Source organism: Streptomyces sp. NPDC054975 (genome assembly GCF_053609105.1).
In genome coordinates, this window is sequence record NZ_JBSGWV010000038.1 from 1 (window position 1) to 57,671 (window position 57,671).

General features: G+C 70.6%; 45 protein-coding genes (1 of these 45 running past the window's edge). 14 read left to right on the forward strand and 31 right to left on the reverse strand.

The annotated features are described in order from the left end of the window. Positions 1-71: 71 nt before the first annotated feature. The 3 genes from ACWF79_RS26285 to ACWF79_RS26295 all read right to left on the reverse strand — a co-directional run bounded on the left by ACWF79_RS26285 (position 72) and on the right by ACWF79_RS26295 (position 3,511). Positions 72-1,079, reverse strand: coding sequence for a LacI family DNA-binding transcriptional regulator (locus tag ACWF79_RS26285; RefSeq protein ID WP_453730613.1), 1,008 nt, complete (start codon positions 1,077-1,079; stop codon positions 72-74). A 156-nt stretch (positions 1,080-1,235) separates the two neighbouring features. Further along, positions 1,236-2,789 (reverse strand): carboxylesterase/lipase family protein, encoded by a 1,554-nt coding sequence (locus ACWF79_RS26290; RefSeq protein ID WP_453730614.1) that lies wholly within the window; start codon positions 2,787-2,789, stop codon positions 1,236-1,238. A 98-nt stretch (positions 2,790-2,887) separates the two neighbouring features. Beyond that, positions 2,888-3,511 (reverse strand): phosphatase PAP2 family protein, encoded by a 624-nt coding sequence (locus ACWF79_RS26295; protein WP_453730615.1) that lies wholly within the window; start codon positions 3,509-3,511, stop codon positions 2,888-2,890. Between the two features lie 699 nt (positions 3,512-4,210). Here ACWF79_RS26295 and ACWF79_RS26300 point away from each other — a divergent pair. The 3 genes from ACWF79_RS26300 to ACWF79_RS26310 all read left to right on the forward strand — a co-directional run bounded on the left by ACWF79_RS26300 (position 4,211) and on the right by ACWF79_RS26310 (position 8,405). Then, positions 4,211-5,494 (forward strand): MFS transporter, encoded by a 1,284-nt coding sequence (locus ACWF79_RS26300; protein WP_453730616.1) that lies wholly within the window; start codon positions 4,211-4,213, stop codon positions 5,492-5,494. A gap of 262 nt (positions 5,495-5,756) precedes the next feature. Next, complete coding sequence (surE, locus tag ACWF79_RS26305) at positions 5,757-6,692, forward strand: 5'/3'-nucleotidase SurE (protein ID WP_453730617.1); 936 nt, start codon at positions 5,757-5,759, stop codon at positions 6,690-6,692. 33 nt (positions 6,693-6,725) lie between these two features. Then, positions 6,726-8,405 (forward strand): carboxylesterase/lipase family protein, encoded by a 1,680-nt coding sequence (locus tag ACWF79_RS26310; protein WP_453730618.1) that lies wholly within the window; start codon positions 6,726-6,728, stop codon positions 8,403-8,405. A gap of 113 nt (positions 8,406-8,518) precedes the next feature. Here the strand turns inward: ACWF79_RS26310 and ACWF79_RS26315 are convergent, their stop codons facing one another. Further along, positions 8,519-9,838: a DUF5685 family protein gene (locus ACWF79_RS26315; protein WP_453730619.1), complete on the reverse strand. Its 1,320-nt coding sequence runs from the start codon at positions 9,836-9,838 to the stop codon at positions 8,519-8,521. A gap of 365 nt (positions 9,839-10,203) precedes the next feature. Between ACWF79_RS26315 and ACWF79_RS26320 the strand changes: the two genes are divergently transcribed. After that, positions 10,204-10,581 carry an FKBP-type peptidyl-prolyl cis-trans isomerase gene (locus ACWF79_RS26320; RefSeq protein WP_453730620.1) on the forward strand — a complete coding sequence of 126 codons (378 nt, stop codon included), beginning with the start codon at positions 10,204-10,206 and terminating at the stop codon, positions 10,579-10,581. A 235-nt stretch (positions 10,582-10,816) separates the two neighbouring features. On the opposite strand, the gene ACWF79_RS26325 is transcribed toward ACWF79_RS26320, so the two are convergent. The 10 genes from ACWF79_RS26325 to ACWF79_RS26370 form a co-directional block, all read right to left on the reverse strand. After that, positions 10,817-11,983, reverse strand: a complete 1,167-nt coding sequence (locus ACWF79_RS26325) for an aldose epimerase family protein (RefSeq protein WP_453730621.1) — start codon at positions 11,981-11,983, stop codon at positions 10,817-10,819. A gap of 568 nt (positions 11,984-12,551) precedes the next feature. Beyond that, positions 12,552-14,018 carry a non-reducing end alpha-L-arabinofuranosidase family hydrolase gene (locus ACWF79_RS26330; protein WP_453730622.1) on the reverse strand — a complete coding sequence of 489 codons (1,467 nt, stop codon included), beginning with the start codon at positions 14,016-14,018 and terminating at the stop codon, positions 12,552-12,554. After that, complete coding sequence (locus ACWF79_RS26335) at positions 14,018-14,806, reverse strand: cupin domain-containing protein (RefSeq protein ID WP_453730623.1); 789 nt, start codon at positions 14,804-14,806, stop codon at positions 14,018-14,020. Before ACWF79_RS26335 ends, ACWF79_RS26330 begins: the two co-directional genes overlap by 1 nt. Then, positions 14,758-15,618 (reverse strand): DUF6807 domain-containing protein, encoded by an 861-nt coding sequence (locus ACWF79_RS26340; RefSeq protein WP_453730624.1) that lies wholly within the window; start codon positions 15,616-15,618, stop codon positions 14,758-14,760. Before ACWF79_RS26340 ends, ACWF79_RS26335 begins: the two co-directional genes overlap by 49 nt. Then, entirely contained in the window at positions 15,615-16,661 is a 1,047-nt protein-coding gene (locus ACWF79_RS26345; protein WP_453730625.1) for a Gfo/Idh/MocA family protein, read from the reverse strand. Before ACWF79_RS26345 ends, ACWF79_RS26340 begins: the two co-directional genes overlap by 4 nt. Further along, on the reverse strand, positions 16,658-17,257 hold the full coding sequence (locus ACWF79_RS26350) for an endo-1,4-beta-xylanase (RefSeq protein WP_453730626.1): 600 nt from the start codon (positions 17,255-17,257) through the stop codon (positions 16,658-16,660). The genes ACWF79_RS26345 and ACWF79_RS26350 overlap by 4 nt, the downstream gene beginning before the upstream one ends. Before the next feature lie 23 nt (positions 17,258-17,280). After that, entirely contained in the window at positions 17,281-18,657 is a 1,377-nt protein-coding gene (locus ACWF79_RS26355) for a glycoside hydrolase family 30 protein (protein WP_453730627.1), read from the reverse strand. Between the two features lie 49 nt (positions 18,658-18,706). Further along, a complete protein-coding gene (locus ACWF79_RS26360; protein WP_453730628.1) occupies positions 18,707-19,537 on the reverse strand; it encodes a carbohydrate ABC transporter permease in 831 nt (276 codons plus the stop codon). Then, a complete protein-coding gene (locus tag ACWF79_RS26365) occupies positions 19,534-20,547 on the reverse strand; it encodes a carbohydrate ABC transporter permease (RefSeq protein ID WP_453730629.1) in 1,014 nt (337 codons plus the stop codon). Before ACWF79_RS26365 ends, ACWF79_RS26360 begins: the two co-directional genes overlap by 4 nt. Next, a complete protein-coding gene (locus ACWF79_RS26370) occupies positions 20,540-21,835 on the reverse strand; it encodes an extracellular solute-binding protein (RefSeq protein ID WP_453730630.1) in 1,296 nt (431 codons plus the stop codon). The genes ACWF79_RS26365 and ACWF79_RS26370 overlap by 8 nt, the downstream gene beginning before the upstream one ends. 232 nt (positions 21,836-22,067) lie before the next feature. Between ACWF79_RS26370 and ACWF79_RS26375 the strand changes: the two genes are divergently transcribed. The 4 genes from ACWF79_RS26375 (at position 22,068) to ACWF79_RS26390 (ending at position 28,622) form a co-directional block, all read left to right on the forward strand. Continuing rightward, positions 22,068-23,081 carry a LacI family DNA-binding transcriptional regulator gene (locus tag ACWF79_RS26375; RefSeq protein WP_453730631.1) on the forward strand — a complete coding sequence of 338 codons (1,014 nt, stop codon included), beginning with the start codon at positions 22,068-22,070 and terminating at the stop codon, positions 23,079-23,081. 9 nt (positions 23,082-23,090) lie between these two features. Beyond that, positions 23,091-25,310 (forward strand): glycoside hydrolase family 3 N-terminal domain-containing protein, encoded by a 2,220-nt coding sequence (locus ACWF79_RS26380; RefSeq protein ID WP_453730632.1) that lies wholly within the window; start codon positions 23,091-23,093, stop codon positions 25,308-25,310. Next, positions 25,307-26,764, forward strand: a complete 1,458-nt coding sequence (locus ACWF79_RS26385) for a glycoside hydrolase family 43 protein (protein WP_453730633.1) — start codon at positions 25,307-25,309, stop codon at positions 26,762-26,764. Before ACWF79_RS26380 ends, ACWF79_RS26385 begins: the two co-directional genes overlap by 4 nt. A gap of 427 nt (positions 26,765-27,191) precedes the next feature. Further along, a complete protein-coding gene (locus tag ACWF79_RS26390) occupies positions 27,192-28,622 on the forward strand; it encodes an endo-1,4-beta-xylanase (RefSeq protein ID WP_453730634.1) in 1,431 nt (476 codons plus the stop codon). Between the two features lie 200 nt (positions 28,623-28,822). Here ACWF79_RS26390 and ACWF79_RS26395 read toward each other — a convergent pair whose 3' ends face one another. Continuing rightward, positions 28,823-30,322 carry a DHA2 family efflux MFS transporter permease subunit gene (locus ACWF79_RS26395; RefSeq protein ID WP_453730635.1) on the reverse strand — a complete coding sequence of 500 codons (1,500 nt, stop codon included), beginning with the start codon at positions 30,320-30,322 and terminating at the stop codon, positions 28,823-28,825. A 208-nt stretch (positions 30,323-30,530) separates the two neighbouring features. Then, a complete protein-coding gene (locus tag ACWF79_RS26400; RefSeq protein WP_453730636.1) occupies positions 30,531-31,331 on the reverse strand; it encodes a DUF4389 domain-containing protein in 801 nt (266 codons plus the stop codon). Between the two features lie 451 nt (positions 31,332-31,782). Here ACWF79_RS26400 and ACWF79_RS26405 point away from each other — a divergent pair, with 451 nt between their 5' ends. The 4 genes from ACWF79_RS26405 (at position 31,783) to xdhC (ending at position 37,360) form a co-directional block, all read left to right on the forward strand. Then, complete coding sequence (locus ACWF79_RS26405) at positions 31,783-32,310, forward strand: putative immunity protein (protein ID WP_453730637.1); 528 nt, start codon at positions 31,783-31,785, stop codon at positions 32,308-32,310. A gap of 337 nt (positions 32,311-32,647) precedes the next feature. Further along, the gene (locus tag ACWF79_RS26410) at positions 32,648-34,114 is read left to right on the forward strand and encodes a xanthine dehydrogenase small subunit (protein ID WP_453730638.1); all 1,467 of its coding nucleotides are present in this window, start codon (positions 32,648-32,650) and stop codon (positions 34,112-34,114) included. Then, positions 34,111-36,549 carry a xanthine dehydrogenase molybdopterin binding subunit gene (gene xdhB / locus ACWF79_RS26415; protein ID WP_453730639.1) on the forward strand — a complete coding sequence of 813 codons (2,439 nt, stop codon included), beginning with the start codon at positions 34,111-34,113 and terminating at the stop codon, positions 36,547-36,549. The genes ACWF79_RS26410 and xdhB overlap by 4 nt, the downstream gene beginning before the upstream one ends. 1 nt (position 36,550) lies before the next feature. Then, on the forward strand, positions 36,551-37,360 hold the full coding sequence (gene xdhC / locus ACWF79_RS26420; RefSeq protein WP_453730640.1) for a xanthine dehydrogenase accessory protein XdhC: 810 nt from the start codon (positions 36,551-36,553) through the stop codon (positions 37,358-37,360). A gap of 94 nt (positions 37,361-37,454) precedes the next feature. Here the strand turns inward: xdhC and ACWF79_RS26425 are convergent, their stop codons facing one another. The 4 genes from ACWF79_RS26425 to ACWF79_RS26440 form a co-directional block, all read right to left on the reverse strand. Then, a complete protein-coding gene (locus tag ACWF79_RS26425; protein ID WP_453730641.1) occupies positions 37,455-38,192 on the reverse strand; it encodes an SOS response-associated peptidase in 738 nt (245 codons plus the stop codon). Between the two features lie 55 nt (positions 38,193-38,247). Next, complete coding sequence (locus ACWF79_RS26430; protein WP_453730642.1) at positions 38,248-39,186, reverse strand: sigma-70 family RNA polymerase sigma factor; 939 nt, start codon at positions 39,184-39,186, stop codon at positions 38,248-38,250. A gap of 9 nt (positions 39,187-39,195) precedes the next feature. Beyond that, the gene (locus ACWF79_RS26435) at positions 39,196-40,386 is read right to left on the reverse strand and encodes an NAD(P)/FAD-dependent oxidoreductase (protein WP_453730643.1); all 1,191 of its coding nucleotides are present in this window, start codon (positions 40,384-40,386) and stop codon (positions 39,196-39,198) included. 181 nt (positions 40,387-40,567) lie between these two features. After that, on the reverse strand, positions 40,568-41,215 hold the full coding sequence (locus ACWF79_RS26440) for an alpha-ketoglutarate-dependent dioxygenase AlkB (RefSeq protein WP_453730644.1): 648 nt from the start codon (positions 41,213-41,215) through the stop codon (positions 40,568-40,570). 406 nt (positions 41,216-41,621) lie between these two features. On the opposite strand from ACWF79_RS26440, the gene ACWF79_RS26445 reads away from it, so the two are divergent. After that, a complete protein-coding gene (locus ACWF79_RS26445) occupies positions 41,622-42,653 on the forward strand; it encodes a terpene synthase family protein (RefSeq protein ID WP_453730645.1) in 1,032 nt (343 codons plus the stop codon). A 56-nt stretch (positions 42,654-42,709) separates the two neighbouring features. On the opposite strand, the gene ACWF79_RS26450 is transcribed toward ACWF79_RS26445, so the two are convergent. From ACWF79_RS26450 to ACWF79_RS26500, 11 genes are all read right to left on the reverse strand, one after another. Beyond that, positions 42,710-44,173 carry a cytochrome P450 gene (locus ACWF79_RS26450; protein ID WP_453730646.1) on the reverse strand — a complete coding sequence of 488 codons (1,464 nt, stop codon included), beginning with the start codon at positions 44,171-44,173 and terminating at the stop codon, positions 42,710-42,712. After that, positions 44,170-44,796, reverse strand: a complete 627-nt coding sequence (locus tag ACWF79_RS26455) for a GTP-binding protein (RefSeq protein ID WP_453730647.1) — start codon at positions 44,794-44,796, stop codon at positions 44,170-44,172. The genes ACWF79_RS26450 and ACWF79_RS26455 overlap by 4 nt, the downstream gene beginning before the upstream one ends. Further along, the gene (locus tag ACWF79_RS26460; protein WP_453730648.1) at positions 44,777-45,133 is read right to left on the reverse strand and encodes a DUF742 domain-containing protein; all 357 of its coding nucleotides are present in this window, start codon (positions 45,131-45,133) and stop codon (positions 44,777-44,779) included. Before ACWF79_RS26460 ends, ACWF79_RS26455 begins: the two co-directional genes overlap by 20 nt. Then, positions 45,130-45,537 carry a roadblock/LC7 domain-containing protein gene (locus tag ACWF79_RS26465; RefSeq protein ID WP_453730649.1) on the reverse strand — a complete coding sequence of 136 codons (408 nt, stop codon included), beginning with the start codon at positions 45,535-45,537 and terminating at the stop codon, positions 45,130-45,132. Before ACWF79_RS26465 ends, ACWF79_RS26460 begins: the two co-directional genes overlap by 4 nt. Position 45,538: 1 nt before the next feature. Then, positions 45,539-46,867, reverse strand: a complete 1,329-nt coding sequence (locus ACWF79_RS26470; protein ID WP_453730650.1) for a sensor histidine kinase — start codon at positions 46,865-46,867, stop codon at positions 45,539-45,541. A gap of 561 nt (positions 46,868-47,428) precedes the next feature. Next, entirely contained in the window at positions 47,429-48,343 is a 915-nt protein-coding gene (locus ACWF79_RS26475; protein WP_453730651.1) for a hypothetical protein, read from the reverse strand. 827 nt (positions 48,344-49,170) lie between these two features. Further along, the gene (locus ACWF79_RS26480; protein ID WP_453730652.1) at positions 49,171-50,607 is read right to left on the reverse strand and encodes an amidase; all 1,437 of its coding nucleotides are present in this window, start codon (positions 50,605-50,607) and stop codon (positions 49,171-49,173) included. Positions 50,608-50,704: 97 nt separating this feature from the next. Further along, complete coding sequence (locus tag ACWF79_RS26485) at positions 50,705-51,409, reverse strand: transcriptional regulator (protein ID WP_453730653.1); 705 nt, start codon at positions 51,407-51,409, stop codon at positions 50,705-50,707. Positions 51,410-51,470: 61 nt separating this feature from the next. Next, a complete protein-coding gene (locus ACWF79_RS26490; protein WP_453730654.1) occupies positions 51,471-52,895 on the reverse strand; it encodes a nucleobase:cation symporter-2 family protein in 1,425 nt (474 codons plus the stop codon). Positions 52,896-53,224: 329 nt separating this feature from the next. Beyond that, positions 53,225-54,490: an NAD(P)/FAD-dependent oxidoreductase gene (locus tag ACWF79_RS26495; protein ID WP_453730655.1), complete on the reverse strand. Its 1,266-nt coding sequence runs from the start codon at positions 54,488-54,490 to the stop codon at positions 53,225-53,227. 75 nt (positions 54,491-54,565) lie between these two features. Next, positions 54,566-55,678: an ABC transporter substrate-binding protein gene (locus tag ACWF79_RS26500; protein WP_453730656.1), complete on the reverse strand. Its 1,113-nt coding sequence runs from the start codon at positions 55,676-55,678 to the stop codon at positions 54,566-54,568. A 250-nt stretch (positions 55,679-55,928) separates the two neighbouring features. Between ACWF79_RS26500 and ACWF79_RS26505 the strand changes: the two genes are divergently transcribed. Then, positions 55,929-57,671, forward strand: the 5' portion of a protein-coding gene (locus ACWF79_RS26505) for a protein kinase domain-containing protein (protein ID WP_453730657.1). 798 nt of this gene lie beyond the right edge of the window; only the first 1,743 of its 2,541 coding nucleotides appear in the window; the start codon lies at positions 55,929-55,931; its stop codon lies beyond the right edge, outside the window.

The window sequence follows — 57,671 nt, forward strand, 5'->3', positions numbered from 1 at the left end:
ACGGGCCGGGAGCCGCCGGCTTCCCGGGTAGGCGCGCGTCGCAGCGCCTGAGTGGGCAGGGACGGAGACGCTCAGGAGGTCTGGCGGTGGACGAGCACGGCCTCTATGGCGGGGAGCGGCGCGGTCGAACCGGTCTCGATCAGCTCGTGCAGGGCGTCCGCGATCTGCGCGGGTGAGGCCAGGTCCAGGCGGATCGTGCTGAGCGCGGGCTGCTGGAAAGCCGAAAGTACGAGATCGTCGGAGCCTACGATCGCCACGTCGTCCGGCACAGCGATGCCTTCGGCCCGCAGTGCGTGGAGGAGCAGGGCGGCGTACTCGTCGTTGTAGGCGAAGACGGAGTCGAGATGCAGGCTCGCCCAGCGGGCGGCGAGCGCGGCCGCGGACTCACGGGTGTAGGCGAGTTCCACCGGGGTGACGGTGGCCATGCTGCGGGCGGCAACCGATTCGGCTCCCGCGAGACGCGGTCGGGCGAAGGCGTCGAGGCCACGCTCCTGGGGCATGACGACACCGATGCGGTTCCGGCCGCGGGCGATCAGGTGCTCGGCGGCCGTGGCGCCGATCCGGGTGTGGTCGAAACCGATGGTGTGGACGCCGGGCACGGGGTGGGACGCGAAGGCGAGCAACCCGCGCACTCCGGCGCGGCGGAGCAACTCGGCGGCCTGCGCGGTGAGGCGGTCGCCGTCGAGGGCGACGACCGCCGCGGGCCGTAGTTCCGCCCAGGCCCGGGCGGCGTCGACGGGGTCGGTGAAGCGGCCCGCGTGGAGGACAGCCGTATAGCCGCGGCGGTCGAGTTCGCTGTGCAGGTCGTCGACCCAGTCGCTGACGAGCCGGCCGATCGCGGAGATCGAGGCGGGCATCAGGACGAGATTGCTGCGTCCGGCGCGCAGGGACCGGGCGGCGGCGTGCGGGACGTACCCGAGCCGGTCGGCCGCGTCGCGGACGCGGGCTCGGGTGCTCTCGCTGACCCGGTGGCCGGGAGTGTTGTTGAGCACGAAGGAGACGGTGGCGCGGGACACCCCGGCGAGGCGTGCCACATCGGCGCTCGTGATCGAGGCGGGGACGGGGGATTCTTCTGCCATGACGTCCCTTGACGCTCCTCGCCGTGGTTCGTGCCTGCCTTCGTGTCCTTCTCCCCTCCGAGGTTACACGAGTTAGATCACGGGAGCGGTGGACCGCGCGCGACAGCGGTCGGCCCACCGCCGGCCCCCTTCGTACGGCGAAGGGAGCCTTCCTGTTTACGCGGAGAGGTCTCGTCCCACCGTTCCGTGGAGGCGGCGCGAGTCACCGGCGAGGTCTCCTAGAGCGGTCACCACCGAGTCGAAGCGCATCGTGGTGCGCGTGTCGGCGCGGTACGGGTCCCATGCCGGCATCGCCGGGTGGTTCGGGTCGCCGGTGCGGACGAAGGCGATCCACGCCTGGTGCATGGTGGTCGCCAGCCCGTCGCGGACCGCGGGGTCGAGCCCGGCCAGGAACGGCGCGTGGGCCCACTGGTCGAAGTTGGCGAAGACGAAGGGGAGTTCGAGGCAGTGGGCGGCGCCGAGGCGACCCCCGTGCGCGGGCGTGGGGAGGTCGAACTGGTAGGCCCAGACAGGCCGCCCCGATGCTGCCCTCGCCTCGGCGAGCCGTACGGCGGGGACGCGGAAGAGCTCGTCCGTGACGAGGTCCATCAGCACATCGACGGGGCGCGCGCCGGGCCGGGCCCGCTCGTACGCCGCGTAGACCCCGGGCGCGGCTTCGGCGCCGAAGGTTTCGGCGATCCGGGCGGTCACCTGCTCCCTCTCCGCGGCGACGTACCCCGGGTCGAGGGCGAAGCCGAAGTTGGCCTCTTCCCGGGTCCAGCCGATCATCACGTCGACGCCGGTCGCGGCTCCGTGCAGCAGTGCCTCCACCGGGTGACGCGCCAGGGTGACTCCGTCGATGACGGGCAGGAACGGGGTCGGCCAGTATCCCCAGCGCGACGTCCGGGCGAACAGCCCGCCGGCCGCTCCGATCAGCACGGGCCAGGGCAGTTCGCGCAGCTCCGCGACGGTCTTGACGCCGGCCAGCTCCAGATAGGCGGCGGTCCGTTCCAGGTACGCCTCCGGGCCGGGGAGGTCGAGGCCGAAGGGCGGGCTCTGCAGGATCACGCGTCTGATCAGCCCCTGCGTCTCGGGGAGCCCGGCGAGGGCAGCCGTCGACAGGGCGCCGCCCGACTGCCCGGCGACGGTGATGTTCCCCGGGTCGCCACCGAAGGAGGCGATGTGCGCCACGACCCAGCGGAGGGCGGCCAGCTGGTCACTGAGCCAGGCGTTCCCGGCGCCTTCGGAGTTGCCCTCCTCGGGCCCGGTGTAGAGGTAACCCAACGGTCCGATGCGGTAGTTGATGCTCACGACCACGAGGCCGCCGTCGCGGGTGAAGGTCTCGCCCGAGTAGTTCGGCAGCGATCCGGAGCCCGAGACGAAGCCGCCTCCATGGATCCATACGAGGACGGGGCGGCGTGCGTCGTCTGCCGCGGGGGTCCAGATGTCGAGGGTCAGGCTGTCCTCGTCGAAGGGCGGTGACCCGTGGCCTCCGAGGACCGGGTCCCCGCCTTCCATGTACAGCTGCGGCACGCTGGGGCCGTCGGTGGTCGCGTCCCGCGTGCCGCTCCAGCCCGGGTGCGGCCGGGCGGGGCGCCAGCGCATGTCGCCGACCGGGGGCGCGGCGTAGGGCACGGCGCGGAACACGGCGACCCCGCCCTCGATCGCGCCGCGCAGACGCCCTGCGGGGAGGTCGACCAGCAGGCGATCCGGACCTGGGGTGAGAGCCATGAGCCAATCCTTCCTGGGCCCGGCGCCGAACACGCGCCGACCCCGTCGAGAGTATTGCGTTATTTCGTCGACCGTCAATGATTCGCGACAGCGCGCGTCTACAGCCAGAGGCTGTTCGCCGCCGTGCGCTCCGCCTCGGTTTTCAACAGGGGCTCGAACGCCCGCCACAGCAGCAGGCAGACGCCGACTCCGACCAGGGCGCCCGCGAGGGTGTCGCTGAGCCACTGGGCGTGCAACCAGGTGCGGCTCCAGCTCATGGCGGCGACGTACGCGGCGCCGAACAGCCACCACCAGCGTCGCGCACGCGGCGGGAACAGCACCACCGCGGCCACGACCATCAAGGTCACTGCACTGAAGACCTGGCCGGAGGGGTACGAGCCGTCGTTGACGAGGACCCAGGGGTGGGGCGGTCGTGGGCGGTCGACGAGCTGCTTGAGGGGCAGCACCACGACCACGTTGGCGAGAACGTTGGTCACGAACACGTACAGCCCCGAGCGCCAGCGCCCGTAGACGCAGAGGCAGCCGCACAGCATCAGCGGCAGGATCAGGCCGAGCGGGCCACCGAGCCGGTCGAGGACGGTGGCGAAGTCGGTGGCCGCGTCCGCAAGCGAGCCGTCCATCGAGGCCGCCCAGCGATCGTCGAGCCCCTGGAAGAACGGGCGGTCGACAGCCCGGAGCAACAGCCCCATCAGAAGCGGCACCAGGAGCAGCGCGATTCCCACGGCGAGCGCGTGGCGCGGCGGAGCGGCCGGCAGGTGGTGACGAGGCGGGCGCGCGGGGCGCGGAGGCGGGAGCGGGACGGAGTCGGGTGGACCGGGGTTCATGGCAGGCCTTTCACGGTGTTTCACCCCGAGCGGTGGGGCACGCGGGAAGGCGGACGCGGGGGGGGTGCACGGGAGAGAGGTACGCGAAAGCGGGGGGCGCGGAGGCGGGAAAGCGCGGCGGTCGCTCGGCTGGAGAGGCGTAGGTCGTACGGCCGCACGTCGCCGGCTGGAGCACCGGAGCCGTAGGCCGTCGCGGTGCGGCACGGAGTATTGCGGATGCGTGACCTCCGCCACAAGGGCATGAGGGCTTCGAGACGCGACGCCCCAGGTCATCCTCACCAACCAGCGGGTTACACGTGTCCGACGTGCTCGTCTCCCGTGGGTCACGATCTGCGTAACGACTCGATTCAGGCTCTGGCGGGGCCTGGAAATGGGTGCTACACAGTCTCCAAGCGCTGCGGGTAACACGTGTAACAGCACCATGTCGGCCGCAGCCGTCCGCCATCGCTTCCGGTGACACCGTCGCCTCCGCGACCGCTGGCGCGGGGCCCCTCACCCGCGTACCGGAGGCGACACATCACGGCCCTCACCCCGGCCGACATCCGGTCCCCTACCCCTACCCCTCCCCCTCCCCGCTCCGTCCTCCCAGGAGTCGTCATGGCCACGAACGAGATCACCGATCCGATCGACCCGCCCGCCGCAGGCGCCGAAACCGCCGACGCCACCGCCACCCCGGAATCGGAAGCCCCACGCCAGCGCGGGCTGATGCTCCTGCTGCTCGTCGCCAACTCCGCGATGATGGCGGTCTACATGGGCGTCGGCTCGGTCCTCCTACCCACCCAGGTCGCCGCGATCGCCCCCGACGACAAGGTCGCGGTTCTGGGCCTGATCGGCGGCATCAGCGCCATCTTCGCGACCGCCTTCAATCCGATCGCCGGCGCCCTCTCCGACCGCAGCGGCCGCCGCAACCCTTGGATCCTCGGCGGAGCCATCGGCGCGCTGCTCGCCCTCGCCCTGCTCGGCAGCGTCTCCACCGCGCTGCTCGTCGGAATCGGCTGGTGCCTGGTCCAGGCGACGATGAACACGTACCAGGCGGCTGTCACCGCGATCGTGCCCGACCGCGTCCCCGCAACCCGCCGCGGCACGGCTTCCGCGCTGGTGGGGCTGGGCATGCCGATCGGCGGTACCGTCGGCGTCCTCATCGCCTCGCAGACGGCGACCCATCTCCGTACCGGGTACCTGGTCTTCGGCGCGATCATCGCCGTCGCCGCGCTGCTGCTCTCCGTCTTCTGTCGTGACACCCCCAGAACCGAGCCCGCACCGAAGGTAGCCACGAGATCCCAACTCGCCGCCTTCCTCTCCTCGTTGGCGAATCACGACTTCCGCTGGGCCTTCATCGGACGTGCCCTGATGGTGCTGGGCTACTTCTCCGTCGTCGGCTACCAGCTGTACATCCTGGGCGACCACATCGCGCTGCCCGCCGGAATGAGCCCGCCCGCGGCGATAGCGATCCTCACCCCCGTGTCCATGGTCGCCGTGGCGCTGTCCACGGTCGTCGGCGGCCTGCTCTCCGACCGCTGGAACCGCCGCAAGGTGTTCGTCGGTGTCTCGGCCGCGCTGGCCGGGCTCGTCATGGTGGTCCCCGTCGTCAGCCCGACCTGGACGGGAATGCTCGTGTTCAGCGCGCTCAACGGCCTCGCGTTCGGGTGCTTCATGGCCGTCGACACCGCGCTCGTCACCCTGGTCCTCCCCCGCGCGGAGGACGCCGCACGGGACATGGGCGTCCTCAACATCGCGAACGCCGGGCCGCAGATCATCGCCCCGTTCGTCGCCTCCGCCATCGTCACCGCCCTCGGCGGATACACCCCGCTGTTCCTCGCCGGCGGCGCCCTGTCACTGATCGGCGCGCTCGCCATCCTCCCGATCCGCAGCGTGCGCTGACCCCCGCCGGGTCGCCTCCCTCGGATCGGGCGCCGGGCGCCCTCCCTGTACGCGGGCTCGGCGTGATCTGACAGAAACGCCCGGGCCCGTCGGCCGCAGCCCGCGCCGACTCCGAACGCCGGCGCCGCCCGACATGTACTCCGGCGGGCACCTGCCGAGGGTCACGTGCCCGCCGGACCCGCACCACCACCTCGTAGCGCCACCGCACCCTCGCACCACCACATCCTCACCTCCTCTGCCTCCCTCTTCCTAGGAGCCTCCTGTGAGACGCAAGCGAGTTCTGCCGCCGACCATGCTGATCCTGTGCACCACGGCCCTCGCGGGTACGGCGCCCGCGGCCGCCTCGCCGCAGACGGTCCCGACGTCGACCGTCTCGGCGCCCACTGCGCCCGTCACTGCGCTGCGGATCCTGCTCACCAACGACGACGGCTACAACGCACCTGGTATCCGCAAGGCGTTCGAGCGCCTGACCGCCGCCGGGCACGACGTCACGATCGTCGCCCCGCTCACCAACCAGAGCGGCAGCGGTACGAAGATGTCGAACGCCCCGGCGATCACGGTGAAGCACCCCGAGCCGAAGGTGTGGGCCGTCGACGGCACGCCCGGCGACTCGGTGGCCTTCGGCCTCTCCGAGGTCTTCGAGGGCCGCGCGCCCGACCTGGTGGTCTCCGGCACCAACTTCGGGCCGAACGTCGCCGGTCTCGCCACCCACTCCGGCACGGTCGGCGGCGCCGTCGCGGCACTGGAGTCCGGCGTACCCGCCATCGCGCTGAGCACGGGCGGCATCGCGGTGCCCGATCCGGTCACCACCGTCAACGCGATGGGCCCGACGCTCGACTTCGCCGTCAAACTCATCGACCAGCTGCGGACGCGGGCGAAGTCCGGGCCGCTGTTGCCCAAGGGCGTCGGCCTGAACGTGAACCACCCGGTCGTCGGCGCCGACGGCAAGGGCACCGCCGCCGGGGTGTCCCCCACCTTCCAGGATCCGCAGCCGATCCTCGAACCGGACTTCACCGACTCCGGCGACGGCACCTGGAAGGTCGGTGTGACGGTGAAGCTGCGTCCGGCTGCGAGGGGCGGAGACCTGGAAGCCGTCAGCGCGGGCAGGATCGCCGTCAGCCCCATGAACGCCAACTGGAACACCGGCCCTGCCGACCACGCCACCACCTCCACCCTGATCGCCGGACTCCGTCCCTGACCACCGACCGCTCGCGCCAACTCAGGAGGATGGATGAAGCGGTTCGGAAGACGGCCCACTTCGGCAAGACCCCTGCTCGGTACGGCACTCACACTGACGGCACTGCTCCTCGCGTCGGCGATCCCGGCCACCGCCGCGACGTCCGGTGCGGCTCCGCCTCCCGTTCCGGCTCAGGCCTCGGCCTCGGCATCGACCTCGGCCACGGCTTCGGCGGGCGCGCTGCCGCGGCCGGTGGTCACCGTCGCGCAGGGCCGGCTGCGAGGACAGAATCGCGACGGAGCGGAGGAGTTCCTGGGCGTCCCCTACGCCGCGCCCCCGGTCGGGCAGGCCCGGCTACGGGCACCGCGGGAACCGCGCCGCTGGAACGGCCTGCGGGAGGCGGACCGGCAGGCACCGGCCTGTGTGCAGTTCTCGCCGTTCGGCATCGCGGACCCCTCGGCCGTCAGCGAGGACTGCCTCTACCTGGACGTGTACCGCCCCGAGGGAGCCCGGGCGGGCGACCGGCTGCCGGTGATCCTCTGGATCCATGGGGGTGCGTACAGCCAGGGCACGGGCACCCAGTTCGGCGGCCGGACGATGGCGGATCTCACGAACAGCGTCGTGGTCAGCATCAACTACCGGCTGGGCCAACTGGGATATCTGGCGCTGCCGGAGCTCGCCCGGGAGAACGCCAGGCTCTCCGGTTCCTTCGGCCTGCTGGACCAGGTCGAGGCGCTGCGCTGGACGCGGGAGAGCATCGCGGCCTTCGGCGGGAACCCCGGCAACGTGACGGTGTCGGGGCAGTCGGCGGGCAGCGGTTCGGTCTGTGCGCTCCTCGCGGCGCCCTCGGCGGCCGGCCTGTTCCACCGGGCCGTGCTCCAGAGCGGGCCGTGCACTCTGCTCCGTACACCGGACATCGCACGTGCCGCATCACAGGCCCGGGCGTTCGCCGAGGCGGCGGGCTGCGGCGATCCGGCCTCGGTCGCCACGTGCCTGCGCGCCACCCCGGCGGCGGCGCTGGTCGAGGCAGCGCGCACGCTCCCGACGTCCGGACCGGCCTCGGGTGACGGGTTGCTGCCTGTGGATCCGGCGGCGGCGATCGGGAGCGGGGCGTGGAACAAGGTGCCGGTGCTGATCGGGAGCACCCGTTCCGAGGCGCGGCTGTTCGTGGCGCTGTCACAGCCACGGCTGACGGAGGAGGCGTACACGGCGCAGGTCCTGGCGGGGTACGGGACGGCGGGGCCGGAGGTGCTCGCCCGCTATCCGGTCGCGGCGTACGGCTCGCCGTACCTGGCGCTGTCGGCGGTCATGACCGACTCCTCCTTCGCCTGTCACACCGCGTGGACGTCACAGCTCTTCGCCTCGCAAGTACCGACGTACGTCTACGAGTTCGACGACCCGGACTCCCCCACCCTGGCAGGCGCGCAGGTTCCGGGCCTCGACATGTCGAACGCGCACAGCGCCGAGCTGGCGTATCTGCACGACTTCACGGCGGGCGACCGGCCGCTGACCGAGGTCCAGGTGGCGCTCGCGACGCAGATGAAGCGGTACTGGGGTGCCTTCGCCCGCTTCGGTGCGCCGGTGTCGTCGGGCCGGCCTCTCTGGCCTGCGACCGGAACGGGTACGGGGACGGTGCTCACGCTCAACCCTGTGACGACGCAGGCGGGTTCGTCGTTCGGGTCGGACCACCAGTGCGACTTCTGGCGGACCCAGCCGACCCGTCCGCCGCTGTAGCCCCCTACGCGCCGGGGCGACCGCGCACCTGCCGGTGCACGGTCGCCCCGATGTGGCCCCCGGACGATGAGGTGGCGGATGTCCTCATCGCCGACATGCGGGTGGAACGCATTTCAGTCGCAGCAGTCGCAGCAGCACTTGCACGGGTTGCAGCAGCCTCCGCCACAGCCGTCACCCGAGCCGCCGCCGGAACCACCAGAGCCACCGGACGAGTGGCCGCCGCCCGAACCGCCGGAGGAGCCACCCGAGTTGCCGCCGCCATGCCCTCCGAACCAGCCGTCGCCCCCGGAGCCGTCCCTGCCGGAACCATCCCGGCTCGAGCCGCCGTTGCGGTTGCCTTCGCCGAACTGCCAGGGCTCTCCCTCACCCGGGTCCGCGTCGTCGTCGCAGCGGCAGCAGTGGTCACACAGCCTGCAATCAACGCACAGTCGGCGCTGCTCGCGGCACCGCCGACACTGTCCCTCCGGCGGTCGGCCCGATGCCGTCGGGACACCGTCCGGGGCCGCACCCGTGAGCACGCCGACGCCGCAAGCCGCGCCGGTGCCGGTCTCCGAGGGCTCTTCCGTCACCGTACGGCGGCCCAGCCACGGCAGCATGCGCAGGCCCCGCGCCTGGTGGCGGTGCCGAGGGTGGCGATGCCGGGGGTCGAAGACCCGATCGACGGCACGCTCCAACTCGTCGCCCAGAAGGGCCCGTACCAGCCGCCCGTCGACGAACTCGGCGTCGGCGAGGGACAGTCGGATTCCACGAACGGCGTCGTCGCAAAGCCTGCGCACCTCAGCGCGGTCCGCGCCGGTCACGGCGATCGGGTTCCACGCGCCCGACGCCTCGTCCGCGTCCAGGTCCTCCACCGCGTCCAGCAAGTGCGCCAGTCGACCGAAGAGACGGCCGGCTTCCGCCAGCGGTTCCGCGTTGGCCGGACGATCCGCGAGTACGGCGGTGTGCGCGAAAGCGGCGGCGGTGGCCGTCTCCGTGGGCTCCGTGACCGTCAGCAGCGAGCCACCTCGGCCGGTCGCCCGCTCGATCTGCGGCTGGCGCTCGACCGCTTCGAGCAGCACCGCGGTGTCGAAGCCGAGCCGTTCGCCGCCCGCTGCTCCCGCACGGTCCCAGCCTCGGGCGATCCGGCGTGCCGCCAGCGCCACAGGGCGGCGTCCCCACAGGCCGTCGCCGTCAACCGTATGGTCACGTATCTTCGCAGCGGCCAGCACCAGCGACACCGTCGCCGCGAGCCGCGCGCCCTCGCCCTGTGCCACGTCCGCCGACCGCATCCCGCGCAGCGGGCACGGACCGGCCCCTCGCCGCCAGTCGCCGGCTCGCTCCGACTGCGCTTCGGTCAGTACCGAGATGATCAGGCCGTCGTAGTTGGTCGCCACCCTCGCGAACTGCCCGTACTCCCCGCGCAAAGCCAGGCACAAGCCACACAGGTGCGCCATCCACTCGGTACGCAAGCCCTCGCCCAGTCGGTGACGACATGGCCTGATAATTCCGAACACCGAAATTCTCCCCCGTAGAACAGCTACCCTCACGCGTCCGGTCGCACGGCTCACGAGACGAAGGACCGCACAACTGGACCGACCGCGTGTGACGTCAACCGCATGCGTGATCGACGCGCGGCCGTCATCCTAGATGGTCCCTTCCCAGAGATGTCGCGGAGGCTGGACGCGGCTCCGGGCCTAGGGCGTTTGCTACGCATCTGTCGAGCAGCGCTCTCGGTAACGTCATCATCGACGCATGGGTCACCGTGCGCCCGGCTGGTCCGTACGAGGGCTTCCGGCGGAGAGGAATGAGGCGGCAGAGAATGAGCGCACCGACGAAGCCCGAGGTCGACCTTCCTCAGGGCGACCCTCCCCCCGAGCTGACCATCCGGGACCTCGTCGTCGGGGACGGGCCCGAGGCGAAGCCGGGCAGGGTTGTCCAGGTTCACTACGTCGGGGTCACCTTCGAGTCCGGCAAGGAGTTCGACGCCTCTTGGGACCGGGGCAAGCCGTTCAAGTTCGCCGTGGGCGGCGGCAGGGTCATCAAGGGCTGGGACCGGGGCATCAGGGGGATGAAGGTCGGCGGTCGGCGCGAGATCATCGTGCCCCCGCGCCTCGGGTACGGCAAGCAGTCCCCCTCGCCGTTGATCCCGGCGGGTTCGACACTCGTCTTCGTGGTGGACTTGCTCTCCGTAGTCTGAGGCATGCCTGCTGCTGCCCGGCTCCCCGTTCGGACGAAGGCGCCGGAGCGCACGTGGCTGGCCTCCCGCGTGGGCTCGGATCCCCAGGATCCGGGCCCAAGGGCGCAAGAAGAGGCGCCTGACCTGGTCTTTCTCGGTCAGGCGCCTTCCGCTCGGCCCGCCCAGCGCACGGACCGGTCTACTCGCCCCTCGGGCGGGGAAGGACGGCGTCGGCCTGGCTCCTGGCTCTCCCGTGTCAGCGGGCGGCGAAAGAGTGCACCGTCGTCGAGCGGTAGGTCTGTCCCGGGCGGAGCACCGTCGACGGGAAGGACGGCTGGTTGGGCGAGTCGGGGAAGTGCTGGGTCTCCAGACAGAAGCCGTCACCCTGGCGGTAGACCTTCCCGGAGGTACCCGCCAGCGTGGCGTCGAGGAAGTTGCCGCTGTAGAACTGCACGCCCGGCTCGGTGGTCGCGATCTCCATCACGCGGCCGTGGACGGGCTCCGTCACGGTCACGACACGCTGCGGGGCGTCGGTGAGTCCCTTGTCGAGCGCGAAGTTGTGGTCGTAGCCGCGGCCGAAGAGGACCTGCGGGTGCGCCTCGCGGATGTCCCGGCCGATGGGCTTGCCGCTGCGGAAGTCGAAGGGGGTGTGCGCGACCCTGGCGAGTTCGCCGGTCGGGATGAGGGTGGAGTCGACGGGGGTGTAGCGGGACGCGGCGATCTTCAGGGTGTGATCGAGGATGCTGCCGCTGCCCTCTCCCGCGAGGTTGAAGTACGTGTGGTTGGTGAGGTTCACGACGGTGGCCCTGTCCGTCGTGGCCTCGTAGTCGATACGGAAGTCACCGCGGGGCGTGAGGACGTAGTCGACCCGGATGCGCAGGGTGCCGGGGTAGCCCATCTCGCCGTCGGCGCTGACGTAGCGCAGGGTGAGGCCGGTGTCCCGCCCTTGCGCGTATGGCTCGACGTCCCACACCCGCTTGTCGAAGCCTTTGTCCCCGCCGTGCAGGCTGTTCGGGTCGTCGTTGACGGGGAGTCGGTACGTACTGCCGTCGAGACTGAAGGCGCCGCCCGCGATGCGGTTGCCGTAGCGGCCGATGATCGCGCCGAAGTACGGGCTGCTCGCCACGTAGTCCTCGAGGTTGTCGAAGCCCAGCGACACGTTCGCGTAGCGCCCACGCCGGTCGGGGATTTCGAGGGCCTGGACGATGCCGCCGTAAGACAGCACGCGCAGCCGGGTGCCTCCCGCGGCCACCGTCCAACGGTGGACGCGTGTGCCGTCGGACAGGGTCCCGAACACCTCCTTCGCCGGCCTTCCGCCCTGCCGTTCCGCGCCGCCCACGGCGGACGCCGGGGCCGCACCCGCGGCCGCTGCCGCCACTCCGGCGGCGCCCGCCGCCATCACCGTACGCCTGCTGATGGTCATGTCGATGGGGCTCCTTTACGTAGGCTGTTCGATATTTCGTCATGCGTTCGAAATCGTGGCGTGACCGTAATGACGCAACAGGGAGCGTGTCAACGGTCCGCGCGCCGCACATTTATCGCCCATCTGCCATAGATGTCGGGGGTGTTGACGCGGCGTCGACGAGCCCGACATTCTTCGGCGAGCGAAATCCCAAACGCCGTCCGACATGTCGAACCACTTGAGGGAGGCGCACCATGGCGTGCGGCAGACCGCGGAGACACGGCCTTGGCCCCCCAGCTGACGGTGCGCGGAGACCGCTGGACGAAGGTCCTACCAGTGGCAGGACACCCACGGACCGGTCGAGGGGCGGTGAGGCACTCGGCCGGTCCCGCGACGGGCCGACGGGCAAGATCCCCCGCGGAATCCGGGCCTACCTGCCCGGACGCGTCGTCGCGGCGACGATGCCCGAGCGGATCGACCAGGTCAAACGGACGCCTGCGGCGCGGCGGGAGCCTGACCATGGCGGGCTCGGCCTTCCGCCGAGCCCGCCGCGTCGGCTCCACACCGGAGCCGGACCCGTGGCTTGGCGTCAGCGCCGCAGCGTCAGCAGACCCGGCCGGTAGGGCAGAAGGCCGTAGTCGACGCCGTCGGAGCTGGGGCTGCGTCCCTGGTAGAGCAATTGCAGATTGCAGGGATCGACGGTCATGGTCTGATCAGCGCTGGTGCGGATCAGTTCGCCATGGCTGATGTCGTTGGTCCAGGTGGCGCCACTGTTGGCCTTGCCGGCGAAGGGGTTGCTCTCGGTCGCGGCCTGGGGTGTCCATGAGCCGTTCAGGCTGGTGGCCGTGAACGAGCGGAAGTACCGGCCCTGCGAGCCGATCGCCTCGACGATCATGAGGTAGCGGTCCTGGCCCTTGAGCTTGTAGACCTGCGGGGCTTCGAACAGGTTGTTCGTCGTATCGCTCATGATCACTGTCGAGGTCGTGCCGAAACTGCCCGGGAAGTTCCCGATCGGCATGCTCGCCCGGTAGATCTTGCCGTTGTCACCGGCGAAGAACAGGTACATGTTCGTCCCGTCGGCGATGAGCGTCTGGTCGATGGGTCCTGTCGAGGAGCCGGTGATCGTTCCGTTGAAGAGCTCCTTCGGCGCCGACCAGCCGTTCGGGTTGGTGGGGTCGCTCGACGTCCGGTAGGAGAAGGAGGTCCCGCCCCACTGGTAGGCGAGCACCCAGATGTTCTTCGGCGCGAAGTAGAAGAGCGTGGGCGCGACGGTGGCCGTCGACATCGTGTTCTGGCCGGCCGAGCCCATCTCCGACCAGTTGGTGAACAGGCCGAAGTTCATCGAACCCCAGCTCGTCCCCGTGTCGTGCGTCGTCGCGTAGACGAGCTGCTTGCCGTTGTGGGGGACGACGGTGAAGTCCTTGAGCGAGACCCACCCCGACTTGGGCTGCGCCAGCGCGCCCGTCGAGGTCCAGCGGTAGGTCGACGGAAGATCGCACACGCCGGGGTTGCCGGCGCCGATCTGGACGAGCTGCCACTGCTGGTTGTTGCCGCCCCAGTCGTCGTACTGGACGATGTTCGCGCCGTCGGCGGTGGACCCGCCCTGCACTTCGAGGGCCTTGTTGCTGTGGCGCGCGATCAGCCTCACGTAGCCACCCGAGCTGTCGGCCAGCCGCCACTGCTGGTTGGTGGCGTTCAGGTCGGTCCACTGGACGATCGGGCCGCCGTTGGCGGTGGTCCCGTTCTGGACGTCCAGCACCTTGCCGGAGTGGCGGGACTTGACGCGGTAGTACCCCCCGCCGGCGTCGACGAACTGCCACAGCTGCTGGTTCTGATCGTTCCTGGCCCACTGGGTGATGCGCGCGCCGTCGCCGGTCGCCAGGTTGTAGACGTCCAGGGCCTTGCCGCTGTTGCGGTTGACCAGCACGTACGAGGCGTTGGGGTCGACGGTCGCGGCGGCCGCGGGCGGGGCGTTGAGGAGGGTCGCCCCGAGCAGTAAGGACGACAAGACCGCGAGTACGAGACTCAGGACGAGGGGTGGATGGCGAAACCGCATCAGAAGAGCTCCTTTGGGGGACGGAGGTGAGGTGACCCCGACGAACCGAGTGGTGGCCGCGTCGGGGGGTGGGGAACGGGATAGGGGTGAAGGAGGCCGCACATGCCGAAGAGCTGGTGCTCCGGGCGCTCCAGTCGTGACACTTCGCCGTGGCCGAGGTGAGAGAGGTCTCCGGCCTTCAGCCGGTCCAGCTGACGGCCGGTCTCTTCGGCCGCGGCCAGGGGGCCGTCACGCCAGCGAATCTGCCAGTCGTCCAGGAGGTCCCTTTTCAGGCGGTGGGCCGCTCTGTGGAAGTCCTGCAGTCCGCCTTCGCGCAGAGCCAGGAAGCCCTCCAGTGCCAGGTCGCGGCGGCGGCGCGCGGCCGCGGCCTGGTCGCCGGTGAGGGCGGCCGCCGCCTGGTAGGCGTGGGGGTCGGCCAGCACCGGAGCGGGGAAGGTGAAGACGGCGTCGCCGGCCTCGGGAAGTCCGCTGTTCTGCATGAGCACCACGAGGCGCAGGCCGCCGTCGTTGACGAGGCGGTGGATCGTGCCGGGGGTGAACCAGACGACGTCGCCGGGGTGCAGCGGGGTGTCGGCGAAGCCGGAGGGGGCGAGAGTCTGGACGCTGCCCGCGCCGCCGATGACGACGTAGGCCTCGGAGCAGACGAGATGCGTGTGGGGTGTGCCGCCGCACAGCCCGTCGGCGGCCTCCCAGTCGTACACGGTCAACCCTGAGATCCCCACGCCGCCCGGGAGTTGGGTCACCACGAGTGGTCCGCGACATGGCGGGTCAGGCGCTCGCGGGTCCATGCGCCGTCGGCCACGACGATCCGGTAGCGGCGCGACAGGGTGTCGCCCGAGGCCAGCGGCAGTTCCTTGTCGAACGCAAGAGACGGGTTGACGGCGGGGATGGGCTCACTGCGGACGAACCAGTGGCAGGGGGCGTCCGGATCGTCCAGGAACAGCAGCGTGGAGGAGCGGTCGACCTCGTCGTGCGTGCCGGCGAAGGCCAACCAGTCGCCCTGCTCGCCCATCGCGGGGCCGATCACGTCGCCGCCGGTGAAGTCGCGCGGCCCGCGCCAGAACAGGCCGGAGTATCCCGCGAGTTCCCTGCCCTGAGTGCCGGGACTGCCGAACATCAGATCTTTGTCGAGGACGTTGGTCAGCGCGGTGGTGACGTCCAGGGTCCAGGAGTCGGCCTCGACGTCGTGGGCGGTCAGCGTGCGACGCTCGTCGATCCAGTGCTCCCCCGCCATCGTGTGCCAGGCCAGGTCCTCGGTGATGACGGCTCGGCCGTGGCCCGTTTCGGCGGATACGGCGAGGCTGCGCATCGTGCCGAGGTTCGGCAGGTCCACGTAGCCCTGGCCGCGCAGGTAGGTGCCGCCGCCCCAGAAGTTCTGCCCCGACACCCACGACGCGGTGATCTGGAGCCCCTTGTGCCACCGGTGGTCGTGCGGCCGGTACCCGGTGACCACGTCGCCGGCGAGCGTGCGTACCGGATGCAGATAGGGCTTCGGCGCCTCGAAGGGGTCCATGACCGGCCGGTGCACGTACCGGAAAAGGTCGACGCCGCGGGTTCGGACGATCAGCGATTCCTCGTTCTCGAGGAGTTCGAACGTCATCGGAACACCTCCGGACGCCCTCCGTTGAGCGAGCCGTAGAACGGATCGCTCGCGTTGATCTCCCCGCGGCGGACCGGCAGGCCGGTGATCGCGGCCTTGTACAAGGCGGTCACCAGTTCCATGGTGGATCTGCCGAGGTCGGGCCGGATCCCCGCCTCGTAGCCGTCCAGGAAGGCCGCGAGCTGGGCGGTGTGCGAACTGGGCAGGTCGTCCGGCGGATCCCACTCCACGGCGGGCGACCTGGTGGTGAACGTCCAGTCCGCGTTGGAGTAGCCGTACAGATGCCGCAGCTCGACCGTGGCCTCGGTCAGATCGAACCGCAGGTAGCTCTCCTCGCGTGGGGAAAGGACGCTGTTGACGACCGTCGCGATGGCTCCGCTCTCGAAGCGGACCAGGGCCGCGGACACGTCCTCGGTCTGGACGTCGCGCTCCAGGCGGCCGGCCATCGCGCGTACCTCGACCCACTCGCCGAGCACCGCGAGCATCAGGTCCATCTGGTGTATGCCGTGGCCCAGCGTCGGGCCACCGCCCTCGCTCTCCCATGAGCCGCGCCAGGGCACGTCGTAGTAGGCGTCGTCGCGGAACCACGCCGTGACGCACTGCGCGACCAGCGGACGGCCCAGCGTCCCGGCCGCGATCTGGTCGCGCAGGTACCCGGCCCCCGTGCCGTACCTGTGCTGGAAGACCGCGCCCGCGACGGCGGGCCCCTCGGCGGCACGGATCCGGTCGACCTCGGCCAGCGACAGCGCCACCGGCTTCTCGCACCACACCCACGCCTCCGACTCCAGGCAGGCCACGGCCTGGTCGGCGTGCAGGAACGGAGGCGTACACAGGTGTACAAGGTCCGGCCTCTGCTCCTCGAGCATCGTGTGCAGGTCGGTGTAGACCGAGGGAATGCCGTGTTCGGCCGCGAACGTTTCGGCGCGCGCGGCGTCCACGTCGACGGCTGCCACGATCACGGCCCGGTGCGCCTGCGCCCGGAGGGCGGGAACGTGGCAGATGCCCGCAATCCCGCCCGTTCCGACGATCGCCGTTCTGATCATCCGCCCAGCACCTCCTTGATCGAGTGATGGGCGGGCTTGGGCAGCAGGTTCTCGTCGTAGGGCAGCGCAGCGCCCTCGCCGGGGAAGACGGACGGGATCCACGAGTACTTGTCCGTGTCGTCCCAGATGGTGACGCCGACGCATTTCTCGACCGACAGGCAGGCCTTGACGTAGTCGGCGTACCAGGTGGCCTGGGTGGCGAGCATCGAAGGGGTCGCGGGGAGGGTCATCCGGATCCAGGCGGGGAGCTGGTTGTGCCAGACGAGTGTGTGACCGCGGACCTTCTGGTGGTGGGCTTTGGCGAACGCGACGACCTCGTCGGCGGCGGTGAAGTCGAAGACGCCGCGCTCGGGCTCGGTGGCATACCACTTCATGGAGTTGCCGGGGGTGGTCTGCCCGTATTCGCTGCCGAGGAGCTTCAGGTACGCGGCGTCGGTGAACTCGGGGTTGTCGGTGGCGGAGCCGAAGTACTTGTGGTGCTTCTTGGCCAGTTCGCCGAGCGTCCTGGGGCGGGGTTCGGCGGCCGCGGGCGCGGCGGTCAGACCAGCTGTGAGGCAGGCGGCGGACAGGGCGATGAGCATCCGGGGCATGGGCATGACTGACTCCTCGTGGGGGCCGTTCAGTCGAGGACGATCGTGGTGAGCGCGCGGGGGGCGAGCTTCCCCGTGAGGGTCGTGCCGTGCGTGGAGACGATGTCGGCCGGGGTGATCGAGCGGGTCGCGTCGGTGACGTAGCCCTCGGGGCGCCGGTCATGCCCGCCGCGAAGAGAGAACGTGGCGGACTTTTCGGTGGTCGCGGTGTTGAGGATCTCGATCACGCGGCTGCCGTCGGTGTTGCGGAAGGCGGTGATCTGCAGTGTCGGGTCGGCGCTCGTGGCCGGCACGCGGACGGCGCCGGGGCGGATGAACCGGCTGAAGGCGGCCAGCGCCCAGTACCGCTTGGACACCCGATAGTCGTCACCGGGGTTGGCGAGCTGGATGAGCCCTCGGGTCGCGCCGAGGGACGCGCCGGTCCAGTAGACATAGGCGTTGGCGTTGCCGACGGTCAGGGTGTTCTGGATGTCGGCCGCGACGGTGAGACCGTCGTAGCCGCTGCCGTCGTCCCAGTTCTCGTTCCAGGTGGAACCGTCCGGCGACCATTCCGACATCCACACGCGCTTGTCGGTCGGCTGCGGGACGTCGGTCGGACCGCTGTAGCGGTGGCCGGTGACGGTCCGCACGACCTTGTCGGCCGCAGGGTCCCCCTCGATGGCCTCGGTGTAGGCGACCTGCCGGTCCCAGCCCGCGGCGTCGCAGCAGACCACCCCGGTCTTCAATCCCGATGCGCGAACGGTCGGCCCGAGCACCTTGAGGAAGTCGACGGCCTGCTGCGGGGTGAACCGCATCGAGGCGTAGGTCGCCGTCCAGTCGGGTTCGTTGGTGAACCCCAGGTCGGTGATCCTGATGCCTTCCCGCTGGTAGAACTTGGCGTACTGGACCAGGTAGTTCGCGTAGGCCTGACGCCATTCGGGCCGGAGCTCGCCGCCGTCGTTCTCGCTTCCGTTGGTCTTCATGAAGGCCGGGGCGCTCCAGGCGTCGGCGAAGAACCGTTCGACGCCGTAGGCCTTGGCCTCCTGGGCGAGCCAGACCTGGCCGCCGTCCCAGCCGTCCCAGACGTACTTCGGCGGGGCGTCCGGCCCGCCAGGATCGGCCGGCAGGATCGTCGGCATGTGGTCGTAGACCCTGTCGGTCGACGACCCGATACCCAGGCGCAGGATCGAAAGGCCCGCGCCCTTGTCCTTGCTGAGCAGCAGGTCGAGCACCTCGCGCTGCTTGGCCGGGCTGAGGCCACGCGCACCATGCAGCAGGTCGGCCCGCTGGAAGGCCATCGAGAAGCCGAATCCGTCGATGGGCTGGAGTTCGGTGCGGAAGTCGATGGCGGGTCGCTCGGGGGCGGCCACGGCCTGCGATGTGAGCGCCACCAACAGGACGGCTGGCAGCGCGGTCAGGCGTTTCACGAGGTCTCCTCGGGGGTGGAGGTCAAGCGGAACGGATCAGCGGCGCGGGTCAGCCCTTGGTGGCGCCCGCGGTGAGGCCGCCGATCAGCTGCCGTTCGGCGACTGCGTAGAAGGCGAGGGCGGGGACCATGGCGAGCACGATGTAGGCGAGGACGAGCGCGTAGTCGGTCGAGTACTGGCCCTGGAACTGCTGGACGCCGACCGGGATCGTCTGCCACTTCGGGTCGTTGAACACCAGCAGCGGCAGGAAGAAGTTGTTCCAGCTCGCGACGATCGCAAGCACCGAGACCGTGCCGAGCGCCGGACGCGCCATCGGCAGAAGGATCTTCCAGAAGAAGCGGAACTTGCCGCAGCCGTCCATGATGGCCGCCTCCTCGACCTCCGCCGGGATGGTCCGGAAGAAGCCGCGCAGAATGATGATCGTCATGGGCAGCCCGAAGGCGGCCTGCGGGAGGACCACTCCGAGCGGGTTGTCGAGCAGGTCGAAGTTGCGCAGCAGCAGGAACAGCGGCAGGACGGCCACCGCAAACGGGAACATCAGCCCGATCGTGAACAGCGTGTAGAACAGCTCCCTGCCCCGGAAGGCGTAGCGGGCCAGTACGTACGCCGCCATGGCGGAGGCCGCGACCGTGCAGCAGGTCGTGCCGATCGCGATGCCCGCGCTGTTGGCGATCTGCCGCCAGAACATTCCGTCGCCGAGGATGCCGGTGTAGTTGCCGGTCTTCCAGTGCTCCGGCAGCCCGAACGGATTGGTCGTCAGCTCACCGGTGCTCTTGAACCCGGAGATCACCGCGTAGATCAGCGGCACGACGACGAACGCGCCGATCAACCAGACCACGGCGTGCAGCGACAGGCCGCGTGCCGCCTTGCGGGCGTTCATCGGCCACCTCCGGTGGTGACGGCCCCGCTCAGGTCACGGCGGAGCACGTACCGCTGGTAGAAGAGGGAGAAGACCAGGCTGATCATGAACAGCACCACGCTGATCGCACTGGCGTATCCGACCTGGTAGCGCTTGAACCCGAACTGGAACATCGAGATCGCCATCGTCTCGGAGGCGTGGTTGGGACCGCCCGCGGTCATGACCCAGACGAGGTCGAAGAGCTGGATGGCCCCGATGATCGAGAGGAAGACGCTGATCCGGATCGTCGGGCCGAGCAGCGGCAGCGTCACGTACCGGAAGCGCTGCCAGGCGCCGGCGCCGTCGATGGAGGCGGCATCGAGGATCTCGCGCGGGATGCTCTGCAGCCCGGCGAGGAAGAGCATCATGTGGAAGCCGAAGTACTTCCAGGTCATGACCACGAACAGGGTCGGCATGACCGTCGAGGGTTCGGCGAGCCACTTGCCCTGCAGCCCCTCCAGGCCGAGGGCGCCGACGAGATGGTCGGCCATGCCGGCGCCGGGAAGGAAGATCATGGTGAAGAGGACCGCCGTGACCACCTCGGACAGGATGTACGGCGCGAAGAACAGCATCCGGTAGACGGCCCGGCCGCGCAGCCTCTGGTTGAGCAGGACCGCGGTGAAGAGCGCGAACGGCAACTGCACCGTGATCGACAGGACGATCATGTAGAGCCCGCGCCCCATGTCGCCGAGGAAGACCTGATCGGCGAACAGCCTGGCGTAGTTCTCGAAGCCGACGAAGTCGTCCATGGGGCCGACCCCGCCCCACTTGAAGAAGCTGGTGTGGACGGCGACGGCGATCGGGGCGAGGACGAAGACGAGGAAGAGGACCAGCGCCGGAACGAGGAACCAGGCGATCGACGCCCAGCTTCCCAGCCCGCGCAGGAGCGACCGGGCCGGGGCGGGCGGGCGCACGGGCACGGCGCCCTCCGTCCGCTCCTCGGCCGGGTCCTTGGTCGGGCCCTTGGTCGGGGTGGCCACGGAGCTAGGCACCCTTCGCAGCCTCGGTGATCGACCGGGTGACCTGCTCGGGCGTCTTCTTGCCCGCGATGAGGTCGGCGACGCTGTCATTGACCTCCTGGCCGACCGCCGGCGGGTAGGCCTGGTCGAGGAAGAGCTGGAAGCCGGTCGCCTTGACCAGGCTGTCGGCCACCACCTTCTTGTTGGCGTCGGTGAGCCGGCGCTCCGCACCCTTGACCACCGGCAGGTAGCCGTTGGAGGCCAGCAGCTTGGACTGGTTCTCCAGAACGAAGAACCTCAGGAAGTCCAGCGCCTCCTTCGGGGCGCCCTTGCGCAGCGCGAAGCCGCCGCCGCCGCCGAACACCTCGGTGGCCCGGCCGACTCCGCCGTCGACCGTCGGGAAGGGGAAGAAGCCCAGGTCCGCTCCGAGGTCGGCGCCCGCGTCCTTCTGCACCGACGGCGCCCACTGCCCCATCAGCTCCATCGCGGCCTTGCCGTTGCCCATGGTCGCGGCCTGACCGCCAGGGGTGGCGTAGCCGGCGCCGAGGAAGGCCGTCTGGAACGGCTGGAGGTCGACCAGCTCCTTGAGGTGGGTACCGGCCTGGACGAAGCCGGCGCCCGTGAAGTCCTTGGCGGTCGCGGCCTGTTGCAGCGCGGGGAGGCCCGCGACGCGCATCGCGAGGTAGGCCCAGTAGTAGTGGCCTGGCCATTTCTCCTTGCCCGCGAGGGCGATCGGAGTGACCCCCGCCGCCTTGAGCTTCGTGACGACTTCGAGGAACTCGGCCCAGGTGGCCGGCGGCGCGGCGACCCCGGCCTTGGCGAAGAGCTTCTTGTTGTACCAGAAGCCGACCATGCCTATGTCGTAGGGAACTCCGTAGGTCCGGCCCCCGATCTGATAGGCCTGCAGCGACACCGGGGTGAGGTCGGACGACCAGCCGAACGCGTCGGTGAGGTCCTCGACCAGGCCCGCGTCGACCTGCTGCTGCAGCACGCCGCCGCCCCAGGTCTGGAAGACGTCGGGGAGCTTGCCGGACGAGGTGGTGGCGGTCAGCTTGGACTTGAACGCCTCGTTCTCCAACGAGGTCGTCTCGATCCTGATGTTCGGGTGAGCGGCCATGAACGCCGAGGCGATTTGCGGGAACAGGGACTTGCCCGGTTCCGTCGTGGCGATGTTCCACCACGCGAAGGTCACCTTGCCGTCGGCGCCCCGCCTGCCGCCGGAGTCCTCGCCACCGCCGCAGGCAGCGGTCAGCGAGACGGACAGTGCGGTCAGGCCCGACAGCGCCAGGAAGTTCCGTCGACTCGGGGGGGTGCTGGCCATGGGACCTCCGGAGTAGGGATTGCCGATGGGAGTCGAAAACTTTTCGTAACACTCTCGAATTCAGTGCTGCCACAAACTAGGAACGCGAGGCTTCTCGGTCAAGGCCTGGCACCGAATTACCCAAAGGCGGCAGGCCTTTTGGGGCTTGACAAGCTGGTCACGCCGACCGGAAACTCTTCGAAAAGTTTGCGGTACTTGTCGCCGGTCAAGGCGTCCGCGCAGAGGAGAGAAGTTGAGCGAGCAGCGTCCGACCCTGGCCGTCATCGCCGCGGAGGCGGGGGTCTCCCAGGCCACCGTGTCCAAGGTGATCAACGGCCGCTCCGATGTCGCACCCACGACACGTGAACGGATCGAGACCCTGCTGCGATCTCACAACTACCTCCCGCCCGGGCGACAGGGCAGGGCCCGCAGGTCGGGCCTGGTCGACCTGATCATCGGAGGTCTGGACAGCGCGTGGGCGGTGGAGATCCTGCGCGGCGTCGAGGCCGAGTGCGCACAACGGAGCGTCGGTACCGTCGTCTCGCTCCTCCCGCCGGGCGAGGCCACGCCGTCGAGCTGGGCCGCGCTGCCGGTCCTGCACCACAGCGACGGCGTCATCCTCGTCACCGCCTCGGTCACCCAGGCCCAGCGCGCCCAGGTCGAACGGGCCGGGGTGGCGCTGGTCGTCATCGACCCGATCGACCTGCCGGGCAACGGCGTCCCGAGCATCGGCGCGACCAACTGGGCGGGCGGCCTCGCCGCCACCGAGCACCTGCTGGAGCTGGGGCACCGCCGGATCGCCGCGATCGGCGGGCGCAAGGAGATGCTCTGCAGCCAGGCCCGCATCGACGGGTACCGGACCGCGCTGGAGCGGGCCGGGGTCGAGGTGGACCGCGAACTGATCCGGTTCGGCGACTTCCAGCACGAGGACGGCTTCCGGCGCGCCCAGGAGCTGCTCGCCCTGCCCGACCCGCCGACCGCCATCTTCGCCGGGAGCGACCAACAGGCGATGGGCGTCTACGAAGCAGCCCGGCAGGGCGGGTTGAGCATCCCGAGGGACCTCAGCGTGGTCGGCTTCGACGACCTGCCGATGTGTGAATGGCTGTCACCTCCGCTGACGACGGTCCGCCAGCCGCTGGAGGAGATGGGTCGGCTCGCCGCCCGCACGCTGTTCCAGCTTCTGGAGGACCAGCCTCTGGTCAGCCCCCGGATGGAGCTCTCCACCGAGCTCAAGGTCCGGCACTCCACCGCCCCGCCCCGTCACTAGGAGAACCCCTTGACCGAGCCTTGGCGGGACCCCCTCCTGCCCGCGTCCGTGCGAGTCGCCGACCTGATGAAACGAATGACGATGGAGGAGAAGGCGGGGCAACTCGCCGGCTTCTGGGCCCTGCCCTCGAACCCGGGAGCACCTGTCGCGCCGATGGAGGACGATTCCGGCGAGTCCGCCCCCAGCTTCGACGACATCGTCGCCCACGGGCTCGGCCAGCTCACCCGGGTGTACGGCACCGCGCCGATCTCCGCGGAAGCCGGGATGGAGCGGCTCGCCTCGCTCCAGCAGCAGGTGACCGGAGCCGGCCGGTTCGGGATCCCGGCGGTCGCTCACGAGGAGTGCCTGACCGGGTTCATGACGTTCGGGGCGACGGTCTTCCCCGGGCCGCTGGCCTGGGGCGCGTCCTTCGATCCCGGGCTCGTGCGGCAAATGGCCGCCGCCATCGGCGCGGGGATGCGGCGGGTCGGCGTCCACCAAGGGCTGGCTCCGGTGCTCGACGTGGTCCGTGACTACCGGTGGGGCAGGACCGAGGAGTGCATCGGCGAGGATCCCTATCTCGTCGGAGCGATCGGCACCGCCTATGTGCAGGGCCTGGAAGGCGCCGGAATCGTGGCCACGCTCAAGCACTTCGCCGGGTACTCGGCCTCCCGCGGCGGCCGGAACATGGCCCCCGTCGCCGCGGGGCCGCGCGAGTTCACCGACGTGCTGGTCGAGCCCTTCGTACGGGCACTGCGCGAGGGAGGCGCCCGGTCGGTGATGAACAGCTACACCGACGTGGACGGCGTCCCGGTGGCCGCCGACGGACGGCTGCTGACCGAGCTGCTCAGGGGTGAGCTCGGTTTCAGCGGTGTCGTCGTCGCCGACTACTACGCCATCTCCTTCCTGGAGACCCGGCACGGCGTCAGCGGATCGCGCGGCGCGGCAGGCGCACTGGCGCTGACCGCCGGAATCGACGTCGAGCTGCCCACGGCCCGCTGCTACGGCGAGCCGCTGACCGAACTCGTGCGGTCGGGAACCGTACCCGAGGAACTCATCGACCGGGCCGCGGAACGGGTCCTGCTGCAGAAGGCCGAACTCGGCCTTCTCGACCCCGACTGGGAACCCGTCAAGCCCGAGCCGGTCGAACTCGACCCACCGGAGAACCGGGCACTGGCCAGGCTCTTGGCCGAGCGGTCCACCGTGCTGCTCGCCAACGACGGCACCCTGCCGCTTGAGCCGTGCCGGGTCACGATCTTCGGGCCGTACGCCGACGACCCTCAGTCCTTCCTCGGCTGCTACTCCTTCCCCAACCACGTCGCGCTGCCCGGCGACCTCGGACTTGAGATCCCGACGCTCGCAGAGGCGCTCACCGCCGCCGGGTTCACGGTCACCGCGGACGATCCGGACGTGAACGTGCTGGTGCTCGGGGACCGGGCCGGCATGTTCGGCCGGGGCACCTCCGGAGAGGGCTGCGACGCCGAGACCCTCGACCTGCCTGGCGACCAGGCCGCGCTCGCCTCCGCCGTCCTGGACTCCGGAGTGCCGACCATCCTGGTCCTCGTCTCCGGACGGCCCTACGCGCTCGGCACGCTGGCCGCGCGCGCATCGGCCGTGGTGCAGGCCTTCTTCCCCGGCGAGGAGGGCGGGACGGCGCTCGCCCGGATCATCCGCGGAGCCGCGGAACCGTCCGGGCGGCTGCCCGTCTCCATCCCCCGCCAGGTCGGCGGCCAGCCCGGCACCTACCTGCACGCCAGACTCGGCGGGCACACCGACTGGAGCTCGGTGGACCCGACCCCACTGTTCCCCTTCGGGCACGGGCTGAGCTGGACCAGCTTCACCTACTCGGAGCTCTCGGTGGATCCCGTCGCCGCGACGGACGGAGCCGTCTCCGTCTCGGTCACCGTACGCAACGTCGGCGAGGTGGCCGGGACGGAGGTGGTCCAGCTGTACCTCTCGGACCCCGAGGCGTCCGTCGTCCGGCCGCAGCGGTGGCTCGCCGGATTCGGCAGGGTCGAGCTGCAGCCGGGCGCGGCGGCCCGGATCGCCTTCTCCGTCCATGCCGACCGGACCTCCTTCACCGGCCTCGACCTGCGCAGAAGAGTGGAGCCCGGTGAGATCGGCGTGGCCGTCGGACGGTCCAGCGGCGACCTCCCGCTCCAGGGCTCCTTCACTCTGCAGGGCCCCGTACGTCACCCGGCGGCCGACCGAGTGCTGTCCGTGCCGGTCGAGATCGTCCCGGTTCCATGACCACGTCGTTCGGCGATCCCGTGCTCCCCGGGTTCCGACCCGACCCGTCCGTCTGCCGAGTGGGAGCGGACTACTACCTGGTGACGTCCAGCTTCGAATGGTTCCCAGGCCTTCCCGTGTTCCACAGCCGCGATCTCGTGAACTGGCGGCGTCTCGGCTCCGCGCTCGACCGGCCGTCCCAGCTCGACCTCGACGGGTGCGAGCCCTCACGGGGCCTGTTCGCACCGACGATCCGGCACCATGACGGGGTCTTCCATCTCGTCTGCACGCTGATGGACGGCCCCGGCCATTTCGTCGTCACGGCGACCGACCCGGCGGGGCCGTGGTCGGAACCGCACTGGCTGGAAGGCGAGGGTTTCGACCCGTCGCTGTTCTTCGACGACGGAGCGGACGACAGCGACGGCCGGGCCTGGTTCACCGCCTCCCGCGTGCTGGACGAGGCCGCCGGCCGCACCGAGATCTGGATGCGCGAATACCTTCCCCGCGAACGACGGCTCACGGGACCCGAGCACGTCCTGTGGTCGGGCAGCCACCCCGGCGCCCGATGGTCGGAAGCCCCGCACCTCTACAAGATCGACGGCACCTACCTTCTGCTCACCGCCGAGGGCGGTACGGATGTGGACCACAGCGTGGTGGCCGCCCGCGCCGACCGCGTGACCGGCCCCTACCAGGGTGCCCCCGGCAACCCGGTGCTACCACCCGCCAAGGGCCCGGTCACCTGCACCGGGCACGCCGACCTCGTCCAAACCCCGTACGGCGACTGGCGGGCCGTCCTCCTGGGCGTGCGCCCGGGCTCCGCCCTCGGCCGCGAGACCTTCCTCAGCCGGATCGCCTGGGACGACGGCTGGCCGGTCTTCTCCCCCGTCGCCCCCACCGGTCTTCGCCGCCCTCTCCACGACGACTTCGCCACCCTCTCCACCGACTGGAGCACCCTGCGGACCCCACCCGCGTCGCGGTTCTGGACCACCGGGGACGGGTTGCGCCTCCAGCTCCGCCCCGAACGCCTCGGCGAACGCACCGCCCCGTCCCTCCTGGTCCGCCCCCAGGAACAGCCCGACTGCGACGTCTCCACCGAACTGCACTTCACCCCCGCGGCACCGGAAGAACAGGCCGGCCTCGCCGTAGTCCTCGACGACGACACCCACCTCCTCTTCCTCCGCACCACGGAAGGACTCAGCCTCCGCCACGGGCCCGAGGTCCTGGCCGGCATTCCGGTCCCCCCAGGCCCCATTCGCCTGGGTGTGCGCGTCCGCGGCTTCAGCCACACCTTCACCCATGCGGCACCCGACGGCGCCTGGCAGGACCTGACCACCGTCGAAGCCACCTTCCTCACCCCGCTCTTCACCAGCGTCCAGCTCGGCCTCTACGCCACCTCCAACGGCCGCCCCTCCACGAACCAGGCCCACTTCACGAGGTTCGACATCACGTACCCAAGCCGGCGGGTTTGCGGGTGAAGTCCCGCTCCCAGCTTCAACGGGGTGGCCACTCACGGGCGACGGAATTCGACGTCCCAGAGATGCGAGCTGAATAAAATACTCGATCATGGCGGGATCTCTCCTCGGGAGCCGCCGTTCACCTCCCCACTGCGATCCTCGCCGAAAACTTTCGGTGGCTCCTTGCGCAGCACAACTCCGCCATACGGCTGCGTTTTGAGGGAAGTCTCTCGAAAGCCTTTCGAAACTGTTGACATGCTTCGGTCAAATTTCCACACTGAATCCGAAGCGGATTTTCGCCCGTCCGTCCCGGTGCCGGGTGCCAGCCCTGGATCGTCACGCCGCCCCGATGGTGAACGTCTTTTGTCAATGGCCGCGGGCGCCGCTCACCCGGATTCAATCTGCCGCGCTCCCGTCCTTCCGTGATTTCTGTCCTGGAGGCTCAGCCATGCGCTTGAATGCCATTCCCCCCAACACCGTCCGCCGGAAGATCGGCGGCCTGTGTGCGGCCCTCGTCGTCGGCGTCCTCGGTTCGGCCGCCGTGCTGGTGGCACCGACGACCTCACACGCCGCCGAGAGCACGCTCGGCCGCGCGGCGGCGCAGAGCGGCCGTTACTTCGGCACCGCCATCGCCTCGGGCAGGCTCAACGACTCGGCGTACACGACGATCGCGGGCCGCGAGTTCAACTCGGTGACGGCGGAGAACGAGATGAAGATCGACGCCACCGAACCCCAGCAGGGCCAGTTCAACTTCTCCGCCGGTGACCGCGTCTACAACTGGGCGGTGCAGAACGGCAAGCAGGTGCGCGGCCACACCCTGGCCTGGCACTCCCAGCAGCCCGGCTGGATGCAGAGCCTCAGCGGCAGCGCCCTGCGTCAGGCCATGACCAACCACATCAACGGCGTGATGGCCCACTACAAGGGCAAGATCACCCAGTGGGACGTCGTGAACGAGGCCTTCGCCGACGGCAGCTCGGGAGCCCGGCGCGACTCCAACCTGCAGCGCACCGGCAACGACTGGATCGAGGTCGCCTTCCGTACCGCGCGCGCCGCCGACCCGGCCGCCAAGCTCTGCTACAACGACTACAACGTCGAGAACTGGACCTGGGCGAAGACCCAGGCCATGTACGCCATGGTCCGAGACTTCAAGCAGCGCGGCGTGCCGATCGACTGCGTCGGCTTCCAGTCGCACTTCAACAACGACAGCCCCTACAACAGCAACTTCCGCACCACCTTGCAGAGCTTCGCCGCCCTCGGCGTCGATGTGGCCATCACCGAGCTCGACATCCAGGGCGCTTCGGCCACGACTTACGCCAACGTGACCAACGACTGCCTGGCAGTCCCGCGCTGCCTCGGCATCACCGTCTGGGGTGTGCGCGACACCGACTCCTGGCGACCGGAGCACTCGCCGCTGCTGTTCAACGGCGACGGCAGCAAGAAGCCCGCCTACACCTCCGTCCTCAACGCACTCAACGGCACCTCCCCCACACCCCCGGCCGGTTCAGGTCAGATCAAGGGCGTCGGCTCAGGCCGCTGCCTGGACGTGCCCGGCGGCAGCACCACCGACGGCACCCAGGTCAACCTGTGGGACTGCAACAACCGCACCCACCAGCAGTGGACCTACACCGCCGCGGGTGAGCTCAGGGTCTACGGCAACAAGTGCCTGGACGCCGCCGGCACCGGCAACGGCACCAAGGTCCAGATCTACAGCTGCTGGGGCGGCGACAACCAGAAATGGAGCCTCAACTCCGACGGATCCATCGTCGGCGTCCAGTCCGGCCTCTGCCTTGACGCCGCCGCCAACGGCACGGCCAACGGCACCCTGATCCGGCTCTACTCCTGCGCGGGCGGCAGCAACCAACGCTGGACCCGCACCTGACCTGCCAGGGCGAAACCCCCACGACGGCCCCTTCTGCCGGCCAGAAGGGCCGCGCATCCCGTACCACGAGCAGACGAAGAACCTGCTGGTGAGCTCCCCGAAGAAGCTCGACTTCTTCGGGGAGGCAGCGAAAAGGCGCCTGACCGAGCTTCCGCCCGGCAGGCGCCCTGCAGCGCTCCGATCAGCAGTCGGTCGAGGTGTCAGGTCGACGTGTGGGCGGTCTTGCTCGTCGTGGTGCCGTCCTCGTCCTGGGTCTCCGTCTCGGCAGGCTGTTGCGGAGCGGGCGGGGTGCGGACCAGCAGCGCGACCAGTACGGCCAGGGTGCCGATCACGGCGCCGATGCCGAATCCCCACCGGATGCCGGTGGCCAGGGCGCTGGTCGGGTCGGCGCCCTCGGCTGCTGCCGTGGCGGCGCGTCCCGACATGACACTGATGACCAGGGCGGTGCCGGCCGCGGCCGCGACCTGCTGGAGCGAGCCCAGGATGGCGGAGCCGTGGGGGTAGAGGTGCGGCGGCAGCACGGACAGGCCCGATGTGAAGACGGGGGTGAAGACGAACGCCATGCCGGCGCTCAGCGCCACGTGGAGTGCGAGCACCAGCCACGGCGAGGTCTGCTCGCCCGTGAGGGCGAACAGCGCGAGGCACAGCGCGGTGACCACGGCTCCGGGTACGACCAGGCGGAGTGCGCCGAGTCGGTCGTAGAGCTTGCCGACCTGCGGTCCGAGCAGGCCCATGGTCAGGCCGCCCGGGATGAGGAGCAGCCCGGTCTGCAGCGAAGTCAGGCCGCCGACCTCCTGCAGATAGATCGGCAGCAGGATGAACGCACCCATGAGCGCCATGAAGGACAGGCACATCAGGCCAAGCGCCACGGAGAAGTGACGGAATGTCAGGGCCCGCAGGTCCAGCAGCGGCGTGGACGAGCGCTGAAGTGCCAGCTGTCGCCATACGAACAGGCCCACCAGTGCGGCGCCGGCCAGGGTCATGGCCAACGGCGGCATGGGGGCCTGGGCCGCGTCCCCGGCACCGAGCCCGCTCAGGCCGTAGACCAGGGAGCCGAAGCCCGCCGCCGCCAGCGGAACGGACAACCAGTCGATCGGGCCGGCCTGCGGCTCGCCGATGTTGACCAGTTTGCTCCGGCCGAAGACGGCCATGGCTCCGGCGATGGGCAGCACGGCCAGGAACAGCAGGCGCCATGTCCCCAGCTGCAGCAGCACACCGGAGACCGCGGGGCCGAGGGCGGGTGCGACGGAGATGACGAGGGTGATGTTGCCCATGACTCGGCCGCGTTCGTGCGGGGGCACGAGGGTCATCAACGTCGTCATGAGCAGCGGCATCATGACGGCGGTGCCGCTGGCCTGGATGACGCGGGCGGCCAGGAGCACGGGAAAGGCGGGCGCGGCCGCGGCCAGAGTCGTGCCGGCGAGGAACAGCGCCATGGCCAGGGTGAAGGCGGTCCGGGTCGTCACGCGCTGCAGGAACCACCCCGTCACCGGGATGACGACAGCCATGGTGAGCATGAAGGCCGTGGACAGCCACCCTGCGGCTGCCGCGGTGACCTCGAACTCGCGCATGAGTCGCGGGATCGCGTTGACCATGATCGTCTCGTTGAGGAGAACGACGAACGTGGACAGTACGAGAATCCGCAACACGGCGGTGACGCGGGCGGGCGAGAGGGTGGGTGTTGCGTGTGCTGCGGGCATGGCGCCTTCCGTCATGTGAGTGTCCTCCGCACGTGGCAGCTCACACTCACAGACCGCGCCGCCGGGAAGAACTCATCGGTGTACCCCGATCCTGTCGGTGCCGCCGCCCGAGCACAAACGATTTTGCCGAGCCGGGACGAGGCCGTGCAGGATCAAGGGTGTTCCTCGCGCAGCGGACCGCCGTACAGATCCTTGCCCTTCGGTACGGTCACCCCGCGACACGTGCGGCGGACGCCGCCGAGCGGTCGTACTCCGCGTCGTCGTAGTCGACCGTGCCCGACGTCAGATGACCCACGAGACCAAGGAGCAGGAAGAGCCAGACCAGTACCAGCGCGGCGGTGCTCAGACGGAGCGGACGCGTCGCGGAGTACGCGGGCTGCGCTGCTGCGTCGGGGGCGTCGCCCAGGAGCCCCTTGGGATACACCGGGGTCAGCATCGTCACGTAGGCCGACAGCCGCATCCGGTACCGGACGACGGCCGCCGTGGCGCCGAAGACCGGCTCGGGCAGCCGGCCCAGGACGATGCCGATGAGCCAGAACACCCAGCTGATCGCGAACCAGCCGGTCTGCGCGAGGTTGCTGACGATCGCCGCCGGGATCATCAGGATCAGCCGGAACAGCACAGCGAGCCGGTTGAGCGGGGTGGCGCGCAGCTCGATGCGCACCGGGTAGTCCGGGGCGTCGAAGGCGAACGGCGGGTATCGGTCGACGAGAAGGGCCGCACTGGCCGAGACGCGGGTCTGGTAGGCGAGGACCGAGCCGAGGAAGGACGCGATCGGCTCGGGCAGACGGCCCAGGACCAGGGCGCTGAACCAGCCCGCGATCGTGACGAAGAACGCGGCGAAGGACAGCACGGCGACGACGATGAACTGCGGCAGGAGCAGCAGCCAGCGCAGGAACACCGTCCAGCGACGCTGCTGCCCCGGCGCGGGCACGTCCAGCGCCGGCCGCCATTCGGCTCCCTCGGCATCGGCGTAGGCCGAGGGCCGGGGCTCCCAACCTGCTGCCATGGCCGCCTCCGTCTCTCCCGCTCCCCGTGCTTTCCCAGGTCACGTCGATGCTGCCGCAGCCGACCGCCCTTCGCACCGCGACAGGGGCCACTGGGACCACACGGGCCACCACCCGAAGCCCCGACCCACCGCCTTTCCAGACGGCGCTCGCGGCTGCCTGCCATGCCACGCCCGTACGGAGGCGCCGAACCTGGCTTCGGGCATGTCTTCGCCCCCCGGCACGGCCGTGGAGTCTCCACCTGCCGGAAGGGCGGCTCCTGTCGCTGACGATCGACACGACGTCGACCCGCTCGGCGCCGATCCGCTGGACGACATCCCCGCAGACGGGGGTTCAGGAGAGCGGCACGGGTCGCTCCCTCAGCACCAGCTGGTGTTGGATGTCGAGGTGGTCGGTGGGCTCGTCCAGGAGCCCGTACGGCCGCGCCGATGCGCCACGGAAGGGCGGCACGTCATGATCCTCCCGAAGGTCCGGGACCCTCGCTTCGTGACGATCCGCCGTGGTGGGACTCTCATCGATGCGGATCATCGTCTCCTGGCTCTCTGGGCTGCCACATGTGCGGAGCACGTCCTTGGCCTTTTCGAGACGGCCCAGCCTGGGGACCCGCGGCCGCGCCAGGCGATCGAGCACGCGCGGGCGTGGGTGCGTGGTGAGGTCAAGATGATGCAGGCCCGCGCGGCGGGCGGCCATGCGATGGGGGCTGCCAGAGACCTGCGTGGCGCGGCACGGCATGCCGCGTACGCCGCCGGCCAGGCCGGGGCCGTCGCCCACGTCGCCGCTCACGAGCTCGGCGCGGCCGCGTACGCGATCAAGGCCGTACGTGCGGCGGCGCCGGAAGGCGAGGGCGAGGCCGCCGGACGCCTCGAGTGTCAGTGGCAGCGGGATCAGCTCCCGGAGGCGATCCGTGAGCTCGTCCTTGACGACCAGCGGCTGCGCAACGACATCTGCTGGTCGGTGTTCGACCAGAGGCCGGCCTCTTGACCGGCTGTGGCGCCAGCCACTAGCTTGCGGTCCACATAGATCCACGACGACCGAGAGGAGGCGACCAGCAGATGTACACCAGCTCTGATCTGAGTCGCCTCGCCCACACCACGGTCTGGGTTCCGGGTCGTATCGCGCACGGCTGCTGACGACGCCGTTCCGATGTGCCCGTCCGTGGCACATTCCAGGTTTTCTCTTTCACCGCCTCCTGGCACGCCCCTTTTCGCGTGCCGTTTTGCGCCCGCTTCTCCGACGTGGCGCGTCTGAACACAGAAAGCTGCCCGACATTGGCGAACATGAAGAACCGACCGATCGCGCACCGAAACGAAGGCCTGTCATGGTAGAGGCGCAGATCACGGTCAACGGGAAAGAAACTCCGATCTCACCGGCTGCGCCGCACACCACCGTGCTGGATCTTCTGCGCGAGCGTGGTCTCACCGGCACCAAGGAGGGCTGCGCAGAGGGTGAATGCGGCGCTTGTTCGGTGCTGGTGGCCCGCCCTGGGGTGAACAAGCCCACCGACTGGGTGGCGGTCAACGCCTGCCTGGTCCCGGCCGCGGCGCTCGACGGCCAGGAGATCATCACCTCCGAAGGTCTCGCCACCGCCGGCGAACCGGGCACGGCGCCCACCCTGCACCCGGTGCAGGAGGAGATGGCGGTCCGCGGCGGCTCCCAATGCGGTTACTGCACGCCGGGATTCGTCTGCAGCATGGCCGCCGAGTACTACCGGCCCGACCGCTGCGCGCACGCGTCGGCCGAAAGCGCCGAGCCCGACCCCGAGCACGGACCGAACGGTTTCGATCTGCACGCGCTGAGCGGAAACCTGTGCCGTTGCACCGGTTACCGCCCGATCCGCGACGCCGCGTTCGCCGTCGGCACGCCCACCGTCGAGGACCCGCTGGCGCAGCGCCGTGAACAGTCGCCGCCCGCACCGGTCGCCACCGCATACGTCCAGGGCGGCAGCGCGTTCCTGCGGAAGAGCACCCTGAGCGAGACGCTGCGGTTGCTGCGCGAGCGTCCCGACGCGGTGGTGGTCGCCGGCTCCACCGACTGGGGCGTGGAAGTGAACATCCGTTCCCGCCGGGCCGATTGTGTCGTCGCGATCGACCGACTCCCCGAACTGCGGGAGCTACGCGTCGAATCCGACTCCATCGAGATCGGGGCGGCGCTGACGCTCACCGAGATCGAACGCCGCCTCGACGGCGAAGTCCCGCTGCTGGCCCAGCTGTTCCCGCAGTTCGCCTCGCGGCTCATCCGCAACGGCGCGACCCTCGGCGGCAATCTGGGCACCGGCTCCCCCATCGGCGACAGCCCGCCGGTACTGCTCGCTCTGGAGGCGTCGGTGGTGCTCGCCGACGCCGACGGTGAGCGCGAGGTTCCCCTCGCAGACTACTTCACCGGCTACCGGCAGAGCGTGCGCCGTCCCGGCGAGCTGATCCGCGCGGTACGCATCCCCCTGCCGCTCTCGCCGGTCGTCGCCTTCCACAAGATCGCCAAGCGGCGCTTCGACGACATCTCCAGCGTGGCGGTCGCCTTCGCGCTCGACGTCGAGGACGGCATCGTCCGCAAGGCACGTATCGGCCTGGGCGGCGTGGCCGCCACCCCGATCCGCGCCCTCTCCACCGAGGCGGCCCTGGAGGGCAGGCCGTGGACGGCGGAGACCGTCGAGGCCGCGGCGCCGGTGCTGCGGGCCGAGGGCACACCGATGAACGACCACCGCGCCAGCGCCGCCTACCGCTCCGCGATGCTCGGCCAGAGCCTGCGGAAGCTGTACGCGCAGACCACCGAGGCGGTTTCCTCATGAGCCACTTGTCCCAGCGCCCCGAGAAGCCTGCCGTCGGCGTCTCGATGCCGCACGAGAGTGCCACCCAGCACGTCACCGGCACCGCGCTCTACACCGACGACCTGGTCCACCGCACCAAGCACGTCCTGCACGCCTACCCTGTCCAGGTCATGAAGGCCCACGGCAGGATCACCGCGCTGCGCACCGAGCCCGCGCTCGCCGTGCCCGGCGTGGTCCGTGTGCTGACCGGTGCCGACGTGCCCGGTGTCAACGACGCCGGGATGAAGCACGACGAACCGCTGTTCCCCGACACGGTCATGTTCCACGGCCACGCGGTCGCCTGGGTGCTCGGCGAGACCCTGGAGGCGGCCCGGCTCGGTGCCGCGGCCGTCGAGGTCGAACTCGACGAACAGCCCTCCCTGGTCACGCTGAAGGACGCGATGGCGGCCGGCAGTTTCCACGGCGCCCGGCCCGTGATGACGACCGGTGACGTCGACGCCGGCTTCGCCGACTCCGCGCACGTGTTCACCGGCGAGTTCCAGTTCTCCGACCAGGAACACTTCTACCTGGAGACGCACGCGGCGCTGGCCTACGTCGACGAGGCCGAGCAGGTCTTCGTCCAGAGCAGCACCCAACACCCTTCCGAGACCCAGGAGATCGTCGCCCACGTCCTCGGTCTGCACAGCCACGAGGTGACCGTCCAGTGTCTGCGGATGGGCGGCGGCTTCGGCGGCAAGGAGATGCAGCCGCACGGTTTCGCGGCCGTCGCCGCGCTGGGCGCCCGGCTGACCGGCCGGCCGGTGCGGGTGCGGCTCAACCGGACCCAGGACCTGACCATGTCCGGCAAGCGGCACGGGTTCCACGCCCAGTGGAAGATCGGCTTCGACGCCGACGGCCGTATCCAGGCCCTGGACGCCACCCTGACCGCGGACGGCGGCTGGAGCCTGGACCTGTCCGAGCCGGTGGTGGCCCGCGCGCTGTGCCACATCGACAACACCTACTGGATCCCCCACGCGCGCATCGCCGGTCGCATCGCCAAGACCAACAAGGTCTCCAACACCGCCTTCCGCGGCTTCGGCGGACCGCAGGGCATGCTGGTGATCGAGGACATCATGGGCCGGTGCGCGCCGCTGCTCGGCCTGGACCCGATGGAGCTGCGGGAGCGAAACTTCTACCGCCAGGGCCAGTCGACGCCGTACGGGCAGCCGGTCGTTCAGCCGGAGCGGATCTCCGCCGTCTGGGAGCAGGTCAAGGAGAACGCCGGCATCGCCGATCGCCGGCGCGAGATCGCCGCCTTCAACGCCGCGCACCCGCACACCAGGCGGGCCCTTGCGATCACCGGCCTCAAGTTCGGGATCTCGTTCAACCTCACCGCCTTCAACCAGGGCGGCGCGCTGGTGCTGATCTACAAGGACGGCTCGGTCCTGATCAACCACGGCGGCACCGAGATGGGCCAGGGCCTGCACACCAAGATGCTGCAGGTGGCCGCCACCACGCTGGGCATCCCGCTGCACAAGGTGCGGCTGGCCCCGACACGTACCGACAAGGTGCCCAACACCTCCGCCACCGCCGCGAGTGCAGGAGCCGATCTCAACGGCGCCGCGGTGAAGAACGCCTGCGAGCAGCTGCGCGAACGGCTGCTTCAGGTGGCCGCCACACAGCTGGGTTCGCATGCCTCGGACGTACGCATCGTCGAGGGCGTCGCGCGCACGCTGGGCAGCGACAAGGAGCTGGCCTGGGACGACCTGGTGCGCACGGCGTACTTCCAGCGGGTGCAGTTGTCGGCGGCCGGGTTCTACCGGACCGAGGGTCTGCACTGGGACGCGAAGACGTTCAGGGGCTCGCCGTTCAAGTACTTTGCCCATGGCGCCGCCGCGGCCGAGGTGGAGGTGGACGGCTTCACCGGTGCGTACCGCATCCGACGGGTGGACATCGTGCACGACGTCGGCGACAGCCTCTCCCCGATGATCGACATCGGTCAGGTCGAGGGTGGCTTCGTGCAGGGCGCGGGCTGGCTGACCCTGGAGGACATGCGCTGGGACGCCGGTGACGGGCCCCATCGCGGTCGGTTGCTGACGCAGGCCGCGAGCACCTACAAGCTGCCGAGCTTCTCCGAGATGCCCGAGGAGTTCAACGTCACGCTGCTGGAGAACGCCTCCGAGGAGGGCGCGGTCTACGGGTCCAAGGCGGTGGGTGAGCCTCCGCTGATGCTGGCGTTCTCGGTACGGGAGGCGCTGCGGCAGGCCGCTGCCGCGTTCGGTCCGAGCGGCGTCGGCGTCGAGTTGGCGTCGCCCGCGACGCCGGAGGCGGTGTACTGGGCGATCCAGGCGGCTCGCCAAAAGGACGATCCCCAGAGCGGTGACACCCGCGAGGGGATCGTCACCGCGGACCGCGCCGGTAACGGGCACGCCGACGGCACGGTCCGCACCGACGCGGAAGCGCTGAGCGGTGCCTGACATGACGTGGTTCGCCGCGGTCGCGCGGTTGCGCGCACGCCGGGAGTCCGGCGTGCTGGTGACCGTCGCGACCGTGCGCGGCCATGCCCCGCGCGACGCCGGTGCGAAACTCGTCGTGGGACGGAACGAGACGTGGGGCTCGATCGGTGGCGGCAATGTCGAGGCCGTTTCGATCGATCGGGCCCGGGAGATGATCGACGCGTCCAAGCCGGAGCCGGAGCTGCTCGATTTCGCCCTGAACGACAAGGTGACGGGCCGGCATGGCGTGCAGTGCTGCGGCGGCACGGTCTCGGTGCTGCTCGAACCGCTGCCGGTGGCACGGGCGGTGGCGATCTTCGGCGTCGGTCATGTCGGCCTCGAACTGGCGCGCATCCTTGCGCGTCAGGACCTCGACCTCCATCTGGTCGACACCCGGTCCGACATCCTCACCGAGGAGCGACTGGACGTGCTGGCGGACGCGGTGGCGCAGGTGCACGTGCATCACACGCCGCTGCTGCCCGAGGAGGTGTTGGCCGAGTTGCCGCGCGGCGCCCACGTCCTGATCATGACCCACGATCACGCCGAGGACGCCGCTCTGTGCGACGCCGCCTTGCGCACCACCCGTCTCGGCTCCGTCGGCCTGATCGGGTCGGCTGCCAAGTGGGCGCGGTTCCGCAAGGTCCTGGCCACCGAGGGAGGGCACGACGAGGCCACCATCGATCGGATCAAGACCCCGATCGGACTGGCCGACATCACCGGCAAGGAACCCGCGACGATTGCCGTGAGCGTCGCCGCCGATCTGCTGCGCACCTTCGAGACCGAGGGGAACTGACGCTCCCGCCGTTGGTCAGGGGTGCCGCGTTCGGTGCTCGCGACCGCGCAGCGGCGTTGGGGCGGATCACCGGCGCGTCAAGTTGGAGAGGAGGTCAGGCGGCTTCGTCGAGGAGGTGGGGGCCGTTGTTGCGGACGTTGTTCACGGCCGTCGAGACGGGCCGGGCGTTGAGGTGGCCGTCGGCGGGCTGAGTGAGCAGGACGCGGAGGTCTTCGGTGTTCTGGTGGTGGGGGTCGAGCCAGACGTCGTAGTGGTCCGGATGGAGGGCGAGCGGCATGCGGGGGTGTACGCGGCCGGCCGCGTCCGTGGCCTCGGTGGTGATGATCGTGCAGGTCATCAGCCAGGCATCGGGATCGCCGTCGCTCGTGACGTCGGGGTTGCGCCAGTACTCGTACAGCCCCGCCATGGCCATCACCTGACCGTCGCCCGCTTCGATGAAGTACGGCTGCTTGCGGGGCTTGCCCGTCGTCTCGTCCTTCACCTGCTCCCATTCGTAGAAGCCGTCGGCGGGCAGCAGGCAGCGGCGCTTGGCGAAGGCACGCCGGTAGGCGGGCTTCTCGTGCACCGTCTCCACCCGGGCGTTGATCATCCGGGCGCCGGACTTCGGGTCCTTCGCCCAGGACGGCACCAGGCCCCACTTGAGCGCCCGCAGTTCACGGCGCACCGCGTCCCGGTCGTCGTCCCGCGCGGTGCGTTCGAGTACCGCGTAGACCTCGTCGGTCGGCGCGACGTTCCAGCTGGGCGCCAGTGCTTCGTCGGGGCGCCAGTCGGTGACCTGGAAGAGCCGGGTCAGATCCTGAGGACTGCGGGTGGAGGCGTAGCGGCCGCACATACAGCCACTGTGCCATGACGCCCGCGGGCTGGGGGTGCGTATGCGGCCGCGCCGGTCACCACGCGGCGATGACCGGCGCGTCGGGTTCCCTCTGCTGCCAGGCCTCGTTGAGGCGCGTGAGCCGGTCGGCGGCGGCGATGCCGCGCAGGGACGCGACCTTGCCGTCGCTGACTTCGAACGTCACGGCGCCCGCGACCCGGCCGTCGACCACGGCGAGGACGGCCGGGGAGCCGTTGACCAGCGCGATGTGCATCGCGGGCGTGCCGCCGGCCAGCCGCCGCTTCGCCGGGGTGGGCTTGAAGCCGGCCCGTACGAAGGAGGCGACCCGCTCGCGCGTCGTGAACCGCAGCAGCCGCTTGGCCAGGCCGGCGCCGTCCGAGACCAACGTCACGTCCTCCGTGAGGAGTGCCACCAGCCGTTCGGTGCGTCCTGACGTGGCGGCGGCGAGGAACTCCTCGACGACCCGGCGCGCGGACACGGGGTCGGTCTCGCCGCCGCGGCGGCGCTCGGCGCCGACCCGCGTCCGGGCTCGATGGACATGCTGCTGGCTCGCGGACTCGGTGATTCCGAGGATCCCGGCGATCTCGGCGTGGCTGTACGAGAAGGCCTCCCGCAGGACGTAGACGGCCCGCTCGACGGGCGAGAGCCGCTCCATGAGGGTCAGTACGGCCAAGGACACCGATTCGCGCTGCTCGAAGGTGTCGGCCGGGCCGAGCATCGGATCGCCTTCGAGGAGCGGCTCGGGCAGCCAGTCACCGGCCGCTCGCTCGTGGCGCGCCTGCGCCGAGCGGAGCCGGTCGAGGCAGAGGTTGGTGACGACCTTGGTCAGCCAGGCCTCCGGCACCTCGACCCGCTCGCGGTCCGCGGCCTGCCAGCGCAGAAACGTGTCCTGCACGGCGTCCTCGGCGTCGGCGGCCGAGCCGAGCAGACGGTACGCGAGCGAGGCCAGCCGGCCCCGGCCGGCCTCGAAGCGTTCGATGGCTGCGCTGTCCATGCGGCCACCCTATGCGGTGACCCCGACACCGGCCGTGGTGGGCGCGGTGCTCAGGCGCTGCCTGCGCTTCGGCATGCCGAAGGTCGGATGGGCGATGCCCCACGCCGCTCCCTTCAGCACGCCCGACTTCAACCGCGCGGCCGTCCGGCCGCCCAGGTACCAGGACTTCGACCGGGCCTGCCCGTCCACCATCTGGAAGATGGCGTCCCGACGCCCGAGGCTGATGTGGTTGCCGTAGTACTTCAGCCCGGTCGCCGGGACCTCGCTGCCCGTCAGGCGCGCGATGATCGCGGCGGTCGCCTGCATGTTCGTGAGGCCGGCCGAGGCACAGGACATCGGCAGCGGCCGGCCGTTCTCGCCGATCGCGTACGCGCAGTCACCGGCGGCGTAGACGTCCGGGTGCGAGACCGAGCGCATGGTGCCGTCCACGACGATCCGACCGGTCTCGGCGACCTCCAGGCCACTGGCGGCCGCGATCGGGTGCACCGCGAACCCGGCCGACCACACGGTCACGTCGGCCGGGATGGGCCTGCCGTCGGCGGCGATCGCCCGTCCCGGCTCGACGGCGGCGACGGCGGTGTGCTCGTGGACGGTGATGCCGAGCCGGTCGAAGGCGCGGCGCAGGTGACGACGGGCCTTCGGGGACAGCCAGGCGCCCAGCTCGCCGCGTGCCGCGAGCGTGACATCGAGGTCGGGCCGGGACTCGGCGAACTCGGTGGCGGTCTCGATGCCGGTCAGCCCCTCACCGACGACCAACACCGTGCCGCCGGCGCCCAGACCGGCCAGGCGGTCCCGCAGACGCAGCGCCGAGGACCAGCCGGTCACGTCGAAGGCGTACTCCGCCACGCCGGGGACACCGTGGTCGGCCACCGAGCTGCCGAGCGCGTAGAGAAGCGTGTCGTACGCGAGCTCACCTTCACCGTCCTCACCGGTCAGCGCGACGGTCCTGCGCTCGGGGTCGACGCCGGTCACGCGCGCAACACGCAACCGCACCCCGGTGCCCGCGAAGACGTCGGCGAGCTTGCGGCCCGCGAGGTCCTGGCCGATCGCGAGCTGATGGAGCCGCATCCGCTCGACGAAGTCGGGCCCGGCGTTGACGACCGTGATCTCGGTGTCGGCGGGGGAAAGCCGGCGGGCCAGGTTCCCAGCGGCGAAGGCCCCGGCATATCCGGCGCCCAGGACGACGATGCGGTGCTTCATGACGTTGCTCCTGTCTCGTTCGGTTGCCCCTCTGACGAGAGGGCGCCCCGATTGCTGACAGGAGCGGTATGTGACGCCGGTCACGGAGCTACGACGCACGGCCGAAGCTCCGGGAGGCGCTGCTCGACCCGGGGTCCGCGCACGCCCGCGCGGACCTGCCTCATGGTCAGCGCGCCGTGTCTCAGCGGACTCCGCGGGCGCGGAACTGGACGCTGATGCGGGGCCCGACAGCGCGGCTCGTCTTGGGCACGGCGTGCTCCCACGTCCGCTGGCAGGAGCCGCCCATCACGACCAGGTCCCCGTGGCCGACCGGGAGCCGGAGGACCGTCGGGCCGCCGGAGCGGGGACGGAAGACGAGGTCGCGGGGGTCGCCCAGCGACAGGATGGCGACCAACGTGTCATGGGTGGCGGAGCGGCCGGTGCGATCGCCGTGCCAGGCAACGCTGTCGCGGCCGTCGCGGTAGAGACAGAGGCCGGCGGTGACGAAGGGTTCGCCGAGCTCGGAGACGTAGTGGGAGCTGAGGGTCTCCCGGGCCTCGGTGAGGGCGGGGTGCGGGAGGCGTACGCCCTCGCCGTAATGGGCCAGGAGCCGGGGCACGGCGACCACGTTGTCGTACATCGGGCGCTCCTCGGCCCGCCAGGGCACGCATCCGGCCAGCTCCTCGAAGAGCGCGTCGGCGCCGTGCAGCCAGCCCGGGAGGTGGTCGATCCAGGCGCCCCCGTCCAGGGCCGTCCGCCGGAGGCCGTCCAGGGGGCCGAACCGGATTTCGTCGCCCTGGTCGAACAGCGAGCCCTGGAGTCCGGGCAGGGCGGTTCGTGCGGTGCTCATGGCCCCAGCGTAAACCAATAACCGAACATACGAGCGAGTCTATGAGCGAACGGAGCCGGTTCGCGTCCGCAGGCTTGCGGAAGGCGCCTCCGCGGAGATCGTTCCCTTCGGCACATGCTCCTGTTCTGATCGCCTGTCCTAGGTCCAGGGGTTGCCGATCGTCCGTGATGGGCAGGTTTGGAGAACCGCAAGGCGGGCACCGGCCGACTTCGCGGCAGTGGTGGCCGTCAGCACATCCCGGAGCACGCACAGCGCATCGCAATCCCTCGGGCAGGCCCTTCGACGGCCTGCCCGAGTCCCGGAGTCAAGGCGAGAACGACAGGGCGGACCGCCTCCTGGAGGCAGGCCGCCCGCCTGGTGGGGTCCGCACGCCGCTGCGGGCCGGAGGAGAAGGAGGTCGGTCCCCATGACAGTGCGCGCCCTCGAACGTCCCCAGTTATGGATGCCCTATCCGCTGCGAGTGAATCCGTCACTGTCCTCCCTGCACGAGGAGAGCGAGTCCTGGGCGCGTGAAATGGGCATGCTGGACGGCTACGAAGGGCCGTCGGCCCGCCCCGCGATCTGGACGCGGTCCGCGTTCCACGCCATGACCGTGGACCAGTTGACCGCCTGGACCCTTCCCGACGCCTCGCTCGCCGACCTCCGCCTCAACCACCGGTTCAACATCTGGGCCCTGGCGTGGGACGACTACTTCGCCTCCACCTTCAAGCAGACCGGTGACCTCCACGGCGCGCAGGTCTTCACCGCACGGCTGCACGCCTTCCTGCGGCCGGAGCGCGGCGCCCGGACACCGGAGCCGACGAATGCCGTGGAGAGGGGAATGGCCGATCTGCAACAGAGCCTCTTCCCCCCGAAACTGGCGCACTGGCGACAGGAGTTCAACCGGGCTCTGGCGAAATACATCGACGCGGGGGTCGAGGAACTGGCCAACAGCCTCGGCGGCCGCGTTCCCCATCTGATCGACTACGCCCCCTTCCGGCGGGAGAGCTTCGCGGCCCATACCGCCCCGTACTCCGTCGAGTTGGCCACCGGCGCACGCATACCTGAGAGGATTCGGCACAGCCGGACCGTGCGCGCACTGCTCGACGCCTTCATGGACTTCATGGGGCTGGCCAACGACGTCGCCTCGTACGAAAGGGAAGTTCACGAGGAGCACGACGTCAACAACCTCGTCCTGGTCGTCGGTACGTCCCTCGGAATCAGCCTCCATGACGCCGTTCCCGCTGCTCTGCATCTGGTGAACGCCCGCCTGCGCGACTTCGAGCGCCTCAGGCAGAGGGAGTTGCCCCAGCTCGTCCGGCGTTCCGCGCTGAACCACCACGAGCGAGCCGAGTTGGAACGGTGGCTCCAGGGGGCGTGCGGCTTCCTCTCCGGCCTCCATGCCTGGTACACCGGAGCGCCCCGCTACACCTCGGCGGAGTCCTCGCTTTCGGGTTGACCGCTGCGGTCCGGCCCGGCTTCGCGGGGTACGCGACTGCCGGGCCGGACCGGCGTCTACCGCCTGCGCAGAAGACGCCCGACGCGTGTCCACCACGAGGTACGGGGTTCGGGCCGGCGCTCCGGCTCGGGGGCGGGGGCGGGTGCCTGACCCGGGGGCGCTGACAGCGTCCCGTCGCTCCGGGCGGGCGGGGCCGGCAGCGGGGCGGGGGCGTCGTGCGCCTGGGGGGAGCGGGCGGCGAAGCTCACGGGCAGGGCCGTCAGATGCCGGGCCCAGGTGGAGGAACGCCAGGTGAGGCTCTCCTCCGGGACCGCCAGGGCGATGTCGGGGAGACGCGTGAGCAGGATGTCGATGCCGGTGTCGGCGATGATGCGGCCGATGTCCTGGCCGGGGCATTCGTGCGTCCCGGCGCTGAAGGACAGGTGTGCGCGGTTGTGGTGCACGGGGGCCGAGGGATCCGAGCGGATCGCCTTGTCGACGTTTCCGGCGGCCAGGCCGAGCAGCAGCATGTCGCCCGCCTTGATCTGCTGTCCACCGACGACGGTGTCACTCTTGGCCCAGCGGCCGGGGCACACCATCAGCGGCGGCTCGTCCCAGAGGACCTGCTCGACGGCCTCGGGCAAGGTCATCTGGCCTCCCGCGAGCGAACCGCGGAACCGGGGGTCGGTGACGACCATGCGCAGGACGTTGGACATGAGGTTGGCGGTCGTCTCGTAGCCCGCGAGCAGGATGAGGCGGAGGTGGTGCTTCACCTCCTCGTCCGTGAGGTTGGCGGGGTGGGCCATCAGCGCGGAGGCGATGTCGTGCCCCGGTTGCGCCCGCTTGGTGATCACGAGTTGTTCGAGACACTCCAGCACATAGGCGTTGCTGGCGAGCGATGTCTCGGTGGCCTTGAAGAGGTCACGGGCCGCGTGCACGAGCTTGGGGCCGGACTCGTCCGACATCCCGAGCAGGTGGGTGAGCGTGAGCATGGGCAGGTGCTCGGTGAACTGCCCCACCAGCTCCACCTCGCCGCTCTCGCAGAACGTGTCGATCAACTGGTGGGCGAAGCGGGTGATGTGACGGCGGACCCCTCGATGGTCGAACTGGGCGAGGCCCGCCGTGACCGCACCACGCAGGCGCTGATGTTCCTCGCCGTCGGCGCAGACACAGTCGGGACGCCAGCCGATCATCGGCACGAGCGGGGAGGTGGCGGGGTCGATCTCCCCGCTCGTCCAGCCGTGCCAGACACGGGGGTCACGGGAGAACTGGGTCGGGCGGCTCGCCACGTCGCGGTTCTCGAGGTACCCGAGGACGAGCCAGGCGCGTACGTCACCGTCGAGGAGAACGGGAGCCACCGGACCGTGGGTGGCGCGCAACTCCTCGTACAGGCCCATGGGGTCCGTCTCGGCGACGGGGCCGTAGAGCCTGGTAGCTCCGCCGGGGCCCGTGCTGTCGGCGTGGCCGGTGTGGGCCGGGCAGCCCGGGGGCGGGATCGCCCCGGGCTTCGCGGTGGCGTGTTCGGTTGGTGGCACGGTCATGCGGTCTCCTGGTCGGCGGCGAGGGTGCAGAGGTAGACCATCAGCGAGAGCAGGGCGTCGCGGCAGGACGCCCGGTCACGTGCGTCGCAGGTGACGATGGGGACGGATTCGCTGAGGGCCAGAGCGGCACGCAGATCGGGTACGGGGTACTGCGGGGCTTCCGGGAAGGCGTTGACGGCGACGACGAACGGGACGCGGCGGTCTTCGAGGCGGGTGATGACCTCGAAGGAGACCTCGATCCTGCGGGTGTCGACGAGGACGACGGCGCCGAGCGCGCCTTCGAAGATGCCGTTCCACAGGAACCAGAAGCGCTCCTGTCCCGGGGTCCCGAACAGGTAGAGGATCAGCTCCTGGTTGATGCTGATCCGACCGAAGTCCATCGCGACGGTCGTGGTCTTCTTGCCTTGGGCGCCGGGGTTGTGGTCGATCCCGACGCCTGCCTGGGTCATGGTCTCTTCGGTGGTCAGCGGCGGGATCTCGCTCACCGACCCGACCATGGTCGTCTTGCCGACGCCGAAGCCGCCGACGATCACGACCTTGACTCCCCTGGCGCTGTGCGGCAGCAGCACGTCGAGGTCGCGTGGCCGGCCGACGGCCGGTGCTTCAGAGCTTGCGTAGTCCATGGATCACCGCCTCCAGCAGGCCGCGTTCGGGGTATTCCGCCACAGGAACGGGTGCGATGGCCTCCACCCGCTCCTCGTCGACGAGTTTCGACAGCAGCACGGTGACGACGCTGAACGGAAGGCTGAGGTAGGCCGACACCTCGGCCACCGACAGCGGGTACGTGCAGAGGGTGAGGATGGCTGCCTGCTCGGGCTGCATCGCGGGTTCGGGTTCGGACCTCGCCGCGATGAGGGTGACCAGATTGAACTTCTTGGCCGCGGAGCCCGGGCCCCCGGTGATGACATAGAGCGGAACCGGATTGCCTTCATCCCAAGGGCCTTGGTTCTCTGATGTCACATCGCCTGCCCGACGTCCTCACGAGGCGGGCTGGTCATGTGCTGGCCGATCCTGACCACGAGCGTCCGCATACGGTCGCCCAGGAGGCCGGCGTCCACCTCGTGGTCGGCCAGCACCGCCAGATAGGCCCCGGGGCCGGCCGCCATCATGGAGAAGTACCCGCCGTCGGCCTCGATCCCGACCATCCGCGTCGAGCTGTCCCCGTGCGGGAACATCTGCGCGATGGCCTTCGCCAGGCTCTGGATACCGGAGCAGGCGGCGGCGATCGCGTCGGCGGTGTCCGGCGCCGTGTTCGCCTGCCCGATGCACAGTCCGTCCGCGGACAGGACGACCACGTGTCGCACGTACGGGACGCCGCCCACGAGCTCCTTGAGCATCCAGTCCATGTTGGGCAGTGGCTGCATGTTACTCAACCTCATCTGAAGGCTCGTTGTGGGGAGTGGAAGGTTCGGCGACCGCTCTCTTGTCGCCGTTGAACGCCTCCCACATCAGGCCCGGCTGGCGGGATGTTCCGGAGGCGGCCGGAGCGGCGGGGGTCGTGGGGGCCGCCAGGACGACCGGCTTGGGTACGGGCGACTCCCGTCGCCGTTGCGGAAGTCCGTTGGCGGTCTTCCTGACCTCGCCGGAGTCCGCGGCCGCTTCGTGCGCCGCCGTCCGCTGGGGCAGGATGGGGCCGCCCACACGCCTGCGGGCGGGCTCCTGGGCCCGCACGACGTGCTGGGGCACGGTGGTGATCAGGTTCCTGGGAACGAGCACGACGGCCCGTACGCCTCCGTAGGCGGAGGTGCGCAGGTGGACCTCGCAGCCGTGCTCGCGGGCCAGCCTGCTGACGACGGGCAGACCGAGCTGTGTCACCTCGCCCAGGCCCGCCAGGTGGATGCCCGACGCCGCTTGGGCCATGACGCGTTCGACGTGCTGCCGGACCTCTTCGGTGAGGCCGACGCCACGGTCCTCGATCTCGATCGCGATGCCGGAGGGCACCTCGCTCGCGGTCACCTCCACGGGGGTGTGCGGCGGCGAGAACGTCGTGGCGTTGTCGAGCAGTTCGGCGAGCAGATGGATCAGCGGCTCGGCTCCCGGGCCGACCACCGCCACTTCGGTCACCGCCTGCAGCTTCACCCGGGGGTAGTCCACGATGCGTGACATCGCTCCGCGCAGGACGTCGTAGAGCGGAATCGCCTTTGACCACTGGCGGCCGGGCCGCGCGTCGCCCAGGACCGCGATGCTGGCCGCCAGGCGGCCGATCAGCGCGTTGCGATGGTCGACGTCCTGCAGGCCGCGGGAGACCACGACATCCGTACCGTGGATGATCTGCATGGTGTGGAGGTCCTTGGCGAGCTGATGCACGATCGCCTGGACTCGGCGCGCGACCGCCACAAGTGCCCGCTGGGAGGCGTCCCTTGTGTTCTCCTCGGCCTCCACGGCTTCCAGGAGCGTCCGCAGGGCGCCCTTGAGGGCGTCGGTGAACTCGGGGTCGAGGTGTTCCCCGAAGCTGACGGCCTGCATGACCTCCGAGGAGGGATCGCCCCTGTGCAGTCGGGCGACGGCCGCGGGAAGGAGCTCTTCGGCGAGCCAGACGGTGGTGGCTCGCTGATCGGCCAGGCGCGAGATCAGCGCCGCCTCGCGTTCCGCGTGGTACTCGTCCGCCTCGGCCCGCGCCCGCGCGTGCCGGGCCGTCTCCGCAGCCAGCAGCCCGCGCGCCGCCGCGGCGGAGGTGATGACCGTCAGGACCACCGCGACGAGGCCACACCAGGCGAGCGGTGTCCGTATCTGTGCAGGGGAAAGGAGCAGCGCTATTACGGAGGCTCCGGCCAGAACTCCTGGCGGGAGCAGCCATACCCGGCCGACTACTTTTGGCCGGGGTCTGGAAATCACACCTGCACGAACCATCAGGGGGTCCCCATACAGTCTGAAATGAGCGGACTGAGGTGATGCGATGCACCGAATGGAACGACGGGCTTCATTCGGGCATGGACGCGTGCTCCGACGAGGGGCGCACTACAGCGTCCATGACTCGCTGTGAGCGCAGCGCAACACATCGGGGAGCATAGTCAGTTCGGGTTCGCCATGTGACATTGCCGAAAGGACAGCCTCCACCGGTCATTCCAGGCCCACAAAACGACGAATCGCCGCGCCGAATATGGAATGAACCGATCAGATTCTGGCGCTCCTCGCTCGCGTGTCCGGATGGAAAGCCGTTCCCGGTGTGAGGTCGCCCCTTGACGAACCGCGCGTGAAACGACGATGTGCTGGAAGGCGTCCAGGGACGCCTTCCAGCACATTCGTCTCGACGCGTCAGGCGGCGTCCGACGCGCCGGCTGTCTTCGCGTAGCGCACCAGGTTCGCGCCGGTCAGCGCGACCACGGCCACGGCGCTCAGCAAGGCTGCCGCCTTCGCCCAGGTGTACGTGAAGGCGAGCCCGCTGTTCTGTAGATCGACCATGCCGGCGCTCTCCAGGGCGTGGAGCACGATGACGCCGACCGCGAGCCCCGTGGCGGCGGCCCAGGCGATCATGGTGTCCGCCACCGCGAGCCATACGCCGCACAGCAGGCACAGCACGGTGACGACCACGGACAGCACCTCCGCCTGGCCGCCGGCGCGCAGTTCCGCGAGGTCCAGGGGCACGTGGACGAGTCCGCAGGCGAGCAGGGCGACCGCCGCCGGCCAGCGGAGAGCCGACCGCAGGCCCGAGGGGGCGGTGTGGCTGCCGGGACCCGAGGCCAGCGCGCCGTCCAGGGCGGCACCCGGCCACTGCGCGGAGTCTCGCGGCCGCTTCTGGGAAGCGGCGGCAGCGTCCTTGCCGGCCTTCGCCCTGTCCTCCTGGTCGCGCCTGGCCTTGCGCTCCTTGATCTCCGCGCCGGTGGGCTGCCAGTCGCTGCTGTCGGTTCCGAGGATGCTGACGAGCGCCACCACGTCCTCGATCGGCCGTCCCACGGCCGCGGCACGCAGCGTGGTCTCGGCCTGGTGGAGTTCGTACCCCGATGCCTTGAGCAGGGCGAGGAGCTGCCGCACTTCGTCCAGGGGGCGGGAGACGGCGGCTGCGCGCAGCGCCACGTCCGCGGGGCTGGAGACCTCTCCGGTCTCCTGGAGGCGCGCGACCAGCGACGCGACCTCCTCCACCGGGCGTTCGGTCGCTGCCGTCGACAGGAGGGTGTTTATCGCCTCGTCGCCGGTCTCGGACGTGTCCGGTACCTCCTCCGAGGCGGCCACCGGCGCCACTTCGGGAGCGGCGGCCTCTTCGGGAGCGGGGGCCTCTGCCGAAGCGGGGGCCTCTGCCGAAGCGGGGGCCTCTGCCGGAGCGGCGGCCTCTTCGGGAGCGGGGGCCTCTGCCGGAGCGGCGTCCTCTGCGGGAGCGGGGGCCTCTGCCGAAGCGGGGGCCTCCGCGGAGGGCATGGGCTCCGCGGAGGGCATGGGCTCCGCGGGGGCAGGGTGCTTCGCGGGGGGCGAGGGCTCCGCCGGGGTCGGCGCCTCCGAGAGGGTCGGGCGCTCCGCGCGTGCAGGGGTCAGTACGGGCGGCGAGGGCTCCGCGGGAGCAGGGGCTTCCGCGCGAGCAGGCGCCTCCGCGGAGGGCGAGGGCTCCGCGAGGGCAGGGGCCGGTGCGGGGGCAGGGGCTTCCGCGGGGGCAGGGGCTACCGCGGCCGGCGGGGGCTCCACGGGGGCAGGGGGCAACGGGGGGTGCGGGGGCGGAGCCGGATACAGGACGGGGACGGCGGATTCAGGGGAGGGGGCGAGAGCGGGCCCGGCGTTCCGTTCCCGGTCGTCTTCGGCCCGATTGCTGTGGAGGGGGTCGGGGATCATGTCGCGGGCTCCGTTCGTGGAACATCCGGTAGGCGTCCACCGTGGCTGACTCGTGAACGCCAGAAAGCACTCACTTGATGACAACTAGGGCGCAGGTTGTGACGCTGCGCCATCCGGGAACGGCCCTGCTGATCCGAGGGAGTGAAAACTACGTCCTGCCCGCCCGAAAGGACGGCTCCCCAATGCCCGAGGGCGTCATGTCACGCCTCGGTCGATGCCCACCACGTCATGCCGCGATGTCACGAGCCCTGGATACGCCGGAAAGGGTGCTCGGCCTCCAGCGCGAACGCGGCCTCCAGCAGCGTCCGCTCGCTGCCGGGGCGGCCGGACAGCATGACGCCGACGGGCAGCCCGTCCTCGGTCGCGCACGGGGCGGGCACCGAGATCGACGGGGTCCCGACCACGTTGTCGACGGGCGTGAACGCGACGTACGCGAGGATCCGGTCGATCAGCGTCGGGTACGGAACGGTGGGCCCGAGGTGACCGATCGGCGGCGTGGTGTGGGCGAGCACCGGGGAAAGGATGAGGTCGATCCCTCGGAACGCCGCCGCGTACGCCTCCCTCGTCCGCTTGAGCCTGCGCAGCACGCCCGGAGTGCGCCGCCATTGCTGGAGGTAGGTCTCCCGTAGCCCGCGGCTGAGGCCGTCCATGCGGTGCCGGTCGAAGTCGGCGCCCAGGGTCCGGCCCGTGGCGCCGATGAGGAACGACAGCAGACCCCAGTAGGTGAGGAAGTCGTCGGTGAAGCGGGGGTCGATCGCGATCTCCACCGGCTCCACGGTGTGACCCAGCCGTTCGAGCGTCGCCACGGTCTGCGTGACGGCCGACCGGGTGACGGGGTCGGAGCGGACACCGTTCGGCGAGTCCAGCAGGAAGCCGATGCGCAGCCGCCGCTCCGAGGGGCCCTCGACCCGCCCCACCGGCGGCAGCTTGGGGTTGCGCCAGTACGTCTCGGCGGCGGCGAGGAAGGCGGCGGAGTCCCGCACGGAACGGCTCACGATGCCGTCGGAGACGATGTCCAGCGGCAGTTGACGACTCTGGGCGTTCGCCAGGACCCGACCGCGGGTCGGCTTGAGTCCGACGAGTCCACAGCAGGCGGCGGGGATACGGATCGAGCCACCGCCGTCGTTGGCGTGGGCGATCGGCACCGCGCCGGCGGCGACGAGCGCCGCGCTGCCACCCGACGAACCGCCCGCCGAGTACCCCGTGTTCCACGGGTTGCACACGGGCTCGGCGCCGTCGTACTCCGTGGTCGGGCTGAACCCGAACTCGGGCAGCCGGGTCTTGCCCAGCACCGTGACGCCGCTGCTCAGGAACTGCCGGGCGAACGGCGCGTGCCGCCGCGCCGCCTTCGGGGTGAAGGCCGCGCTGCCATGACCGGTGGGCAGTCCCAGGTAGTCGGTGTTGTCCTTGACGAAGGTCGGTACCCCGGCGAAGACACCGCCCGTGCGGGTGACGGCCGCCGCCGGGAAGTCCGTGTCGGCCCGGTCGTCGGCGTAGGACTGGACCGCGTGGAGCCGTTCCTCGACCGCCCGGACCCGCTCGGCCGCGTCCCTCGCGACCTCGGCGGCACCGACGTCGCCGCGCCGGAGCGCCGCGGCGAGACCGACGGCGTCGTGATCCCCCAGGGCGTCGTCCCGGAAGGCGTGCACCCTGGTCCGCTCTTCGAACGTCGTCACCGCTGCCTCAGCCCCCGCGTGGTTGGTTGTTCCGCCATCATGGCCTACCGGTTGGTAACACGCGAGGGGTTCATCGTTCGGGGCTCGTTCGCACCGCTCAGAGCTCGGGCATGGACTCCACGCCGGCGAGGTGGAGGAAACGGTCCGGCAGGGCGCGCAGCCACTCGGCGCGTTCCGCTGCGATCTCCTTCAGCCGTGCGTGGTCGCTGCGGGCGACGAGGTGGCCCATGTAGCGCTCGTTGAAGTGGGCGTACTCCTGGTGCAGCGTGCGCAGCGCCTGCGCCACTCTGCGTTCGGGCGCGCCGGCGAGCCGCGCGAGCGGCGTGATGTGTTGTTTCCAGCGGCCTTCGACGGCCTGCCGGAGCAGGCCGTCGAGTTCACTCGCCTGACCGATGACGCGCAGCAGTTCGGCCGGTTCGAGACCGAGGGCGTCGGCGAGGAACAGGGTCTGCCGGTCGGTTCCGCTCCAGGTGTGGTCGTTCTCGGCGCGGGCGTAGGAGTGTGGGTCCATGCCGATGCGCTGGGCCAGCCGCTCCGCGCTGAAGTGCCTGGCCAGGCGATACTCACGCAGAGACCGAGGCTGCAGGCCCATGAGCTCCGGTACGGGGCACCACAGGGCGTCCGCCAGCGCGAAGAGTTCGGTCTCCGAAGGCGCCACCGCCCCCGACTCCCAGGACAGGACGGTCTGCACCAGGCGGCGCACCCCCAACTGGGCCATGGATGCCACGACCTGTTGCGGGGTCAGGCCGATGCGGAGACGGGCGGCCCGGGCCTGGGCGGGAGAGAACGGGGGGTGGGACACGTGCGGATCACCTCGGTGGGTGGCTCCGCGGAGCCGTGGGCTCCGCGGAGCGGAAACGGGGTCAGCGGGCCGTGGCGGTCTGAGGGCCTGCCCCGTCGTCGTACGCGGCCAGACCGTCCCAGTCGATCGCCTCGCGTGCGCGGCGCCGCTCGAACACGTGGAAGAACAGGTTCAGCAGGACCGCCGTCAACGTACCCAGGGTGATGCCGCTGCCGAGGACGGCCCGTACCTCCGTCGGCATGCGCTCGAAGAACGGTGCGACGGCGGTCGGGAGCATCGCGGCACCGAGACTGGCGGCCAGGATGATGGAGTTGCGTTCCTCCCTCAGGTCGACCTTGCCGAGGATCTGGATGCCGACGGTGGCGACCATGCCGAACATCACGACGGCCGCCGCGCCGAGCACGGGATGCGGCACGGAGGCGACGACCGCGCCGGCCTTCGGCACCAGGCCGAGAAGAATCATGAAGACACCGGCCGCGACCACGACGAACCGGCTGGTGACGCGGGAGATCCGGACCAGTCCGATGTTCTCGGCGAACGCCACGTACGGGAAGGAGTTGAGCACGCCGCCGAGCACGGTGGCGACGCCGTCGGCCCGCAGCGCACGGCTGACCGTGTCACCGTCGACCTTCCGGCCGGTGATCTCGCCCATGGCGTACACGTCTCCGGTGGTCTCCACCACGGTGATGAGCATGACGACGACCATCGCCAGCATGGGGAAGATCGAGAAGTGCGGCATTCCGTAGTGGAAGGGTGTGCTGACGCCGAGCCAGGCGGCCTCGTCCACCGCCCCGAGGTCGGCGTCGCCGAGCAGCCAGGCGACGGCGGTTCCGCCGACCAGTCCGAGCAGGACGGCGATGCTGCGCAGGAACGGGCCGCCGAACCGGACCACCAGCAGGATGAACAGGAGCGTCCCGCCCGCGTACGCCAGGTGGACGGGGTCTCCGAAGCCGGGCCCGCCGAGCAGTGCCGAACCGCCGCCGACGTCCTGGAGCGCCACCGGGATGAGGACGATACCGATGACCGTGAGGAGGGTGCCGGTGACGATCGGGGGGAAGTACGCGGTCAGGCGCCCGGCGAACGGGGCGAAGAGGAAGGCCGCGAGACCACCGGTGATCACGGCGCCGTAGACGACCAGCAGCCCGGCGGTGCCACCGCCCGCTCCCTGACCGATGGCGATCATGGGCGAGACGGCCGTGAAGGTCGCGCCCTGGACGAGCGGCAGCCGGGCTCCGATCCGCCAGAAGCCCCACGCCTGGATGATGGTGGCGATGCCCGCCGTGACCAGGTCGGCGTTGATGAGGTAGACGAGCTCCTGCCGCGAGAGCCCGAGGCTGTTGCCGAGGATCACCGGTACGAGCACGGCACCGGCGTAGAACGCCAGGACGTGCTGGAATCCGTAGAGCGCGAGGGTGGGATACGGGAGGACCTCGTCCACCGGGTGCGCGGTGGTGCGGGGTCGTCGGCGCGAGGCCAGTGGTGCCATCTCTGCCTTGCCTTGAGGGTAGGTGAATGAGAAGGGGCGCGACGCGGGTCGCGCAGGGAACCTCGACGGTCGTCCGGGCGGCCGCGCGGATCAGGCGGTTCACCGGCTGGCGGCACGGGGTTGCCGGTGCGCGGCCAGGCGTCCAGACATGGAGGCATGAGGGTGCCCAGGGCGAGAAGGCCCGGGCCGAACACAGATACTTACGGACGGGCAGGGCGCCACGCAAGACAAAGAGCCATGCTTTTTTAAGCAAAACCCTTCGGTAACTATTGAATCGATGGTCGTGAGCCGTCTTAGTTGCGGATTTCGTTGCGGGCCACAACGAACCCCTACGCCACTCTCCCTGCCGCACCTCGCGCGTGCAGGAGGGTGACCGCCGAGGCCTTGGCCACGGCCACAGGGTTGAGGAAGCGGAGCGGCCCGATCAGGCGGGACGCGAAGAGGTGCATGTGCCGCGCGAGCGACGCATCGCGCGCCGCCGCCGAGAACATCAGCCGTTCCATGGGGTTGAACGGACGCGCCGTGGCGAAGTCCGCCGCCAGGTACTGGTGACCGCTCAGGCGGCGACGGTGTCTGCGTGCGTACGCCGCGAGCGACCTGTCGAGGTCGCCCTGACCGGCGGCGGCCGCGGCGACCGCCTCCGTCAGCCATTGCGCGGACTCCAGAGCCCACCCGCACCCCACGCCCCACAGGGGATCGCCGGTCAGGGCGGCGTCACCGATGAGCGCGACGCCCGGTGCGATCGGCCTGCGGCTCCGCAGCGGGTGGTCGACCAGGCCGATGATCTTCGAGATGCGCTGGGCGGAGTCGATGGGCGGTGCCTCGGGCAACGCGCGGACGAACGCGAGGAAGCTGCCCTCCGGGTCTTCCCGGAAGGCCGGCAGCCGCTTCTTGTCCGGAACCACCGCGAGGACCGTCACCCCGTCGTCGTTCGGAAACGCGTACGCCATGTCCGGTTCGAGGAACCATGTCTGGCCGATCCCGCCGTGCAGCGGAAGGCCGCGGAAGTGCGCGAGATAGGCGAACCGCGCGTTCTCGTGCACGCGAGCGGGCACACCGGCGTACTTCGCCACGGCCGAGTCCTTGCCGTCGGCGCCCACCACGAGGCGGGCCCGGATCTCACGCTCACCCCGCGGTGTCGACACGCGCACCCCGACGGTCCGCCCGGCTTCCTGGAGCAGTCCGGTCACCTTGTGGCCGAGGAGCAGTTCGACGCCCGAGGTCTCGGCCGCGTGCGACCTGATCAGCGGGTCGAGCGTGCTGCGCCGGACGTTGTACCCGTACGGGAGCTCGGGGCCCGCAGGCGCGGCCTTCGGTTCGATCCATCCCCAACGGGTGTACCAGCGGGCGTCGTTGCGCGGGGCCCCCGCCTTCTCGAGAGCGGGGACGAGGCCCAGTTCGTCCAGCACCGGGTAGGCGTTGGCCGTGATGGAGTGGGTGCACAGCACCTTGTACGCCGCAGGGTCCGAGCGTCGCTCCAGCAGGGCGACGCGGACACCGCGTCGAGCGAGCAAGGTCGCCGCGGCACTGCCGGCGAGACTGGCTCCGCCGATGACGACGTCGTAGTCGTGTCCCGCGCTCTCAGGACTGCTCATTGCCGATCGCTCCCTTCGGGGCCGTGCGGAGGAGTGCTGCGGTGCGGAGTGGCGGAAGAGAGGTGGGGTGCTCTCTCAGCCGGTGTGGAGGATCCGGAAGCGGTCGGGCTCCGAGGGGTCCCGATCGACGACGCCGATGGGCGCCCACGCCCATTGCCACACGCTGATGCCCGGCGTGCGGGAGAACCGGATCGGCCCCCGGGTGCCCTCGACCGTCACGTGCGGCCATGACCGCGCGATGGCCGCCCGGTCCGGGCCGGAGGAACGCAGCACCTCGGCGAGGACGGTGACGGCGTCCCAGCCCTCGAAGGCGACGAAGGAGGGCGCTTCGCCGAGCCGGTCGCCGAGTTCCTTGCCCACGCGTTCGCCGAGGGGACCGAGGCGTTCGGGCAGGTAGCGCAGGAAGGGGATCCCGGCGCCGCCCTCGCCCAGGGTCGCGGCCCATTCGGCGAACTCCGGCTGTCCGGCGGGGGCGCCGATCAGGAGGTCCGCGAGCCGCCGGTCGCCCCGGACGGCCCTGACGATGGGCACCGCCGGTTCCGGATGACCGACCAGCAGGAGGAGCGCCGTCGCGTCGTGCTCGACGAGCGCGTCGCACAGGGCCTTCGGGGTGAGCGCGTTCGCGTCGAGCTCGACGACCGTGCCGCCCCGGGAAGCGAGGTGGTTCCGCAGAATGCGGGTCCCCGACGCCCAGTAGACGCTCGGCTGGGTCGCCACGGCGATCCGGTGCCGGCCCGCGCCCAGGAGGAAGTCCGCGTAGATCCGCCAGCCGCGCGACTGGGCCGGGGGCAGGCGCGCCACCCAGTCCGTCGGCTCCTCGGTGAGCTCGTCGAGCACCGCGGACGAGCAGAGGAACAGTACGCCGAGGGCGTCGGCCCGTGCGGCGGCGGCGCGGGCGACGACGCTGTGGTACTCCCCCACGACGGCGGCCACGCCCAGGCCGGCCAGTTCGTCCACGGCCGCCGCGGCCCGCTCCGGATCGGCCGCGGTGTCCCGGACCAGCAACTCCAGCGGTCTGCCGTCGATCCCGCCGGTGTTGTTGATCTCATGGACCGCCAGGTCGAGCCCTGCGAGCAGATGCCGTCCCGCCTCCACCCAGCCAGGCCGTGTCAGCGGGACGAGGGCGCCCAGGAGGACGGGTGCCCCGTCCGTGTGCTCCGCTGCGGACGGCGAGGGTGGCGTGGACATCGGGTGCGTCTCCTCTGGGACAAGGCGGTCGTGGCGCGCCCGGACGAAGCCGGACCGCCTGGCGAACCGGCAGCCTCTCAGCCGAACGGAGCATGCGGCAACAGGCAATGTTCCGGGTGGACATCTCCCGGTACGGGCGACGGGCCCGCGGCCGTGTCCGTCCGTGGATCCGCCGACCGACGCGTCTACGGTTTGTCAGGTCCCGGATAGGGTGCCCCGGACGAGACGTACACGGGTGGGCGGGGCGGACATGACACTGCGGGAGGGGGATCCGCGGGCGATCGGCGGGTATGTCCTGATCGCCCGGCTGGGGTCCGGCGGGATGGGGACGGTGTACTCCGGGCGGGCCGCTTCAGGGCGGCTCGTGGCCGTGAAGCTGGTGCATCAGCAGTTCGCCGACGACCCGGAGTTCCGCACCCGGTTCCGGCAGGAAGTGGTGGCCGCCCGGCGGGTGAGTGGGGCCTTCACCGCCGCGGTGGTGGATGCCGACCCCGACGCCGAGCGGCCCTGGATGGCCACCGAGCTGGTGCCGGGGCAGACGTTGGGCGCGCGGGTGAAGGCCGACGGGCCACTGCGCGGGGCCGCGCTGCGGGTCCTGGCGTTGGGACTGGTGGAGGCGCTGCGCGAGCTGCACAACACCGGGGTGATCCACCGCGATCTGAAGCCGGACAACGTCCTGTTGACGGACGACGGGCCGCGGGTCATCGACTTCGGGATCTCACGGGCGGCCGGGCAGCAGACGCTGACGTCGACCGGGCAGATCCTGGGAACGCCGCCGTACATGTCGCCGGAGCAACTGTCGACTCCGGCACGGGTCCGGGCGTCGTCGGACGTGTTCTCGCTAGGGTCGGTGCTGGTGTTCGCGGCGACCGGACGGGGGCCCTTCGACGCGGACTCGCACTACATGACGGCCTACCGCGTGGTGTCGGATCCACCGGACATCGGGGCGCTGACCGATTCGCTGCGGGCCGTGGTCGAAACGTGCCTGGCCAAGGAGGAGGCCGCCCGGCCGGGGCCGGACGAGCTGCTGGCCGCGCTGGTGAAGATCCCGGAAGCCGACTGGGAGACACCGCTGCGCGAGGGCGGAGAGCGGAGCGAGGAGCCGGACGAGGGTCGTGGCGGGGACACCGGTCGCGGCGTCGACGACGAGACCGGCTCGCGGGGCGGCTCGGATGGTTCCGCACAGCTCCGTACGGTCGAGTCCGAGACCGACAGTGATCCAGCCGCGGCGAACTCGACGGCCGGCCCGGCAGGTTCGGCCGCGAACGGCGGGGGCACCGCCGCTGGTGGCACGGCAGGAGCAGCCGCCGCGCCCCGGAAGGGGTCCGAGCGCTCGACCGGGTTCCAGGAGTCCGGGCCGCCGACCGGGCCGGTCGGGGACGTGGCCGCCCCGCGGCGGCGGTCCCTGCGGCGCTCGCTGCTCGCCGGGGCGCTCGTGGCTTCGCTGCTGGCCGGCGGCGGGACCTACCTGTGGCTCGCGGGGCCCGACGGCCCCCGGGACGACGCGAAGGCCCCCGGTGCGTCCGCCGGTCCCCCCACCAAGGCCCCCGGCGGGCGTACGCCCTCCCGGCCGCCCCTCACCGGAACGCTCGCCCCGTACGTGGCCATGGACGGCGGCAGCCCGGCCGGCAACGGTGCCTACGCGGACGCGCCCTCCCGGCGCCCGGCCCGCTGGCGGGCCTGGAGCGTCACGGAGGACATGGGGTCCTGCGTGTACGCGGACTCCTCGCTGGTGTGTACGGCGCCCGGCCCCGACCGTTCGGGCGACGTGCTCAGCCGGTTCGACGCGGCGACCGGCGAGCCGCTGTGGGGCCAGCTGCTGGAGGATGTCGTGGACGGGCAAGGCCCGTTGGTGGCCCCCGGAGCGGTCGCCGGGACCCACACCGTGATCGTGCTCGGCAGTGACGGGTTCACCGCGGTCGACCTCGCCGACGGCGCCCCCCGGTGGGAGTCGCGCACGAAGGAGAAGCTGCGGCGGCCGGTCCTCGACGCG

Bases quoted from the DNA above. Each gene is read 5' to 3' on its own strand.
- ACWF79_RS26495 (WP_453730655.1), bottom strand. From the start codon at position 54,490: ATGAGCAGTCCTGAGAGCGCGGGACACGACTACGACGTCGTCATCGGC.
- ACWF79_RS26320 (WP_453730620.1), top strand. From the start codon at position 10,204: ATGAGCGCACCGACGAAGCCCGAGGTCGACCTTCCTCAGGGCGACCCT.
- ACWF79_RS26370 (WP_453730630.1), bottom strand. From the start codon at position 21,835: ATGGCCAGCACCCCCCCGAGTCGACGGAACTTCCTGGCGCTGTCGGGC.
- ACWF79_RS26325 (WP_453730621.1), bottom strand. From the start codon at position 11,983: ATGACCATCAGCAGGCGTACGGTGATGGCGGCGGGCGCCGCCGGAGTG.
- xdhB (WP_453730639.1), top strand. From the start codon at position 34,111: ATGAGCCACTTGTCCCAGCGCCCCGAGAAGCCTGCCGTCGGCGTCTCG.
- ACWF79_RS26440 (WP_453730644.1), bottom strand. From the start codon at position 41,215: ATGAGCACCGCACGAACCGCCCTGCCCGGACTCCAGGGCTCGCTGTTC.
- ACWF79_RS26435 (WP_453730643.1), bottom strand. From the start codon at position 40,386: ATGAAGCACCGCATCGTCGTCCTGGGCGCCGGATATGCCGGGGCCTTC.
- ACWF79_RS26360 (WP_453730628.1), bottom strand. From the start codon at position 19,537: ATGAACGCCCGCAAGGCGGCACGCGGCCTGTCGCTGCACGCCGTGGTC.
- ACWF79_RS26385 (WP_453730633.1), top strand. From the start codon at position 25,307: ATGACCACGTCGTTCGGCGATCCCGTGCTCCCCGGGTTCCGACCCGAC.
- ACWF79_RS26290 (WP_453730614.1), bottom strand. From the start codon at position 2,789: ATGGCTCTCACCCCAGGTCCGGATCGCCTGCTGGTCGACCTCCCCGCA.
- ACWF79_RS26500 (WP_453730656.1), bottom strand. From the start codon at position 55,678: ATGTCCACGCCACCCTCGCCGTCCGCAGCGGAGCACACGGACGGGGCA.
- ACWF79_RS26465 (WP_453730649.1), bottom strand. From the start codon at position 45,537: ATGCAGCCACTGCCCAACATGGACTGGATGCTCAAGGAGCTCGTGGGC.
- ACWF79_RS26345 (WP_453730625.1), bottom strand. From the start codon at position 16,661: ATGATCAGAACGGCGATCGTCGGAACGGGCGGGATTGCGGGCATCTGC.
- ACWF79_RS26430 (WP_453730642.1), bottom strand. From the start codon at position 39,186: ATGGACAGCGCAGCCATCGAACGCTTCGAGGCCGGCCGGGGCCGGCTG.
- ACWF79_RS26395 (WP_453730635.1), bottom strand. From the start codon at position 30,322: ATGCCCGCAGCACACGCAACACCCACCCTCTCGCCCGCCCGCGTCACC.
- ACWF79_RS26490 (WP_453730654.1), bottom strand. From the start codon at position 52,895: ATGGCACCACTGGCCTCGCGCCGACGACCCCGCACCACCGCGCACCCG.
- ACWF79_RS26445 (WP_453730645.1), top strand. From the start codon at position 41,622: ATGACAGTGCGCGCCCTCGAACGTCCCCAGTTATGGATGCCCTATCCG.
- ACWF79_RS26450 (WP_453730646.1), bottom strand. From the start codon at position 44,173: ATGACCGTGCCACCAACCGAACACGCCACCGCGAAGCCCGGGGCGATC.
- ACWF79_RS26390 (WP_453730634.1), top strand. From the start codon at position 27,192: ATGCGCTTGAATGCCATTCCCCCCAACACCGTCCGCCGGAAGATCGGC.
- ACWF79_RS26300 (WP_453730616.1), top strand. From the start codon at position 4,211: ATGGCCACGAACGAGATCACCGATCCGATCGACCCGCCCGCCGCAGGC.
- ACWF79_RS26330 (WP_453730622.1), bottom strand. From the start codon at position 14,018: ATGCGGTTTCGCCATCCACCCCTCGTCCTGAGTCTCGTACTCGCGGTC.
- ACWF79_RS26400 (WP_453730636.1), bottom strand. From the start codon at position 31,331: ATGGCAGCAGGTTGGGAGCCCCGGCCCTCGGCCTACGCCGATGCCGAG.
- ACWF79_RS26340 (WP_453730624.1), bottom strand. From the start codon at position 15,618: ATGACGTTCGAACTCCTCGAGAACGAGGAATCGCTGATCGTCCGAACC.
- ACWF79_RS26335 (WP_453730623.1), bottom strand. From the start codon at position 14,806: ATGGACCCGCGAGCGCCTGACCCGCCATGTCGCGGACCACTCGTGGTG.
- ACWF79_RS26410 (WP_453730638.1), top strand. From the start codon at position 32,648: ATGGTAGAGGCGCAGATCACGGTCAACGGGAAAGAAACTCCGATCTCA.
- ACWF79_RS26285 (WP_453730613.1), bottom strand. From the start codon at position 1,079: ATGGCAGAAGAATCCCCCGTCCCCGCCTCGATCACGAGCGCCGATGTG.
- ACWF79_RS26405 (WP_453730637.1), top strand. From the start codon at position 31,783: ATGATCCTCCCGAAGGTCCGGGACCCTCGCTTCGTGACGATCCGCCGT.
- ACWF79_RS26310 (WP_453730618.1), top strand. From the start codon at position 6,726: ATGAAGCGGTTCGGAAGACGGCCCACTTCGGCAAGACCCCTGCTCGGT.
- xdhC (WP_453730640.1), top strand. From the start codon at position 36,551: ATGACGTGGTTCGCCGCGGTCGCGCGGTTGCGCGCACGCCGGGAGTCC.
- ACWF79_RS26455 (WP_453730647.1), bottom strand. From the start codon at position 44,796: ATGGACTACGCAAGCTCTGAAGCACCGGCCGTCGGCCGGCCACGCGAC.
- ACWF79_RS26425 (WP_453730641.1), bottom strand. From the start codon at position 38,192: ATGTGCGGCCGCTACGCCTCCACCCGCAGTCCTCAGGATCTGACCCGG.
- ACWF79_RS26315 (WP_453730619.1), bottom strand. From the start codon at position 9,838: ATGGCGCACCTGTGTGGCTTGTGCCTGGCTTTGCGCGGGGAGTACGGG.
- ACWF79_RS26350 (WP_453730626.1), bottom strand. From the start codon at position 17,257: ATGCCCATGCCCCGGATGCTCATCGCCCTGTCCGCCGCCTGCCTCACA.